Genomic DNA, 53,519 nt, shown 5'->3' on the forward strand with positions numbered 1-53,519 from the left:
ATCGCCGCGGCCACGCTGCACATCGCGGCCAGCCCGGCGGCCCAGAAGCGCGCCGCGGCGGCCGGCAGCATCATCAGGCCGACGGCCATCAGCGTGCCCAGGGCCTGGAAGGCGCTGACGAGGTTGGCCACCAGCAGCACCAGCAGCAGCGCGTGCACCGTCGCGCCGGGGCCGCCGACGCTGCGCAGGAACCCGGGGTCGCAGCTCTCCAGCACCAGCGGCCGCCAGGCCAGCGCCAGCGCGAACAGCGTCAGGCTGGCGACGCCGGCGGTCTGCAGCAGCGCCGCGTCGTCGGCGGCGAGCACGCTGCCGAACAGCAGGTGCATCAGGTCGACCTGGCTGCCGCGCCAGGACACCAGCAGCACGCCCAGCGCCAGCGCGATCAGGTAGAAGGCGGCGAAGCTCGCGTCCTCGCGCTGCGGCGTGTTGCGCGTGACGAAACCGGCGGCCAGTGCGACGATCAGCCCGGCGACGAAGCCGCCGGCGCTCATCGCCGGAAACGACAGCCCGGCGATCAGGTAGGCCACCGCCGCGCCCGGCAGCACCGCGTGGGCGAGCGCGTCGCCGGCCAGGCTCATGCGGCGCAGCACCAGCAGGCAGCCGATCGGCGCCGCGCCCAGCGACAGCGCCAGCGTCGCGACCAGCGCACGGCGCATGAAGCCGAACTCGACGAAGGGTTGCAGCAGCTCGATCACGGCGTGGCCTCCGCGGCGCAGCGCGGCGCGTGCGCGTCCCAGGCCTCGGCCATGCGGCGTGCGGCGCCCAGGTGCTCGTCGCACAGCACCTCGGCCGTCGGTCCCCACGCGACCTTCTCGCGCGCCAAGAGCAGCGTGTGCTCGAAATGCGCGCGCACCTGCTCCAGGTCGTGCAGCACGGCGATCAGCGTGCGGCCTTCGCGCTTCCAGCGTTCCAGCAGCGCCAGCAGGTCGGTGGTGGTGCGTTCGTCCAGCGCGTTGAAGGGCTCGTCGAGCAGGATCAGCGACGCGTCCTGGACCACCAGGCGCGCGAACAGCACGCGCTGCATCTGGCCCACCGAGAGCTCGCCGATCGGCCGGTCCTCGAAACCTTCGAGGCCGACGGCGTGCAGCGCCTCGTGCACCTGGCGGCGCATCGCCGCGTCGACGACGCCGAAGCAGCCGATGCGCTGCCACAGCCCCATCGCGACGAACTCCTGCACCCGCACCGGGAACGAACGGTCGATCTCGCCGGCCTGCGGCAGATAGGCCACGCGCAGCGCCGGGTCGCGTTCGACACGGCCCTGGTAGCGCCGCAGCGTGCCGCCGAGCACGGCCATCAGGCTGCTCTTGCCGGCACCGTTGGGGCCGACGATCGCGGTGGCGCTGGCGGCGGCGAACTGGCCGCTCAGGTGGTGCACCGCGGGGTGGCCGCGCCAGGCGACGGTCAGGTCGTGCAGGCGCACGGCGGCTGTCATGAAAGCGCCCACGCGACGGCGGCCCACAGCACGGCGACGATCAGTGCCGCCGCGGCCAGCCGGGTCAGCGCCCCTGCCATCAGCATCGTGTTCTCCGGTCTCAGTTCGGCGCTGCGCCGCAGTCGCGGCAGCAGCCGTACAGCGTCAGCTCGTGGTCTTCGACGCTGAAGCCCGGCGGCGCCAGGCGCGACAGGTCGCCGGGGCAGGCATGCACGTCGAAGACACGCTGGCAGCGCGTGCACTGGAAATGGTGGTGGTGGCGGTGCTCGGCGCTCTCGTAGCGCGGCACCTCGCCGGGCAGCGTCACGGTGCGCAGCAGGCCTTCGTCGACCAGCGTCTTCAGGTTGCGGTAGACGGTGGCGATGCCCAGGCCGGGCGCCGTGCGCTGAGCGCGCTCCAGCACCTCCTGCGGCAGCAGCGGGCGCGCGGCTTCGGCGATCGCGTCGCGGATCGCGGAGCGCTGGCGGGTGTTGCGTTCCATGGGCGGGAGGAGCGGAGCGTGGGCGGGAGGAGCGGAGCGTGGGCTTAATGATATTGCTGTCGCAATATCAGGGCTTGCGGCGCGGTCATGGGCTAGGCTCGCGCTCCCGCGAACCCGAGCTCTCTGCCGATGAACCGCCTGCCGTTCCCGCCCGCCGTTGCCATCGCCGTCCTGGCCGCCGCCACGCTGTCCGCCTGCGCCGCCGCGCCGACGGCGCCCGCACCGGCCAAGCCGAAGAACGTCATCGTGATGATCAGCGACGGCGCCAGCTGGAACACCTGGGAGATGGCGGCCAACTTCCGCTCCGGCGCCCGCGCCAACGACCTGCCCGAGTACCAACTGCTGACCGAGCGCTGGGGCGTCACGACCTTCCCGCTGAACACCTCGACCAAGCCGACGCACGACGCGACGCCGCAGGTCAGCTACGACCCGGCGCGCGCCTGGGACCCGAGCCCGGTGGCGCCGGTGCCGGGCGATGCCTACGCCACCGCGATCGCCGGCTACCAGTACCTGAAGCGCCAGTACACCGACTCGGCCGCCGCCGGCACCGCGCTGGCCTCGGGCACCAAGACCTACAACAACGCGATCAACGTCGACAACTTCGGCCAGCCGCTGGACTTCGCGACGCGCATCGCGCACGCCGCCGGCAAGGCCACCGGCGTCGTCACCTCGGTGCCGCTGGCGCACGCGACGCCGGCGGCCTTCGGCGCGCGCAATGCCAGCCGCAGCCGCATGACTGAGCTCGCTCGTGACATGCTGCGCGACGGAAACCTCGACCTGATCATGGGCGCCGGCCATCCCGAGCACGACGGCAACGGCGCCAGCGTGCTCGGCCTGTCGGCCGCGGACTGCGCCGCGCGCACGGCCTGCGCCAAACGCTGGGACGTGCTCGCCGAGCCCGAGTGGCGCGAGCTGCGCGCCGGCACGCTGCGCCCGGCGGGTGCCGAACGGCCGTGGACGCTGGTCGAGGACCGCGCCGAGTTCGAACGCCTGGCCGCCGGCCAGCGCCGTGTCGACGGCCCGCTGCTCGGCATCCCGCGCGTGCGCTGGACGCTGCAGCAGGCGCGCGAGGAGGAAGTGCTGGGCGCCGACCCGGCGCAGCCCAGCGGCGTGCGCCGCATCGCCACGGTGCCCGACCTGGCGACGATGGCCGGCGCCGCGCTGCGCCACCTGGAGCGCGACCCCGACGGCCTGTTCCTGATGATCGAAGGCGGCGCCGTCGACTGGGCGGCGCACGCCAACCAGGCCGGCCGGCTGGTCGAGGAGCAGACCGAGTTCAACGCCGCGCTGGCCGTCGTCGAGGCCTGGATCGCCGCCCACGGCGGCTGGCAGCAGAACCTGCTGATCGTCACCACCGACCACGGCAATGCGATGCCGATGGGGCCGCAGTCCGACCGCGTCGCCTTCCAGGCCGTGCCCAACGGCGGCGCCGGCGTGCGCCCGGCGCCGCGTTTCTGGAGCGACAACCACACCAACGAGCTGGTGCGGCTGTGGGCGCGCGGGGCCGGCGCGGAGCGTTTCGCCGAGCATCTGCGCGGCCGCGACCCGCGTTTCGCCGAGGTCACCGGCCACAACGACGACGGCCGCTACGTCGACAACACCGACGTCTTCCGCGTCGTGAAGGCGGCGCTGGAGCGCTGATGCTTGCCGCCGCGCTGCTGCTGGCGGCAGCCGCCGGCGCGGCGCCGATCTGCCGCGACGGCGAGCGCCCGCCGCCGGCCTTCGTCGTCGTCTCGCCGGCCCTGGTCGACGACCCGGCGCACGGCCTGCAGTGGCAGCGCTGCCCCTGGGGCCAGACCGGCGAGCACTGCGCCGACGGTGCCGCGCGCCGGCTGAGCGCGATGCAGGCCCAGGACCTGGTCGCACGCCTGGCGCGCGAGGGCTGGTTGGGCCGCCACGACTGGCGGCTGCCGACACGCGCCGAGCTGCGCACGCTGGTCGACGGCCACTGCGTGGACCCGGCGATCGACGGCCGCGTCTTCCCGGCGACACCGCCGCTGTGGTTCTGGAGCGCCGACACCGAGCCGGGCAACGACTACGACGCCTGGGCCGTGGACTTCCGCAGCGGCGACGAGGTGCTCGACGACCGCAACCTGCCCAACGCGCTGCGGCTGGTGCGCCACCGGCGCTGATCAGGCCCGGCGCCGGCCGGCGATGCAGCCCGGCGCCAGGCCGAACTCGCGCCGGAACGCGGCCGCGAAATGGCTGAGGTTGGTGTAGCCCAGCTCCAGCGCGACGTCGGTGACACGCGCCTCGCCGGCCAGCAGCCGCCGCCGCGCCTCGTGCATGCGTTCGCGCTGGAACAGCGCGTAGGCGCTGCAGCCGAAGAGCGCACGAAAGCCGCGCTGCAGCCGCAGCACGCTCAGCCCGTGCGTGGCGGCCAGATCGGCCAGCAGCGGCGGCGCCGCCAGGTCGGAAAGCAGCCGGTCGCGCGCCTGCAGCAGGCGGCGGCGTTCATCGGCGCCCAGGTCCGCGGCCTCGCCGTCGCGCCGCGCCTCCAGGCACAGGCCGACGAAGGCCAGCGCCTGGCCCTGCAGCCACAGCGCATGGCGAGGCGGCGCGCCGGGTTGCAGCGCCTGGTGCAGCGACTGCGCCACGGCGTGCAGCTCGCGCCCGTGCAGGCCGTGGGCCAGGCAGTGGCCGTCGTCCAGCGCGCGTTGCAGTGCCCGGTCTTCGCCGGCCCAGGCGCGCAAGAGCGCCGGCCGCAGCATCACCGAGACGCTGCAGTACTCGCCGTGCTGCAGGAAGCGGCCGCGGCTGTCGGGGCCGTAGTGCAGGTGGCCGCGTGCGGCGGGGAAGTCGTGCTCTTCGCGGCGCCGGCCGTGTTCGATGCGGCAGCGGCTGCGCCCGCGCAGCGCGTAGCCGAAATGCACCGCGTCGCTGTCGTCGCGCAGCCGCAGCTCGCAGGGCGAATCGAAGCCGGCCTGCCAGCCCAGCAGGGCCACGCCCTCCTGCAGCCCAACGATCGACAGCCGTGACCAGGCGCCGCGGCCGAAGTCCAGCTGCTCGTGGCGCTCGAGCAGGTCCGAGGCCTCGACCTCGACGGGGTGGGGGGACGCGGCGTGGCTCATGGTGCGGCGGCATCGATCCGGGCGGAAGACGATGCGATTCGGGTGGCGACGCAAATGCGAATCACTATCATCTGAAGTTTACCGCCATCACCGCACCCGACCATGTCCGAGGCCGCCCAGCTAGCCGGTGTTCCGCAGACCATGCTGTGGACGCTGCACAACCGCGCCACCGAGGCCATCCGCCCCGACGGCTGGCTGCGCGACCCCGAGGCCGTGCGGCTGTACCGCAGCATCGCCTACGACTACGAAGCCCACTTCCGGCGCGCCGACGGCTCGCACGCGATGCGCTCGCTGATGTTCGACGAGGCGTTGCGTCCCTGGCTGGCCGCGCACCCCGGCGGCACCGTGGTCGAGCTCGGCTGCGGCCTGGAGACGCAGTTCCAGCGCTGCGACGACGGCCGTGTGAACTGGCTGTGCGTCGACCTGCCCGAGTCGATCGCGGTGCGCGAGCGTTTCCTGCCGCCGTCGCCGCGCTGCCGCCACCTCGCGCTGAGCGCGCTGGACACGCGCTGGATCGCCGAGGTCGATGCCGCGCGCGGCGTTTTCGTTTCGGCGCAGGGCCTGTTCATGTACTTCGACGAGGCCGAGGTGCGGCGCCTGTTCTGCGCCATCGTCGACGCCTTCCCCGGCGGCGAGCTGATGTTCGACGTCATCCCGCGCTGGTTCTCGCGCAAGACGATGCAGGGCCTGGACCTGACGCCGCACTACCGCGCGCCGCGCATGCCCTGGGGCATCAACCGCGACGAGATCGCGCCGCTGCTGCGCCTCTGGAGCCCGCGGCTGGCCTCGGTGCGCGAGGAACCCTATCGCCGCGTGCGCGGCTTTGCCGGCGCGCTGATGCCGGTGGTGGCGCCGCTGCCCTGGCTGGGCCGGCTGCTGCCGACGATCGTGCAGGTGCGCATCGCCGGCTGAGCGCCGCCGCGCGCCGCTGCCGCGCGCGCTCCCTTCATCGTTTCAGGAGTCCGTCTTGAACCTTCGACGCCGCCCGCTGCGGGCGCCCCGTCCGGCCGTGCTCGCCCTCGCGATCGCCGCCGCGGTCGCCGTGCCGGCCCGGGCCGAACAGATCATCGTCACCGCCAACAAGATCGAGGAGCGGCTGCAGGACGTGCCCGCCAGCATCACCGTGCTCGACGGCGAGGCGCTGGCGCAGCGCGGGCTGCACTCGATCGCCGACGTCGTGCGGCTGGTGCCCAACATGTCCTCGTCCTTCGTGTTCTCGGAGGAGGTCAACCTGCGCGGGCTCAACGCCTCGACCTTCACCAACCTGAACCCGGTGGTGCTCTACGTCGACGGCGTGCCGTACTCGAGCCGCTACGCCTACGACACGCTGCTCGAGGGCGTCGAGCGCGTGGAGGTGCTGCGCGGCCCGCAGGGCACGCTCTACGGCAAGGATTCGATCGGCGGCGTGATCAACGTCGTCACGCGCGCGCCGGGCCCGCGCTGGCAGGGGCGGGCCGGGGTCGAAGTCGCCAACCAGAGCGGCCGCGCCGCCGACTTCTCGCTGTCCGGGCCGCTGGCCGCGCCGGGCCTGACGCTGGCGCTGGCCGGCCGCGTCGCCGGTGACGACGGCTGGATCGACAACCACCATGGCGGCACGAGCGAAAACGCCAACGACCGCGCCGAGCGCCGCCTCGCACTGACGCTGGGCTGGGCGCCGAGCGAGCGCCTGGACATCAAGCTCGCGCTGACCCACGACGCCGACCGTCGCGACTGGATCGACGGTGGCCTGGCGCCCAGCGGCACCTCGTTCGCCGCCTACGACCGCGACGACGCCGAAAACGCCGACTACGACGTCGCCACGCGCACCAAGACCATCACCAACGCCCAGGCGCTGCGCCTGCGCTGGCGTCTGGGCGACGGCCGCGAGCTGAACGCGGTGACGACGCACAAGACGCTGGGCGTGCAGGGCGCCTACGACCGCGACTGGGGATCGCTGGCGCTCTACGACGGGCTCGAGCAGTTCCAGTACTCGCGCTTCGAGACCTGGACGCAGGAGCTGCGCCTGTCCGGCGGCGCGCCCGGCGGCACCCGCTGGGTCACCGGCGTCTATGCCGAGCGCGACCGCTACCGCAACACGCGCTACGGCATGCAGTACCCGGGCGAGGCGATGGGCGAGCCTTTCGGCCCCGGCGTCGACCTGGACCTGGACGATCCGTCGACGACACGCACCACCACCGCCGCGGTCTTCGGCCAGGCCGTCGTCGCGCTCGCCCCGCGCTGGGAGCTGACGCTGGGCGCGCGGGCGCAGACCGTGGACAAGGCCTTCGTCTCCGACTACCGCCTCGGGCCGGTGGGCGGCAGCGGCGCGACGGTCTACGCGCTCGACGCCGAGCACCGCTGGAACGCGCTGCTGCCCAAGGCCGCGCTGCGCTGGCAGGCCACGCCCGAGTGGAGCGTCTGGGCTTCGGTCGCCAAGGGCTACATCCCCGGCGGCTACAACTTCTGGACCTCCAGCGCCGTCGAGTCCGAGAACCGCTTCGAGCCGCAGACCTCGCTGAACTACGAGCTCGGCCTGCGTTCGGCACCGGGCCGGCTGCAGCTGTCGGCGGCGCTGTTCTACCTGGACATCCGCGACATCCACGTCTACTCGTACGACGCCGGCAGCGGCCAGATCTTCACCTCCAACGCCGGCCGCGGCCACTCCTACGGTGCCGAGCTGGAGGCCAATTACGTGCTCTCCGACCGCTGGGAGCTCGACGCCGCGCTCGGCGCCACGCACGCGGTCTACGACGAGCACGGCAGCGACGCGGCCGAGGGCGCGAACATCGAGCGCACGCCGTCGTACACGCTGGCCGTCGGCCTGCAGTATCACGACGCCGACGGGCGCTACGCGCGCGTCGACCTGCGCGGCCAGGGCCGGCGCTGGTTCGACGCCGCCAACACCCGGCGCAGCGGCGCCTGGACCGCGGTCGACCTGCGCGCCGGCTGGCAGCGCGGCGCCTGGGACGTCTACGCCTGGGTGCGCAACGCCGGCGACAAGCAGGTCGTCAGCAGCGTCAGCGAGATGGACGTCGGCGACCTCGTCGTCTACGGCGAACCGCGGCGCTTCGGCCTCGGCGCGCGCTGGCGCTTCTGATGGCCGCCGCCGAACACGCGCGCCCGCCCTGGGCGCTGCTGCTGAGCCTGTACACGACGCAGTACCTGGCACCGGGCTTCTTCATGGTCGCGCTGGTGGCCATCCTCCGCCGCGCCGGCATGCCGCTGGAGCAGCTCGGCGCGATCTACCTGCTGGGCCTGTTCTGGGTCCTGAAGTTTCTCTGGGCGCCCTGGGTCGACCGCCTGTCCTTCGGCCGCTGGGGCCATGAACGCGGCTGGCTGCTGCTGGCCCAGGCCGGCATGGTGCTCGCGCTGCTGGCGATGGCGCCGCTGGACCCGGTGCAGGACTTCAGCCGGGTGCTGGCCGGCTGCGTCGTCGTCGGCGCGCTGTCGGCGACGCAGGACCTGGCCGCCGACGCGCTCGCCTGCCGCCGTCTCGCGCCGTCCGACCGCGCGCTGGGCAACGCGATCCAGGCCGCCGGCGGCCTGCTCGGCAACCTGCTCGGGGCCGGCGCGGTGCTGGTGCTCTACGAGCGCATCGGCTGGGCCGGCGCGATGGCCTTGCTGGCTGCCGGCACCGCCGTCACCTGGGTGCAGCTGCTGGCGCTGCGCGAGCCGCCGCAGCCGCGTGTGCCGCCCGAGCGTGCCGGGCTGCGCGCCAGCGTCGTCGGCCTGTGGCGCCGCCCGCAGGGCGCCCGCTGGCTGGCGATGCTGGCGCTGTACCCGGTGGGCGTCAGCATGGCCTATGCGCTGCTGACGCCGCTGCTGGCCGACGCCGGCTGGTCGCTGGAAGGCATCGGCTGGGTGGTCAACGGCCTGGGGTCGCTGCTGGGCATCGTCTCGGCACTGGCCACCGGCTGGCTGATCCGCCGCGGCGGGCGCCGCCGGGCGCTGGTCGTCGCCGCGGCGCTGCAGGTGCCCGGCGTGCTGGCGCTGCTGCCGCTGGTCGGCGGCGACAGCGGCACCGGCGCGGCGCTGGCCGGCGCCGGGCTGCTGTTCCTGTTCTACAACCCGGCGCTGGTCGTGATGTCCACGCTGATGATGGACCGCGTCGACCCGGCGCGCCCGGCCACCGACTACGCGCTGCAGTACGGCCTGTTCCTGGGCTTCGCCACCGTGGTCACCGGCGGCGCGACGGCGCTGGCCGGCGTGCTGGGCTACGGCACGGTGCTCGCGCTGGCGGTGCTGGCCGCGCTGGCGGCCGTGCCGCTGGCGCTGACGACCAACGCCGGCCTTGCCGGCCCCCAGGAGCCCGCCGCGCGGGCCGCGACCCGATGAACGAGAGCCCCGAAACCGCCACCGGCGCGCGCGCCGCGTGGGCGATCATGGACCCGGTGCGCGGGCGAATCCACGCCGCGATGGCCGTCGCCGCGGCCTGCGTGCTGCTGGGCATGGCGGCGCTGGCGGCGCTGGCGCTGGCCGTGCAGGCGCTGCTGCACGCGCCCGGCCACTGGCCCGCCGGCCCGCTGCTGGCGGCTGCCGTCTGCACCGTCGGTGCCTACGTGCTGCGGTTGCACGCCTTCAACCGCTCGCACTACGCCGCGTTCCGCCTGGAGACGCTGCTGCGCACGCGGCTGGCCGAGCACGTCGCGCGGCTGCCGCTGGGCGAGGTGCAGCGCCTGGGCCCGAGCGCGCTGGCCAAGGTGGTGCAGGACGACGTCAAGGCGCTGCACGTTTTCGTCGCCGACAGCACGCCGCTGTATGCGCGTGCCTACGTCGCGCCGGTGGCGACGCTGCTGGCGCTGCTGCTGCTGGACTGGCGCCTGGCGCTGGGCGCGCTGGCGGTGCTGGCCTTCGGCGTCGCGGTGATGTCGCTGGCGATGCGCGGGCGCGGCGAGATGTCGCGCCGCTATCACGCCGCGCGCGAGCAGGTCGGCGCCGCGGTCGTCGAGTTCGTGCAGGCGATGCCGGTGGTGCGCAGCTTCGACACCGGGCGCAGCACCTTCGGCCGCTACGAGCGGGCGCTGGCCGCCTACCTGGCGATGCTGACCGACTGGTACCGCGCCGCCGGCTTCAGCGCGCGTTTCGCGCTGGCCGTGCTGGGGCCGCTGCCGACGCTGCTGGCGCTGTTCGCGCTCGGGCTGTGGCTGTGGCCGGACCTGGCCTTCGAGCGCTGGCTGGCGCTGCTGCTGCTGGGCACCGGCATGGCCGAGGCGCTGATGCCGCTGATGTCGCTGATGCACCTGGTCGACAAGGCCAGGCTCAGCGTCGACCGCATCCACCAGGTGCTGGCGCTGGCGCCGCTGCCGCTGCCGGCCACGGGCCGGGTGCCGCAGGACGCCAGCGTTGAGTTCGACGGCGTGTGCTTCGCGTACGACACGGCCTCGGCAGCGGCGCTGGAGGCGGTGAGCTTTCGTGTCGCGCCGGGCAGCGTGACGGCGCTCGTCGGCCCGTCGGGAGCCGGCAAGACGACGGTGGCGCGGCTGATCCCGCGCTTCTGGGACGTGCAGCGCGGCGCGGTGTGTGTCGGCGGCGTCGACGTGCGCGAGATGACGCCGCAGGCGCTGATGGCCCAGGTGGCCTTCGTCTTCCAGGACGCCTTCCTGTTCGCCGGCAGCGTCGCCGACAACATCCGCCTGGGCCGGCCCGAGGCCACGCTCGACCAGGTGCAGGCGGCCGCGCGCGCGGCGCAGGCGCACGACTTCGTCGCCGCGCTGCCGCAGGGCTACGACACGCCGGTCGGCGAACGCGGCGTCTTCCTGTCCGGCGGCCAGCGCCAGCGGCTGACGATCGCGCGCGCCATCCTGCAGGACCGGCCGATCCTGGTGCTCGACGAGGCCACGGCCTTCGCCGACCCGGAGAACGAGGCGGCGATCGTGCAGGCGCTGTCGGCGCTGATGCGCGGGCGCACGGTCATCATGGTCGCGCACCGGCTGGCGACGATCCGCGATGCCGACCAGATCCTGGTCTTCGAGCGCGGCCGCCTCGTCGAGGCCGGCCGTCACGACGAACTGCTGCCGCGCGCCGGGCTCTACGCCCGGCTGTGGCAGCACCACGAGCGCGCCCAGCACTGGGCGCTGCGCGCCGGCCACGCAGCCGGGGAGGGCGCACGATGAGTTCCGCACACGCCGGGCTGCGGCCCACGCCCTGGATCGACACCTACCGCCAGCTGCTGCGCAGCGCCGGGGCGCAGGCGCCGGCGCTGCGCGCCAGCCTTGCCGGGCTGGTGGCCGCCGCTGCGCTGCAGGGGCTGGCGCTGGCCTGCGCCTACCCGCTGCTGCAGGCGCTGCTGACGCTGGGCGACGCGCGCGCCGCCTGGGGCTGGCTGGGTGCGATGGCGGCGCTGGGGCTGGCGTCGACGGCGCTGCGCTGGCGTGCCCAGGGTTTCGACTACGACGGCCGCATGGCGCTGACGACGCACGAGCTGCGCACCCGGCTGGGCGAGCAGCTGCGCCGCATGCCGCTGCTGCAGCTGCAGGACCGGCGCAGCGGCGAGGTCCACGCGATGCTGCTGGGCAACGTCGACGAGAACCTGAACTACACGCTGACCATCGTCAACCTGGTCGCCGTCGCGCTGGTCACGCCGCTGGCCGCGGCGCTGGCGGTCTTCGCCTTCGACTGGCGGCTGGCGCTGGCGCTGCTGCTGGTGTTCCCGGCGATCGTGCCGCTGTACCGCTGGCGCCGGCCGGCCTTCGGCCGCGGCATGCGCGCGCTGGGCGCCGCGCACGCGCGCAGCGCCGCCGACACGCTGGAATACATGCAGGGTCTGCCCGCGCTGCGCGCCGCCTGCTGCGACGGCGAACGGGCGACGGCGCTGTGCGCCGGCTTCGCCGAGCTCGAACGGCTGCAGACCCTGGGCCAGCGCAAGGGCAGCAAGCCCAACGTGCTCATCGCCAGCGTCGTCGAGCTGGGCCTGCTGGCGATCGCCGCGGCGGGCGCCGCGTGGGTGGCTGCGGGCACGCTGGACCTGGCGCTGCTGGCCGCGACGCTGGTGCTGGTCGTGCGTTTCGCCGGGCCGTTGTCGGACTTCGTCGCCTACACCGCGATCTTCGAGCTGATCGAGGCCGCGCTGGAGCGCATCGACGCGCTGATGGCGGTGCAGCCGCTGCCGCAGCAGCAGCCGGAGCGGCGGCCCGAGGGCCACGAGCTGCGGCTGGAGGGTGTGGGCTTCGCCTATCCGGACGGCACGCCGGTGCTGCGCCGCGTCGACGTCGTGCTGCCCGAGCGCAGCATGACGGCCGTCGTCGGCCCCTCGGGCTCGGGCAAGTCGACGCTGCTGCGGCTGCTGCTGCGCCACGCCGACCCGCAGCAGGGCCGCATCCTGATGGGCGGCGTGGACCTGCGCGCCATTCCCGCCGAGACGCTGAACGCGCAGGTCTCGGTGGTGTTCCAGGACGTCTACCTGTTCGACGACACCGTGCTCGCCAACATCCGCATGGCGCGGCCCGAGGCCGGCGACGAGGACGTGCGCGCCGCGGCGCGCGCGGCGCAGTGCCTGGACTTCATCGAGCGCCTGCCGCAGGGCTGGCAGACGCGGCTGGGCGAGATCGGCGCGCGCCTGTCCGGCGGCGAGCGCCAGCGCATCTCGATCGCGCGCGCGCTGCTGAAGGACGCGCCGATCGTCGTGCTCGACGAGCCGACCGCGGCGCTGGACACCGAGAGCGAGCTCGCGGTGCAGCGCGCCATCGACCATCTGGTGCGCGAGCGCAGCGTCATCGTCATCGCCCACCGGCTGTCGACCATCGCCGCGGCCGACCGCATCCTGGTGCTCGACGAAGGCCGGCTGGTGCAGCAGGGGCGGCACGAGGAACTGCTGGCGCAGCCCGGTCGTTACGCCGCGATGTGGCAGGCGCAGCAACAGGCCAAGGCCTGGCACGTCGGCGCGGTCTGAGCCCGGACGCTGTCGCGGCGGCGCGACAAGGTACACGCTGTCATGGCTCCAGATCGTAAATGCGACGCAGTCGCATTACAGTTCGCGGCCGCCTGATCGAGGCGAGACCGTCCGAACCGATGCCCACGACCTTCGCTTCCCGCTCCCCGCGCCTGGCCCTGCTCGCCGCAGCCGCCCTGCTGGCGCTGCAGGCCCAGGCCCAGACCGCCGAACCCGCGGCCGCCGCCGCCTCCGAGCCTGAATCGGCCACGCTGCCGGCGATCAAGGCCACCGGCCGCGCCGAGACCGCCACTTCGCCGGTCTCGGGCTACACCGCCCGCCGCAGCGCCACGGCGACACGCACCGACACGCCGCTCAACGAGATTCCGCAGTCGATCAGCGTCATCAGCGCCGAGCAGATCCGCGACCAGAACGCGCAGACCATGCAGGCGGTGCTGCGCTACACGCCCGGCGTCAACGCCGACGTCTACGGCCTGGACAACCGCGGCGACTGGTTCTCGCTGCGCGGCGGCAGCCAGGGCTCGACGCTGCTCGACGGCCTGCGCCGCCCGCTGACCAACTGGTACGGCGTCGTGCGCGACGAGCCTTACGCCTTCGAGCGTGTCGAGGTGCTGCGCGGCCCGGCCTCGGTGATGGCCGGCCAGAACGGCCCCGGCGGTGTCGTCAACCTGGTCAGCAAGCGTCCGCAGCCCGACGCCGGCAACGAGGTCTCGGTGCAGTTGGGCAACCACGACCACAAGCAGGTCGCCGCCGACCTCAACGGCGTGTTCGGCGACGACGGCCGCCTGGCCTGGCGCCTGCTCGCGCTGCACCGCGACAGCGGCACCCAGGTCGAGTACGCCGACGTCGAGCGCACGCTGTTCGCGCCGTCCATCGCCTGGAAGCTCACGCCCGACACCCGGCTGTGGGTCTACGCCCAGTACCAGAAGGACGAGAGCGGCAGCACCGAAGGCTTCTTTCCGCTGGAAGGCACGCTCTACGACGGCCCGAACGGCAAGATCCCGGTCGAGCGTTTCGTCAGCGAACCCGGCTGGGACACTTACGGCGGCCACCGCTGGCGCTTCGGCTGGGAGCTTGAGCAGCGCCTGACCGACGACTGGACGTTGACCCAGCGCCTGCGCCGCGACGTCGTCGAAGGCCGCCACCGCAGCCTCTACGCCAACTACTGGGAAGGCTTTCTCGCCGACGGCCGCTCGCTGAACCGCACCTGGTACGCCAGCGACGACTCGGGCGGCATCACCAACGCCGACCTCTTCGTCACCGGCAAGTTCCAGACCGGCGGCGTGCAGCACACGCTGCTGGCCGGCATCGACGCGATGCGCCAGCGCGCCAGCCGGCTGTACTGGACCGGCGCGGCCAGCGCGCTGGACGTCTACACGCCGACCTACGGCCAGTGGACGCCGCCGACGCTGACGCGGGCCAACACCGACCCCAGCTACACCGGCTCCAGCGGCACCGACCAGTGGGGCGTCGTGCTGCAGGACCAGATGAAGATCGGCGCACGCTGGGTGCTGACCGGCAGCCTGCGCCACGACCGCACGACGACGCTGGCCGAAGGCAGCGAGGACCTGAAGGTCAACGCCACCAGCCGCAGCGTCGGCGCGGTCTACCTCGCCGACGGCGGCATCTCGCCCTATGTCAGCTACTCCGAGTCCTTCGAACCGCAGGGCGCCAGCGAGACCGGCTCGGCCTTTCAGCCGCTGCGCGGCAAGCAGGTCGAGGCCGGGCTGAAGTGGCAGCCGGCGACGCTGCCGCTGACCGCCAGCGCCGCGGTCTACCGGCTCAAGGAGAGCGGCCGCGTCGAGGACGGCGACACGCCGGGCACGACGCGCCAGCTCGGCGACGTCGAGGTGCGTGGTGCCGAGCTCGAGCTGCGTGCCGACCTCGCCGCCTGGCAGCTGATCGCCTCCTGGACGCGCACGCGCAGCGAAGACACCGAGACCGGCGCGCGCCTGGCCAACGTGCCGGAGAACACCGGCTCGCTGTGGGCGGTGCACCGGCTCGACGCCTACGGCCTGCCGCGTGTGCGCGCCGGCTTCGGCGTGCGCCACATCGGCCCGGCCTGGGACGGCTACGACACGCTGCGCACCGCGCCGGTGACGGTGATGGACGCGATGCTCGGCTGGGACATCCAGCGCTGGGCTTTCGCGCTGAACGTCACCAACCTCGCAGACAAGACCTACTTCGCCGCCTGCCTGAACCGCGGCGACTGCTGGTACGGCACCAAGCGCGAGTTCGTCATGACGGCCTCGTACCGCTGGTAGCGGGCAAGGGCGGCCTGCCAGGAGTCTGCGCTGCAGAACCGATCCCCACGGCGATGGCGCTGAACTGGCGGCGCATGGCGCTGCTCGGCGCGGCCCGAGTGGCGGAGAACCGCTCGTCGGACTGACCGGAGCCTCCCTCGTGGAGGGAGGCTGGAGGGAGCCGTCGAACGAGCGGGAGCACCCTCCTGGAGGGGGCTCGGGGGAGCCGTGCGTAAAGCCGCAGGCTAGGAGGCGGCGCGGCTTCTGCCGCGCGGCCTCCTAGTAATGCGGCGGGAGTTCTTCCCGCAGGCTGCGCCAGGTCGCCGGCTCGGCCGACGCGCCCTGGCGCTTCAGTTCGACCAGTTCCTTGGTCAGCAGGTCGATCTGCTGCTGCTGGCGCACGACGACGGCGTCGAGCTTCTCCAGCAGGTCCTCGGTGAAGGCGAGCTTGATCTCGAGGTCTTCCAGGCGGCGCTCGACACGCGCCTCCTCGGCCCGGGCCCGGCTCGTCGTGGCCATGCGGCTCAGAGACCGCCGCCGCCTTCGCGGGCGATGGTCTCGTTCAGGTCTTCGGCGGTGGTGCCGGGCAGCGCCACCTGCAGGATCTCGGGCGCCGCGGCGTCGGCGCGCTGCCACTCGAACTTCACCTGCGGCAGGCCGCCGTCGGTGTCGAGCGCGAAGCCGGCGAAGCGGATGTAGCGCGCCTGCGCGAGCGCGGCCTTCAGCGCCGGCTCGCAGTTGGCGATCAGCGGGCCGCTGATCAGCTCGTCCATCGGAATGTCGGCGAACTGCTCGGCGATGCCGTCCAGGAATTCTTGGTCCATGCCCATGTCCTCGTGAAGGCGCGCATTGTCCGCGCGCCGCGGCGGCGACGCCACCGCCCGGGACATCAGACGCCGAGCGGCATGCCCGGGCGCAGCGGCAGGATCGAACGCACGACGGCCTCGCGGCGCAGCGCGCGGCGGTGCAGCCGGCCGTGCAGCTCCGCGGCCTCGGCGGCGCCGAAGCGGCGGCAGGCCAGCAGCCGCTGGGCGTGGGTGTGGAACTCCTCGGCGCGGTCGTCGATGGCCAGCCAGTCGGCGTCCTCGGCGTCGGCCTGGCGCAGCCAGTCGAGGATCTCGTCCTCGCGCCCCGGGCGCGACTGCGCCAGCGCACCGTAGATCGGCGTCGTGCCGAGGATGCGGCCGTGCAGCGGCGCGCTGAACGGCGCGCGCAGGCGGTCGATCGTCGTCCAGTGCCGGCGCTCGTCGGCCAGCACCACGCGCAGCTGCGGCCAGGCCTGCAGCACGGCTTCGAAGCCCGGCAGGCCGCCTTGGCCGTCGTCGGCGTCGGCCAGGCTCGTCAGGCATTCGGTGTTCACGAAGATCAGCATCGGGCGCGCCTCCAGGACCCTCGATGCTGGGCCTGCCAGATGGCAGTGCCGTGAACGCAGCATGACAGGGGATGCCCCGATGCGGTGCGGCGTTTTGACTTCGGTCAGGAGCCGGCGACGCCGCCCGCGCCACGCGCGCACGCGCTGTGAGACCATCGCCGGCCTCATGTTCAAGCCCTGGCTCGCCCACTATCCCGACGGCATCCCGTCGGAGATCGACGTCGACTGCCATGCGTCGCTGGTCGACGCGATGGCCGACGCCTGCTCCCGTTTCGCCGACCTGCCCGCGCTGTGGTCGATGGGGCGGTCGATGACCTACCGCCAGCTCGACGAGGCGAGCCTCGCGTTCGCCGCCTGGCTGCAGCACGACGCCGGCCTGGCGCGCGGCGAACGTGTCGCGCTGATGATGCCCAACCTGATGCAGTACCCGGTGGCGCTGCTGGGCGTGCTGCGTGCGGGGCTGGTGGTCGTCAACGTCAACCCGCTGTACACGCCGCGCGAGCTGGAGCACCAGCTGCAGGACTCGGGCGCCGCGGCCATCGTCGTGCTGGAGAACTTCGCCGCCAAGCTGGAGCAGGTGGTCGCGGCGACGCGGCTGCGCGCCATCGTCACCACCGGCGTCGGCGACCTGCTCGGCTTCAAGGGCCCTCTCGTCAACGCCGTCGTGCGCCACGTGAAGAAGCTGGTGCCGGCCTGGCATCTGCCGGGCGCGGTGAGCTTCAACCAGGCGCTGGCCGCCGGCCGCCGCCGGCCGCTGTCGCCGGTGACGCTGGGCCACGACGACCTCGCCTTCCTGCAGTACACCGGCGGCACCACCGGCGTCGCCAAGGGCGCGATGCTGACCCAGGGCAACGTGCTGGCCAACGTGCTGCAGGTCTCGGCCTGGCTCGCGCGCGACCTGCAGGACGGCCGCGAGACCGTCGTGCTGCCGCTGCCGATGTACCACGTGTTCGCGCTGATGGCGTCCTTCGTCTTCCTGCGCAAGGGCGCGAAGCTGGTGCTGATCGCCAACCCGCGCGACATGGGCGACATGCTGAAGACGCTGCAGGCGGTGCCGTTCTCCGGCATCGTCGGCGTCAACACGCTGTACCGCGCGCTGCTCGACGCACCGGGCTTCGCCAAGGTCGACCTGAGCGGGCTGAAGCTCGCGGTGGCCGGCGGCATGGCGGTGCAGCACATCGTCGCCCAGCGCTGGCGCGAGCGCGCCAAGGTGCCGCTGGTCGAAGGCTACGGCCTGACCGAGGCCTCGCCGGTGGCGATCGCCAACCCGGTCGACGTGCACGAGTGGAGCGGCACGATCGGCGTGCCGATCCCCAGCACCGAGGTCGTCATCGCCGACGACGAAGGCCGCGTGCAGCCGACCGGCAGCGTCGGCGAGATCCGCTTGCGCGGCCCGCAGATCATGCGCGGCTACTGGCAGCGCCCCGAGGAGACGGCCGAGGTGCTGACCGCCGACGGCTGGCTGCGCACCGGCGACATGGGCACGATGGATGAGGAAGGCAACATCCGCATCACCGACCGCAAGAAGGACATGATCGTCGTCTCGGGCTTCAAGGTCTTCCCGAACGAGGTCGAGGACGTGCTGGCGATGCACCCCGGGGTGCAGGAAGCCGGCGCGGTGGGCGTGCCCGACGACCGTTCGGGCGAGGCCGTCAAGGTGGTCGTCGTGCGTCACGACCCCGAGCTGACCGAACGCGAGCTGCTGGCGCACTGCCGCCAGCACCTGACCGGCTACAAGATGCCGCGCCACATCGAGTTCCGCGACCAGCCGCTGCCGCGCACCAACATCGGCAAGATCCTGCGCCGCGAACTGCGCGACACGCCCAAGCCGGCGCCGAAGGCCGAAGAGTCCGCCTGAGTCAGCCGCCCAGGCCCAGCACCTGGGTCGCGAAGTAGACGGCGCCCTTGACCATCGCCCAGACGACGCCCGAGACGACGACGGCGGCGACGACCGAGACCGCGGCGCCGGCGATCACCCAGACGCCGTCGCGCTCGAGCACGCCGAGCGCGAACAGGCTGACCGCCAGCGCCGGCAGCATGTTGCCCAGCGGCACCGGCAGCAGCACGATCACCGACAGCAGCAGGCACAGCAGGCCGATCAGGTACTCCATCGGCGGCGCCGCCAGCGCGCTCCAGCGCGGCTTGAGCAGGCGCTCGGCGCGCGCCAGCCACGGCGCGACACGCACGATCAGCTGGGCGAAGTCGGCGCGCGCCATCGAGCGCGAGGCGATGACTTTCGGCAGCCAGGGCTTCAGGCCGAAAGCCAGCTGAGCGGCGAGAAAGACCAGCGGCGCGCCCAGGATCGCCGAGGTGCCCGGCGGCATCGGCAGCACGTTCGGGAAAGCGAAGACGAAGAGCAGCGCGGCCAGCGCGCGGTCGCCGAGCGCGGCCAGCAGGTCGCCGACGGCGATGCGCTCGCGCGATTCGTCGTGGGCGAGCTGCTCCAGCATCGCCGAGAGCGGCAGGCGGTGGGGAGCGTCGTCGGCGTTCGAACGGGGCATCGGGGCAGGGCAGTCGGCGGGAGGCGTTGTTGTAACGGCTGACCGTGTCGACACCGCCCTGGCGCTCGCGCCGAAGGGACTTCCAGGCGCCGAGAACGTGGCGTGCACACCATTTCTGCGCTCGCGGGCTTGTGAATGAGAATGGTTCGCATTAGAGTGACATTCCTTCGCAACCGATGACACGACGATGCTGCAACCCGATCCCCGCGAGCCGCAGCGCCCCGGCGCCGAGACACCGGCCCGGCGCGCGACGCCGGCCGCCGCGCCGCGCCGCCCGCGCTGGCGCAGCGCCGACCTTTTCGGCGCCGCCGAGGAGATCGAGATCGAACACGGCGACGCGGTCTACCGCATGCGCATCACCTCGATGGGCAAGCTGATCCTGACCAAGTAGTCCCCGTTCCCTCGTCCACAGCACCAGCCAGCCTCGTCCGCCAGCACGTGCGCCCCCTCCCGCAGGAGCGTTCCGTGCACCACCCGACCGCCGTCTCCCGTCTTCTCCAGGGCCTGAAGCTGCCGCCGCCCGGCGTGCGTGCGCCGGCGCTGCGCCAGTGGCTGCGTGTCTTCGGCGACGCGCCGGCGGCCGCCGCCGCGCTGCAGCGCAGCGACGCCGCCGCGGTGCTGGGCGTGCGCGAAGCCGAACTCGTCGCCGCGCACGCCGGCTGCTTCGACCGCGCCGAGTCACCGCTGGCGGCGCGCCGGTTGCGGCCGCGCCGGCGCCAGATCGCCGAGGCCTTGCAGCGCTTCGGCGCCACGCGTTCGGTGGCCGGCCACCGCGCCTGCCGCGTCGAGCGCCTGGGCCCGGCCCGGGCGCCCGAACACTGGGCGCACGCGTTCGCGCTCGAACAGCGCACGCCCGAGGGCGCGCTGGCGCGCAGCCTGCAGTTCTTCGACGCCGCCGGCGACGCGCTCGCCGAGCTGACGCCGCTGGACGCCGCCGGCGTCGCCGCCTGGTTCGACCTCGTCGAGAGCTACGCCTGCTTCGAGCCGGCGCCGCGCCCGCTGGCCGCGCGCCGCGTGCGCGCCGCCCGTGCGCCGCTGGAGAGCGCCGACGCCGCGGCGCTGCGCCGCGCCTGGGCGACGATGCGCGGCGCCGACGGCTTCGACACGCTGCTCGCCCGTTTCGCGCTCGCGCCGGGCGCCGCCTGCCGGCTCGCCGGCCCCGACTTCGCGCGCCGTGTCGCGCCGACCAGCGCCCATGAACTGCTGGCCGCCGCGGCGCAGCAGGGCCTGCCGCTGTCGGTGCAGGTGCCGGGCGCCGGCGACTGCGGCGGCGACTGGCGCCAGGTGCGCCAGGCCCGCGGCTGGACCCAGGCCGACGGCGGCGGCGTGCGCCTGCATCTGCGCGAAGACGCGGTCGCCGAAGCCTGGCTGCTCGGCTGCCCGTCGCCCGGCGGCTGGCGCCAGACGCTGCTGCTGCTCGACGCCGCCGGCGCGCCGATCGCGCGCCTCGGCGAAGAAGCCACGGCCACGCGCGAGCGCTGCGGTTGGCGCCGCCTCGTCGCCCAGCTCGACGCGGAGGTGGACGCATGAGCGACGCCAAGCCCAAGGCCGCCGTCGTGCTGGCGCTGGCCCGCGCCGAAGCCGGCGCCGTCTTCCACGAACTGCAGCGCCGCGCCGACGCCGCCGAAGCCGACGCGATGCGGCTGCGTGCGCTGCTGATCCGCCGCGACACCGAGATCGCCCAGCTGCGCGACGAGCTGCGCCTGCTGCACGTCGAGACGCCCGATCTGCGCACCCGGCTCGAACTGGTGCGCGAGAACCGCCGCCAGGCCGAGCAGCTGGTCGCGCTGCGCCGCGCGCTGGGCGGCGGCGCCTGGCGCGCCGAGGCCCGCGTGCGGCCGGCCTTCGGCACCTGAACCGCTTTCCCGCTTCTCCCACCGACGCCAGCCACCGCGCCCTCCGGGGTGCGGGCGCCAGCCCTGCCATGACAACAGAAAGACTCGAATGTCACAGCCACAGGGCCCGCGCCGCGGGCAACGCCTCGTCCTGCATCCCCTGACCGCGGCCGTCGCCGCGCTCGCCGCCGGCCTGGTGCAGGCGCAGACCACCGGCGCCCCGACCGTCGTCGCCCAGGCGCCGCTGCCCAAGGTCGTCGTCTCGGCGACGCGCGTCGAAGCCAATGAAGACGAGGTCGCGGCCACGGTCAGCGCGGTCACCGCCGAGGAGATCGAGCAGCGCGGCGCGGCCGATGCCCAGGACCTCGTGCGCTACGAAGCCGGCATCTCGGTGCGGGCGCTGCCCAACCGCAGTTCGGCGGCCTTCTACAGCACCGGCCGCGGCGGCAACGAAGGCATCAACATCCGCGGCCTGGAAGGCAACCAGGTCATGCTGCAGGTCGACGGCGTGCGCCTGCCGATGCTCTACGCCAGCGGCCCGGTCTTCGCCGGCCGCGCCGACTACATCGACGTCGAGGCCTTCAAGCGCGTGGAACTGCTGCGCGGGCCTTCGTCCACCTCCTACGGCAGCGACGGCCTGGCCGGCGCCGTCAGCTTCGTCACCAAGGACCCGTCGGACCTGCTGCGCGAGGGCGAGAAGACCGGCGGCGCCGTCAAGCTCGGCTACCGCAGCATCGACCGCGCCTGGAGCCTCGTGCCCTCGGTCGCGCTGCGCACCGACACCGGCTGGGAAGCGATGCTGCTGGCCAGCCTGCGCCGCGGCCACGAGGTCGACAACAAGGGCGACAACGATGCCCGCGACATGACGCGCACGACGCCCAATCCGCAGGACACCGACGCCGACTACGTGCTGGCCAAGCTGCTCTACCGCTTCAACGACCGCCACCGCGTCAAGTTCAGCGCCGAACGTGTCGACCGCCAGTACGACACCCAGGTCTACACGCTGTTCGGCGACCCGATGTACCTGACGACCACCGACGTCGCCTCGAGCGAACACATCAAGCGCTCGCTGCTGAAGGCCGACTACCAGTACACCGACCCGCGCAACCCGTGGTTCCAGCGTGTCGACGCCAGCCTGTACTGGCAGGACTCGGAGAACCGCCAGAAGGGCTGGGAGACGCGCAGCAACACCAGCGCCTGGAACTCGCGTTCGCGCGACAACCTGTACGCCGAGAAGGCGCTGGGCAGCAGCCTGCAGTTCGAGTCCAACTTCGGCACCCAGGTCACGCAGCGCCTGATCTGGGGTCTGGACGCCTCGACGACCGAGGTCAGCTCGCTGAAGGACGGCGCCAACTATCTCAACGGCGTGCTCGTGACCACCGGCTCCAGCGCCTTCGTCGTCAACAAGAGCTTCCCCGACACCGACTACCGGCTGCTCGGCGCCTTCGTGCAGGACGAGATCAGCTTCGGCCGTTGGTCGCTGATCCCCGGCCTGCGCTACGACCGGTTCGAGCTCGATCCGGACAAGAACGACCCGCTGTACGCGCGCAACAACACGCAGCCGCCGACCGAACTGAGCGACGGCGAGCTGTCGCCCAAGCTGGGCTTCGTCTTCAACGTCGCGCCCAACCTGCGCTTCGTCGCCCAGTACGCCCACGGCTTTCGCGCGCCGACGCCGTCGCAGGTCAACGGCGGCGTCAGCAACCTGCTCGCGTCGCAGCCCTACATCTCGCTGGGCAACCCCGACCTGAAGCCCGAGACCAGCGACAGCGTCGAGCTCGGCCTGCGCGGCAGCCAGGGCGGCCTGCGCTGGAGCGCGACCGTCTTCAAGGCGCGCTACGACGACTTCATCGCGTCCAACGTCAAGATCGGCGGCAGCGGCACGGCTTCCGATCCGACGATCTTCAGTTCGATCAACCTGAACGACGTCGAGATCCAGGGCTGGGAAGCGACGCTGGACTGGAACTTCCTGCCGAGCTGGACGCTGACCGGCCGCTACGCGCACGCCAGCGGCGACAGCAAGCAGGCCGGCGTCAAGACGCCGCTGGAGACCATCGACCCCGACAAGCTCGTCGTCGGGCTGCGCAAGCAGGCCGAGACCTGGGGCGGCGAGCTGATGCTCACCGCGGTCGAACGCAAGTCGCGTGTCGACGAGAGCCAGTACTACGTGCCCGGCGGCTTCGTCGTCGCCGACCTGTCGATGTGGTTCCAGCTCGGCCGCGACGCGCAGCTCAACCTGGCGCTGAACAACCTGTTCGACAAGAAGTTCGTGCAGTGGGCCGACGCCCGCGGCCTGGCGGCGACCACGGCGATCGCCGACGCCTTCAGCCAGCCCGGCCGCGGCATCAGCGCCAGCCTGCGCTACCGCTTCTGATGCGCCCCGCCGCCAGCCTGCCGGGCGAGGCCCGGCACTGCCAGCTCGCCGCCGCCCGCCGCCGCCTCGTGGCGGCGGCCGTCGCGCTCGCCGCGCTGCTGATGCTGCTCGCGCTGCCGGCGCAAGCCGCACGCGTGCTCGTCGTCACCACCTCGCCGGTGCCGCCGGCCAAGCTCGCGGCGCTGGCACGTGTGGGCGGCCCGCTGGGGCTGGACGTTCAGGCCCGCTACGTCGAGAAGCTCGGCACCATCGACGCCACGCTCTGGGACGGCGCCGATCTCGTGCTGCTGGACGCGCCGCGCGCCCACATCGAAGCCTGGATGCGCGAGAAGCTGGCGCCCGCGCTGCCGGCGCTGGAGCGCCGCCGGCATGTCTGGCTGTCCACCGCCGAGGCGCGCCCGCACGAGGTGCCGGCCGACCTCGCCCAACGCCTGCACGCCTATTACGTCAACGGCGCCGGGCCCAACCTGCGCCACTTCGTCCAGACGCTGGACGACTGGCTGGACGGCCGGCCCTGGGGCGGCCACCCCGACCCGGTGGTCTTCCCGGCCACCGGGATCTACCACCCGAAATACCCCGGCCTGGTCACCGCGGCGACGCGCGACTACCTGGCTTGGAAGGGCGTGGCCGCCGACGGCAAACGAGCGCCGGTCGTCGGCATCGTCTTCCACCCGCAGAGCGTCGCCGCCGAAGAGACCGAGCTGCTGGACGCGCTGATCGCCCGCCTGGAAGCGCAGGGCGCGGTGCCGCTGGCCTTCTACACGCCGGTGCTCGACGCCGACGCGGTGCGCCGCGTCGCGCTCGTCGACGGCCGGCCGGTGGTCGACGTGCTGATCAACACCCAGATCACGCTGAGCCCCGACGCCCGCCGCGCCGAGTTCGAGGCCCTGGGCGTGCCGGTCATCCAGGCCATGGCCTATCGCCGCGGCGACACCGCCGCCTGGCGTGCCGACCCGCAGGGCGTGCGCATCGACGACGTGCCGTTCTACCTGTCGCAGGCCGAGACCGCCGGCATCACCGACATCCTGATCGCCTCGGCCACCGGCGGCGCCGACGAACGTGTGGAGCCGATCGCGCCGCAGGTCCACGCCGTCGTCGCCAAGGCGATGAAACTCGTCGCGCTGCAGCGTAAGCCAGCGGCCGACAAACACGTCGCGCTGTTCTTCTGGAACTACCCGCCGGGCGAGAAGAACCTGTCGGCCTCGTTCATGAACTTGCCGCGCAGCCTGGTGGCGACGCTTGCGGCGCTGCGCCAGGCCGGCTACACGACCGAGACCCAGGACGAGGCGGTGCTGACGGCCTCGCTGCAGCGATTGCTGGAGCCCGCCTACCGCCCGGCCGCCGACCGCGAGGTGCTGGAGCGGCTGCTGCGCGACGGCCTGGCCGACTGGCTGCCGGTCGCGCGCTACCGCGCTTGGCTGGCGGGCCTGCCGCCGGAGGTCGGCGCGCGGCTGGACGAACGCTGGGGCGCGCCCGAACGTTCGACCTGGATCGTGCGCCGCGGCGGCCAGGACGGGTTCGTCGTGCCGCGGCTGCGCCTGGGCGGCATCAGCCTGCTGCCGCAGCCGCCACGCGGCGAACGCGGCGAAGACCGCGAGAAGGCCATCTACCACTCGACCAGCGCCGTGCCTTCGCACCACTACTTCGCCGTCTACCTCTGGGCGCGCGAGCAGTTCGCCGCCGACGCGCTGGTGCACTTCGGCACCCACGGCACGCAGGAATGGCTGCCGGGCAAGGAGCGCGGGCTCTCGGTCTTCGACGACGCGCTGCTGGCCGTCGGCGACGTGCCGGTGGTCTACCCGTACATCGTCGACAACATCGGCGAGGCGCTGCAGACCAAACGCCGCGGCCGTGCGGTCGTCGTCTCGCACCAGACGCCGGCGCTGGCGCCGGCCGGGCTGCACGACGCGCTGACCGCGCTGCACGACGCGCTGCACCAGTGGCTGGCGCAAGGCGAGGGCCAGGTGCGCGACGCGCTGCGGCGGCAGATCACCGACGGCGTCAAGCGCGAGCGCATCGCCGCCGACATGGGCTGGAGCGAGGCGCGTGTCGAGGCCGACTTCCCGGCCTTCATCAGCGCGCTGCACGACCATCTGCACGAGCTCGCGCTGACCGTGCAGCCGGTCGGCCTGCACAGCTTCGGCCGCGCGCCCGAGGAACGCTGGCGCCTGGCGACGGTGATGGAGATGCTGGGCCGCGAGACCATCGTCGCGCTGGCCGCACCGGGCGAAGAGGCCGACGAGGTGCTGGTCGGCGACTGGAAGAAGCTCACCGAGACCGCCACCTACCGCCGCCTGCACGAGTACATCGTCGAAGGCGCCGACACCGCGGCGCTGCCGACGCCGGCGCGCGAAGCGGTCGAACGTGGCCGGCGCTGGTACGCCGACCTGGGCGCCGAAGGCGAGCTCGCCGGGCTGCTGGACGCGCTGGCCGGGCGTTACCGGCCGACGAGCTACGGCGGCGACCCGATCAAGAACCCCGACTCGCTGCCGACCGGGCGCAATCTCTACGGCTTCGACCCCTCGCGGGTGCCGACCAAGGCCGCCTGGGAAGCCGGCAAGCAGGCGCTGGAGCAGCTCGCCGCCGCGCACCGCGCCAAGACCGGCCGAGCGCCGGCCAAGCTGGCGTTCACGCTGTGGTCGGTGGAGACGATGCGCCACCAGGGCCTGCTCGAAGCGCAGGCGCTGTGGGCGCTGGGCGTCGAGCCGGTCTGGGACGCCGGCGGGCGCGTCGCCGACGTCAAGCTGGTGCCGCGCGCTGCGCTGGGCCGGCCGCGCATCGACGTTGTGCTCTCGGCCACCGGGCTGTACCGCGACCACTTCCCCAACGTGATGCGCCAGCTCGCCAAGGCGGCGCGGCTGGCGTCGCAGGCCGACGAAGCCGACAACCCGGTGGCGGCCAACGCGCGCCGCATCGCCGCCGGGCTGCGTGAACGCGGCCTGGACGCGGCCGCCGCCGAACGCGCCGGGCAGACGCGCATCTTCTCGTCCGAGTCGGGCCGTTACGGCAGCGGCCTGGACGACGCGGCGCTGGCCACCGACACCTGGAAGACCCAGGCCGAAGGCGACCGCAAGCTGGCGACGCTGTACCTGTCGCGCATGCAGTACGCCTACGGCCCCGACGAGGCCGAGTGGGGCCAGGCCGGCACCACGGCCAACCTCTACGCCGAGCACCTGAAAGGCACCGAAGGCGCGGTGCTGGCGCGCAGCTCCAACCTCTACGGCATGCTGACCACCGACGACCCGTTCCAGTACCTGGGCGGGCTGTCGCTGGCCGTGCGCCACCTCGACGGCAAGGCGCCCGAGCTCTACATCAGCAACCTGCGCGGGCCGGGCGCGGGGCGGGTCGAAGGTGCCGCCGAGTTCCTGGCCAAGGAGCTGGCGACCCGCAACTTCCACCCCGGCCACATCAGCGGCTTGATGGCCGAGGGCTACGCCGGCACGCTGCAGGTGCTCGACGGCATCAACAACTTCGCCGGCTGGCAGAGCGTGGCACGCGAGATCGTGCGCGACGACCAGTGGCAGGAGTTCATGGACGTCTACGTGCGCGACAAGCATCAGCTCGGCATCCGCCGCTGGTTCGAGAGCCGCAACCCGCACGCGATGGCGCAAGTCATCGAACGTTTGCTCGAAGCCGCGCGCCTGGGCCAGTGGAAGGCGGCGCCGGAAAGCGTCGCCGAGCTGAAGGCGCGCTGGCGCGAGCTGGCGCAGCGCCACGACGTGCGGCCCGACAGCGCCGCGTTCGCCGCCTTCGTCGGCTACGGCCTCGCGCCGCAGCCGGCCGCGCCGGCGCCCGCACCCGCGGCGCCCGCCGACGCGGCCCCCGTTCCCCCCGAGCCCGCCGCGGCACGGCCCCCGGTCGAGGGCCTGCTGCTCGAACGTGTCGCCCCGCCGCCGGCCGAGGCCTCGCGCGCCGCGCTGGCGCTGGCCGCCATCGCGCTGGCGCTGGCCGGCGGCGCGCTGCGCGGCCGGCGCTCCCGTTCCTCTCTTTCGTTCGCCACCTGAAGGCAGCCCACACGCCATGAACCACGCACTCGAATCGACCATGTACGACGTCGCGCAGCTCTTCCTGCTGCCGACGCTGGCGCTGATCGCGCTGCTCTTCCTCTACGCCTTCTGGGCGCTGGGCGAGTTCCTGACGCTCGCCTGGCAGCGCCGGCGCGGCGGCGGCCGGCCGCTGCTGGCCGCCGACCGCGCCGCCGGCGGCCTGAGCGACGACGCGCTCGACCTGCACGCGCACCGGATGCTGGAAACGCAGCGCATCGCCAGCCGCGTGACGCCGATGCTGGGGCTGGTCGCGACGATGATCCCGATGGGCCCGGCGCTGAAGTCGCTGTCCGACGGCAACCTGGCGCAGGTGTCGCAGAACCTGACCGTCGCGTTCTCGGCGGTGATCCTGGCGCTGATCGCCGCGTCGATCACCTTCTGGGTCGTCAACGTGCGCCGGCGCTGGCTGGCCGAGGAGCTGGTCGAGATCGCCGCCGCCCGCGGCAAGGCGGCGGCATGAAGCTGCTGCACGAAGCGCAGGACGACGACCCCATCCTATCGGTCGTCAACCTGATCGACATCTTCCTCGTCGTCATCGCCGCGCTGCTGATCACGGTGGCGCAGAACCCGCTGATGAACCCGTTCTCCAAGCGCGACGTCACGGTCATCACCGACCCCGGCAAGCCGAGCATGGAGATGGTCGTCAAGAAGGGCGAGAAGATCGAACGCTACAAGGCCAGCGGCGCCATCGGCAGCGGCGACGGTGAGAAAGCCGGCGTCGCCTACCGCATGAAGGACGGCGCCATCGTCTACGTGCCCGAAGGCGGCTCCTGAGCGGCGCGGCGCCAGACGGCGCCGGCGCCCGAACAGAGCAGCAGCGCCAGCAAGAGCGCGAACACCAGCACCGCGCCGCCGCGCCCGGCCGGCGCGACGCAGCCGACCAGCTGCACGAGCCAGAAGACGAAGGCCGCGACGTAGGGCAGGAACAGCGTCCAGCGGGCCGCCGTCAGCGCGCCGGGTGCGCGGTGCGCCCGCACCATTCGCCAGTGCGGCGCGCCGGCGAAGTGCCGGTCCAGCGCACGCCACCAGGCGATCAGGTTGCGCGAAAGCACGACCTCGATCGTGCCCGCGACGACGCTGAGCCCCAGCCCGGTGGTGGCGACCAGCGTCTTCGACGGCGGCACGCCGACGTCGTAATAGACCTTGGCCAGCGCCGCGATCGCGCCCAGGAAAAACGGCAGCGCGATGAATCGGATCGAGCTGTGCGCGCGGATGAAGGCCAGCGTCTCGCGCACGGCGTCGTCGGCCGGATCGGGCGGCATCGGGACCTCGCGATGGCGGCGGACGGTGGTCCGGGAGCCCAGTGTCGCGCGCCGGCGCGGCCACCGCGTCGCGGCGAACCCGCAAACCTGTCACGAGCAAAGACCGCGTCGCCAGCGTACGATTTGCGCGAATTTGCCCCCCGACAGGAGAAGCCGATGCAAGGCCACCCCGCCATCCTCGACGCGCTGAATGCGCTGCTGGTCGACGAGCTCGCCGCACGCGACCAGTACTTCATCCATTCGCGCATGCTGTCGGAGTGGGGCCTGACCAAGCTGGCCGACCGCATCGGCCACGAGATGGAAGACGAGACCGGGCACGCCGACGCGCTGATCCGCCGCATCCTGATGCTGGGCGGCACGCCGCGCATGACCCCGAACGCGCTGGACGTCGGCCACGACGTGCCGTCGATCCTGCAGAGCGACTTGGCCGTCGAGCTGCGCGTCGTGCAGCACCTGCGCGAGGTGATGGCGCTGTGCGAGGCCGAACGCGACTACGTCACGCGCGACATCCTGCTGCCGATGCTCGACGACACCGAGCAGGACCACGCCCACTGGCTGGAGCAGCAGCTGCGCCTGATCGGCCTGGTGACGCTGCCGAACTACCTGCAGAGCCAGATGGCGTCCTGAGGCCGGCGGAACGCGGGTTGCCGGCTCCGCGGCATCTCGACCGCGGGAGCCGGCATGGACGACAAGACGATCTGGGTGCTGGTGGCCGACGAGGCCATCGCACGTTTTCTGCGCCGCCCTGACGGCGGTGGTGCGCTCGAACCGATCGAGGAGCTCACCGACCCGGCTGCGCACGCACGCGGGCGCGACCTGCGCGACGACGCCGTGGGCCGCCGTACCGGCGGCGTGCCGGCCGGTGCGCCGGAGAGCGCGCGCGGCGGCACGGCCACCGCGTCGGCCGGCGAGGACGAGCGCCACCACGAAGCCGAGAGCTTCGCGCGCCGCGTCGCCGCGCGGCTGCACGAGGCGGCGCTGGCGCACCGCTTCGACGAACTGCACCTGGCCGCCGCGCCGCGTTTTCTCGGCCTGCTGCGCAAGGCGTTTTCGCCGCAGGTGCAGCAGCGCCTGGGGCGGCAGTTCGACAAGGACCTGGTGCAGGTCGACAACGCCGAGCTGGCCGAACGTTTCTTCCCGCGGCCCAGGCGGGCCGGGACCGGTTGAAGCCGGAGCAGTTGCTCAGTTCGCTGACGCGGCCGCTCGGTCCCACTCCGAGCAGAGTTTGCGGAAAGACCGGCTGTTCGTGAACGCCTGTTCGAGGTCCATCCTGGCCGAGAAGGCTGGCTGGTCGGTCGTCTCGCCGTAGCTTGCGCTACCCATCCTGAGACGCATCCAGCCTTTCGCGTCACGCGGCGATTCCGCTGCGATGGTTTCATTCGGGTCGAAACGAAACCCTCGGTGCCCGTCCAGCGAGGCCGCAGCGGCAATGAACCAAGCCTCATACTCTCGGTTGGCAAACACCACCGAGACGCTGCGGTGCGGAACGATTCGAACGGCATCTGCCAGCACGGCGGCCGCCCTTTGTGCAGGGCAGTCATCGTCGGCGTCGAAGAGCACGAGGATCCAGTCGCCTTGGCCGGACTTGGCTGCTGCGAGCTGCAGGTGGCGTTCGAACTCCTCCGGGCGGTTCAGAAAGCGGTCCCGCCTGACGCGGATCGGCTGCGCGATCTCCGCGTAGAGCTCCGGTGAGCGCCATTGCGCGATCCGACGCAGTAGCACGGGCAGCGCGGCGACTTCGCCGTCGCCTTCTACGATAGCCACGACCTTCATCGTGCAAGGTTGCCGAAGAGTTCCGTCTGGCGCGCCTGCTGTTCCGCCAGCATCTTGCGATCGGGCGCCAACTGGTTCAGTCTCAGCAACTCCCCCGGAGAAAACAGCTGCCGGCGCAGGACGTCTCGTGAAGCTTCATCCAGCGGAGCGATCCGAGTTTCTCCACCTTCTGAAGCGACGGCAAGGAACGAGTCCGCCGGAATGTTCCGATCGTCCAGCAGGTCCGGGCTATGGCTGGTGACGATGATCTGCGTGTTTTGGGACGCGCGGGACAGCGCTTCGCGCAGTGCAGAACTGGCGGCCGGATGCAACGCCGTTTCAGGTTCCTCGATGCCGACGAGGCTAGGTGCGTAATCCCGGTTGGCCTGGAACAGCGCGACGAGTACGCCGAGTGCTCGAAGAGTGCCGTCCGACATGTTCTGAGCCAGGAATCGCCAAGGGTGGTTGGAGCCGGCCATATCTTGGCGGAACTCCAGTGTTTCCATCGGACCGACCTGCTTGCGCTCTATGCCCTCCACCATCGGTACGACGGTCCGCAGGTACTCCTGGATGATGGCGGTCTGGCCAGCTGCGACTCGCTCCAAGTGGCCGATGACGCTGGCGATGTTCTCCCCTGCAGGCTTGAGAAGACGACCTTCCTGTGGCTTTTGCAACTCGCGCATCAGCTTTGGGTTCAGGTTGTAGAAACCCATAGACGACAGGGCGTCGAAAACTGGCCGGAATACCGCTAGACCTGATGCCGCTACCAAGGCTAGGCGGTCCGAGGTCACGGCCGGGAAGCTGCTTTCGCTGCTGTCGCGCAGTTGGCCGCGGTCGATCCGGAAGAATGGGCCGCGGCCGATGCCGCCGATGACGCATTCCTCGGTGAAGACCTCATAGCCACGGTCTTTCAGCGCGCCAATATTGAACGCATAGTGTCCGCACTGGCCCCCTGGAAGTTCGAACTCCAGCCGGATGCCGAAGTGCTTCGGATGGCCGTTCGAACGCCGCCTAACCTCGTTGAGCCCTCCACGCTCGTTGATGGCGTTGTCCAGCGAACCGTTCAGTGCGTCGCGCACCAGATGCAGGGCGTCGAGGAAGTTGCTCTTGCCTGAGCCGTTGACCCCAACGAGATAGGTCAGCGCGTGCAGCTCAACGTCACAGCTGCCGATGCTCTTGTAGTTGCGCAGGATGACGCGCTTCAGGAAGGTCCTGGGGGTCGGTGTCATGGTTGTCGTCGATGTGCCCGGCGGACGTGGCAATTCTGTGGCATCCCGTTAGTTGCGGGGCTTGAGGCAAGGGCGTGGGCTGTCCAGCCGGCGCCTTTATGCCCTTGGCGCATCTTAGGGTCAGCAAGCCTGGGGTCCACCGCCGAGTGTCGCGCTCGTCCCGACCATTCTCATGGTCTGCCGATGTAACGGTCTGCCGCAGCGCTCAACCGCCGCGTCTCCCGGCCGAAGAGCCGGGATCGGCGACGGCGGGAGACGCAGGTGCGGCAGATGATGTTGATGGGCTGGATGCTCGCCACGGCGCTGCCCGCGGCCGCCGGTGGGCTGACGGCCACCGAGACCCGCTGGCTGCGTGGTGCCGCGCCGGTGCTGGCCGATGCCGAGGCGCGCGGCCTGCCGCTGGACATCGTCGTGCAGCCGCAGCCCACCACCGGGCTGGCGCCGCTGGCGCTGGGTTTCGTCGACGGGCGCTGCAAGTTCGTGCTGTCGATGCGCGCCAATCCCGAGTCTGAAGCGACGCTGGAACGCCTGCCACCCGGCCGCGAAGACGCGGCTCTGGAGCTGATGGCCGCGCACGAGGTCGCGCACTGCGAACGCCACGTGCAGGGCGCCTGGCACGGCCGCCCGCCGGGCGCCGACGCAGCCACCGACCCCGAGCGCCGCGAAGAAGCCTGGGCCGATCTCGCCGGCCTGGCCTGGATCCAGGCCCGCCGCCCGGCCGACTACGCCGCGCTGCACGCCTGGCTGGTGGCCGAACGCCAGCGCGACCGCCTGCCCGGCGGCGCGCACGACACGCTGGACTGGGTGGACGCCGCCGCCAGCGGGCTGGACGCCGCGTCCCCGCTGGCCGCCGCGGCGGCCTTGTGGGCGCGTGTCGCGGCCGCGGCACGCTGAGATTCAACGTCGGCGCTCCCGGCGCCGATAACGGGGCATGACTCCCCGCGACAGCCTGCGCGTGGCATGCTGCGGCGCGCCGATGCCGCCTCGAACCCGCTCCCGCCCCGGCCGATGATCCGCCACCTGATGCGCATGCGCCGCGCCGCGCGTATTGCCACCGCGCTGCCGTCCAAGGAGCTGCTGCTGGCCGAGATCGGCCGCCACGCCGGCCCCGACGGCCGCATCGTGCGTGCCGACCCGCTGCCGGCGATCGTCGTCGCGGTGCTGGCGGTGCTCGTCGCGGCCTGGCGCCACCAGGCCGGCGAAGACGGCCAGGCGCTGGCCGCGCTGCTCGTCGCGCTGCTGGCCGGCGGCCTGCCGGTGGCCGCCTTCGCGGCGCGGCGGCGCTTCATCGATACCGTGCTCGGCCAGGCGGCGATGCTCGACCGCGGCCTGAGCGCGGTGCAGCGTGACGGCCGCGCGCTGTGGCGCGACTGGCGCGAGCGTTTCCCCGACTTCGAGCGCGGCGACGAAGGCCAGAGCATCGACCGCCTCGTCGAAGGCGAGTGGACCGACGAAGCCGGCCGGCCGCACACGATGGCCTGCTACCGCTTCAGCTGGGTCGAGGTCCAGCACAGCAGCCGGACCGACGCCGACGGCAAGCAGCACGACGAGACGCAGCGCACGACGCACTACCGCCACGGCGTCGTCGTCTCGCTGGCGCCGCCGCTGACGCTGGCGGTGTCCGAAGTGCGCAAGCCGAAGATGCCGGTGGCCTGGAGCACCGCATCGATCGAGTTCGGCGAGCGCTGGCGTGTCGGCGCGGCCAGCGAGATGCAGGCCGCGCGCCTGCTGACGCCGTCCGTCGTGCAGACCTTCGTCGAGACCGGGCGCCACTTCCGCGCGCTGGACCTGCACTTCGCCGGCGAGCAGGGCTGCATCTCGTTCTCCGACGACGACCTGCTCGTGCGCGCCGACGCCCGCCAGCGCACCGACCGCCTCGACGATCTGCGCTGGCGCGTGCGTTCGACGGCGACGATGCCCAAGCTCGAGGCGCTGACGACGCTGCTGCGCACGCTGTGCGATGCCGCCGACGGGCTGCAGCCGCGCGCCGAGCCCGCGCCCCCGATCCCGAACCGAAAGGCCTTCCCGTGAACACCACCCTGATCGTCGTGCTGGCCGCCATCGCCGTCGCTGCCGGCGTCGTCGTCATCCACAACGGCATCGTCTCGCGCCGCAACGCGGTGCGCCGCGCCTGGGCCGACGTGCTGGCCTACGAACGCCAGAAGCAGCAGACTCTGCCCAAGCTGGAGGAGCTGGTCGGCTCCTACCAGGAGTACGAACGCGGCCTGCTGACCAGCGTGACGCAGCTGCGCGAGAGCCTGGGCCGCCTGGGCGCGCAGCCCGACGGCATCGCGCTGGCCCAGGCCGAACGCGCCAGCGCCGAGCTGCTGAAGAGCCTGCGCATCGCCGTCGAGGCCTACCCCGAGCTGCAGGCCGCCGGCGCCTTGCGCGATCTGATGGCCCAGCTCGTGGACCTGCAGAAGGAAGTGACGGCGGCGCTGACGATCTTCAGCCGCAACGTCGAGCTCTACAACACCGGGCTGGAAGTGTTCCCGGCCTCGCTGGTCAACGCGGCGGTCACGCGCGCGCAGCCGGTCGAGCCTTTCACCGACCCGCGCGCGGCCTCGGCCTTCGACTACCGCCCGCGGCTCTGAGCCGGATTCAGCGCGTGCGCCAGGCGTGGTGACAGGCGACGCAGGTCGTCGTCAGCTCGCCCAGTCGGCGCAGCGCCAGTGCCTGGTCGCCGGCTTTCGCCGCTTCGGCGAAACGGCTGGCGGCCTGATGGCCGTCGATGCCCATGCGGTGCATCGCCTGCGGCATCTGCGGCCCGGGGCGGGCGTCCATCGGCAGCGAGCGGTTGCGGCCCATCGCGCCGAAGCCGAGCTCGGTGTCGGCCACCACCGCGGCCTCGGCCAGCTTGCCGTCGGCCACCAGCGTGATCAGCTCGTTGAGCGCACGCAGGTTGCCCAGCATCTCGTCGCGCAGCGTGGCCTGCGCTGCCGGCGTCAGCGGCGCGAGCGTGCGGCCGTCCTCGGCGGCGAAGACGGTGGGGGCGCAGACGAGACAGGCGAGGGCGAAGGCACGGCGCATGACGGGCTCCGGGAAAGCTGACGCCGCGATGCTACCCCCGGGGGTTTCGGGGCCGGCTGCGGGGCCTCCCGGGACGTGGCCCAATCGGCGCATGAGCAGAGACAACACCCCCGTCTTCGACGACCCCGCCGGCGGCTGGAACCAGCGTTACCGCGCCGAGGGCTACCTGTTCGGCACGGCGCCCAACGCCTATCTCGAGAGCCTGGCGGCGCGGCTGCCGGCCGGCGGCCGTGCGCTGTGTGTCGCCGATGGCGAAGGCCGCAACAGCGTCTGGCTGGCGCGGCGCGGTTTCGAGGTCGACGCCTTCGACATCTCGGACGTCGCGGTGGCCAAGGCGCGGCGCCTGGCGGCCGAGGCCGGCGTCAGCGTGCACTACGAGGTCGCCGGCTGCGACGACTGGGCCTGGCCCGAAGCGGCCTACGACCTGGTGGCCGCGGTCTTCGTGCAGTTCGCCGACCCGCCCGCCCGCGCGCGCCTGTTCGAGCGCATGGCGCGCGCGCTGCGCCCGGGCGGCTGCCTGGTGCTGCAGGGCTACACGCCGGCGCAGCTGGCCTACCGCAGCGGCGGGCCGGGGCGCGTGGACCATCTCTACACGCCCGAACTGCTGCGCGAAGCCTTCGCCGGGCTGGAGATCCTGGACCTCGCCGAGTACGAAGCCGAACTCGCCGAAGGCACGCAGCACGTCGGCCGGGCGGCGCTGATCGGCCTGCTGGCGCGCCGCCCCGGCTGATCAGCCTTTCGCGCGGCGCAGCAGCCGCAGGCCGTTGAAGACGACGATCAGGCTGGCGCCCATGTCGGCGAAGACGGCCATCCACATCGTCGCGTCGTCGAACACCGCCAGCGCCAGGAACACCGCCTTGATGCCCAGCGCCAGCACGATGTTCTGCACCAGCACCGCGTGCGTCGCGCGCGACAGGCGCACGGTCTCGGCGACGCGGCGCGGGTCGTCGTTCATCACGACGACGTCGGCGGCCTCGATCGCGACGTCGGTGCCGGCGGCACCCATCGCGATGCCGAGGTCGCTGCGCGCCAGCGCCGGAGCGTCGTTCAGGCCGTCGCCGGCCATCGCCGTCGGGCCGTGGCGGCGCTGCAGCTCCTCGATCGCGGCCAGCTTGTCTTCGGGCAGCAGGTCGGCGCGCACTTCATCGATGCCGGCTTCGGCGGCCACCGCCTGCGCCGCCGCGCCGTGGTCGCCGCTCAGCATCACCGGCACCACGCCCAGTGCCTTCAGCGCCGAGACGGTTTCGCGCGCGCCGGGTTTCAGCGTGTCGGCGACGGCGAACAGCGCCAGCGCCTGCGCGCCGCGGCCCAGCAGCGTGAGGCCGCGGCCCTGGCGTTCGTGCTCGGCCAGCGCGGCTTCGAGCTCGGGCGTCAGCGCGCCGCGTTCGGCGGCCAGGCGGCGGCTGCCCAGCCAGACGGCGGCGCCCTCGGCCTGGGCGACGACACCACGCCCGTGCAGCGCCTGGACCGCGCTGACGGCGGCCGCTGCGGCAGGCGCCAGGCCGGCGGCGATGGCGCGTGACACCGGGTGGTCGGTCTGCGCCGCCAACGCCGCGCCCAGCGCACGCGCCGCCGCCTCGTCGCCGGCCAGCGCCTGCCAGTGCACCAGCCGCGGCCGGCCTTCGGTCAGCGTGCCGGTCTTGTCGAACGCCACGGCGCGGATGCGGCGCGCGGCTTCGAGGTGGGCGCCACCCTTGAGCAGCACGCCGCGGCGCGCCGCCGCCGCCAGGCCGCTGGACAGCGCCACCGGCGTCGAGATCACCAGCGCGCAGGGGCAGGCGATGACCAGCAGCACCAGCGCCTTGTAGATCGCCGCGGTCCAGGCCCAGCCGGCGACGAGCGGCCCGCCCAGCGCCACCGCCAGCGCGATGGCGAACACCGCCGGCGTGTAGACGGCGGCGAAACGGTCGACGAAACGCTGCGTCGGCGCGCGCGAGGCCTGGGCGTGTTCGACCGCTTCGACGATGCGCGCCAGCGTCGAACGCGAGGCCGGCGCGGTGATGCGCGCCTCGACCGCGCCCGACAGGTTCAGCGTGCCGGCGAACAGCGCGTCGCCGGGCTGCTTGTCCACCGGCAGGCTCTCGCCGGTGACGGCGGCCTGGTCGACGCTGGTCGTGCCTTCGCTCAGCACGGCGTCGACCGGGAAACGTTCGCCCGGCCGCACGCGCAGCGTCTCGCCGACGGCGGCTTGGGCCACCGGCACCGTGACCCAGGCGCCGGCACGGCGCAGCGTCGCGACCTCGGGCGCCATCGCCATCAGCGCGGCGATCGCGCCGCGTGCGCGGTCCACCGCGCGGGCCTCGATCAGCTCGGCGATCGTGTAGAGCGCCATCACCATCGCCGCCTCGGGCCACTGGCCGATCGCGAAGGCTCCGACGACGGCCACCGACATCAGCGCGTTGATGTCCAGCCGGCGGCGCGCCAGCGCGGCGAAACCCTTCGTCAACACGCCCAGGCCGGCCAGCGCGATGGCCGCTGCGGCGAGCGCCATGCCGGCCCATTCGGCGGTCTGGGAGGCCGGCAGCAGGGCGTGCAGCAGCTCGGCCGCGGCGGCCAGCGCCAGCGCCGCGCCCAGGCGCGGCAGGCCGGCGGCGCGCCACCAGGGCAGCGGCGCGGCGTCGTCGGCCAGCGGCTCGGCGGCGAAGCCGGCGCGGCGGATCGCGGCCAGCGCGGCGTCGCGCGCCGCCGGTTCGGCGTCCAGGCGCAGCGTGCGTTCGGCGAGCGCGAAGCGCAGCGTCCGGATGCCGTCTATGCCTTCGAGCGCGCGGCGGATCTGCCCTTCCTCGACGGCGCAGTCCATCGCCGGGATGCGCAGCTTCAGGCCGGGGCCGCCGGGATCGGGCGTGGTGTCGGTCGGCGCCGCGCAGGCGCCGCCGCAGCAGTCGTGTTCGTGGGCGTGTCCGTCGCCGTGCGTATGGGCATGGCCGTGGTCGTGCCCATGCTCATGCCCGTGATCGTGCGAATGTTCGTGGGCGGGTTCCGCCGCCTGCCGCCGCCGCGTCGGCATCGGCAAGGCCACCGTGGCCACCGGCGTGCAGCCACAGCCTTCGCCGCAGCCGTCGGATTCGGTCTTTCTCGTGTCCATGCCGCCATTGCAGACCCTGTAGCGGGTTTAGAGTCAAGCGTCGGACACGAAAGGATGGTGATGCGCATCGGCGAACTCGCGGCGGCCTGCGGCACGCCGGTCGAAACGATCCGCTACTACGAACGTGAAGGCCTGCTGCCGGCGGCGCCGCGTTCGGGCGGCAACTACCGCGTCTACGGCGAAGCCGAGCTGGAGCGCCTGGCCTTCATCCGCCAGTGCCGCGCGCTGGACATGTCGCTCGACGAGGTGCGTGCGCTGCTCGCCTTCCGCGACTCGCCGCCGGCCGACTGCAGCGGCGTCAATACGCTGCTGGACGAACACATCGGCCACGTCGTGCACCGCATCGAGGAACTGCGTGCGCTGGAAGCCTCGCTGCGGGCGCTGCGCGCGCGCTGCGACACGCCGGGCGACGGTGCTGCCTGCGGCATCCTCAGCGGCCTGGGCCAGGTGGCGCTGCCCGAGGCCGCGCCGCACACCGGCGGCGTGCACGAGCACGCGGCGACACACGCGCCGCGGCGGCGCTGAAGGCGCGCGGGCTCAGCGCGGCATCGTCTCCGACAGGTAGTAGCGCGCGCTCTCCTCGGGCGGGCAGCGGCCGTAGCGCAGCACCGACTCGTGCACCAGCCAGCGCCCGTCGCGCAGCCGCCAGGCGGTGGTGCATTCGGTGACCGAGGTCGTTTCGACGAACTCCTCGTCGTCGTCGGAGGCCGGCGCGGCCAGGCGGTGGCGGCTGGCGCAGAAGCTGGGCGCGCCGTCTGCGGCGTAGCCCAGCGTGCGTTCGGCCGGCAGCTCGTCGTCGGCGTGGCGTTCGCAGCGCTGCGGCGGCACCACCAGATGGCGCAGCGTGTCGGGCAGCAGCAGGCTCCAGTCCTGCGGCGGCTGCGGGGCGCAGCAGGGCGGCGGCGGTGGGTCGACGCGGGTGCGGGCCATCGGCATGCTCCTTCGGAGTCAGGCGACTTCGGCGTCGCCGGGATGGAACTCGACACGCACGTCGCAAGGCGGCGCGCTGTAGGGGGCGGAGCTGACCAGCAGGTCGGCGCCGGCGGCGGCGTAGGCCGCGGCGTTGGCGGCGTTGACGCCGCCGGCCGCCGCCAGCCGCGGGCGCCGCGGCAGCGACTGCAGGCGCGTGTGGCACTCGGCCAGCTGCGCCGGGCTGAACTTCTCCAGCTGCAGCAGGTCGGCGCCGGCTTCGGCCCAGGCCAGGGCTTCGTCGACGCCGCGTACCTCGACGACCACCGTCTTCTCGGGTTCGGCGGCGCGCAGCCGCGCCACCGTGGCCGCCGGCGCCTCGCGCAGGTAGAGCCGGTGTTCGGGGAAGACGAGCAGCGTTTCCGACAGCCCCAGCCGGTGCATCGTCGCGCCGCCGGCGCGCACCGCCTTGGCCGACAGCCACTTGGTGCCGGGCACGTTCTTGCGCGTGCAGGCCACCGGCAGCTCGCGGCCGCTGTCGCGCGCCGCAGCCACCAGCGCGGCGCTGGCGGTGGCGATGCCGGAGGCCCATTCGACCAGCGTCTGCGCCGTCTTCCAGGCCGCGTGCAGCGCCGGCACCGGGCCTTGCGCGGCCAGCAGACGTTCGCCGGCGGCGACCGTGCGCCCGCTGGGCACCAGGCGGCGTGCCGTGGCGCCGGCCAACTGGAACAGGCGCTCGGCCTCCTCGGTGGCGCAGACCGTCATCGCGCCGCGCGCGCGAAACTCCAGCCGCGCCAGTGCCGCCGCGGCCAGGCCCAGCGCCGCGGTCGTCAGGTCGCCACAGGGAACGTCGTCGTGCAGCAGGGCCAGCAGTTCGGGGTCGGGCAGGCGGTCCATCGAAGTCCTCAGGCGAGCAGCGCGACGGCCTTGATCTGCGCCCACACGGGGCAGCCCGGCACCAGCCCGAGCTGGTCGCGCGACAGCCGGGTGATGCGCGCCACCAGCGGCGTGCCGCCGGCGTCCAGGCGCAGCAGCACGTGCGCCGGCGTGTCGGCCGGCGCCTCGGCGACGACGGTGGCGGCGACGCGGTTGAGGATCGAGCTGTCGCCCGAGGGCGAGAGCGCGACGCTGACGTCGCGCGCCCGCACCTGCAGCCGCAGCCGCCGGCCGGCGGGCTCGGGCCCGTGCGCCACCTGCACACGCCCGCCGGGGAAGGCGATCGTCACCAGGCCGTAGTGCGCGTCGTGCTCGACGACGCGGCCGTCGATGACGACGCCGGCGTCTTCGCCCTGCGCGGTGGGCAGGTCCAGCCGGGCCATCAGCTCGGCCAGCGGGCCGTGGGCGACGACGCGGCCGGTGTCTAGCAGCACCAGGTGGTCGGCCAGCCGCGCCACCTCGTCGGGGGCGTGGCTGACGTAGAGGATGGGCAGGTCGAGTTCGGCGTGCAGCTTCTCGAGGAAGGGCAGGATCTCGCGTTTGCGCGCCTGGTCCAGCGCGGCCAGCGGCTCGTCCATCAGAAGCAGGCGCGGGCTGGTCAGCAAGGCGCGCGCGACGGCGACACGCTGGCGCTCGCCGCCGGACAGGTGCGCCGGCTTGCGTTCCAGCAGGTGGCCGATGCCCATCAGCTCGACGGCGGCGTCGAAGTCGACACGGCGATCGGCCGCCGCGATGCGCTTGCGGCCGAAGTCGAGGTTGGCGCGCACCGTCAGGTGCTCGAACAGGCCGGCGTCCTGGAAGACGACGCCGACCGGGCGTTTGTGCGTCGGCACGAAGACGCCGCGTGCGTCGTCCTGCCAGCACTCGCCGCCGACGACGAGCCGGCCGCGGTGGCGTTCCAGCCCGGCGATGGCACGCAGCAGCGTCGTCTTGCCCGAGCCCGAAGGCCCGAACAGCGCGGTGACGCCGCGGCCCGGCAGCTGCAGATCGGCCTGCAGGCGAAAGCCCGGGTAATCGACGTCGAAACGCGCTTCGATCGGCGCACGCGGCTCGGCCGCACGTTCGACGGCCTGCGCCTCGGGGCGGCCGGCGTTCATGCCCGCCTCCGCGACGGGTTCAGCGTGTACAGCCCGAGCAGCACGACGAAGCTGAAGATCACCATGCCGGCGGCCAGCACGTGGGCCTGGGCGTACTCCATCGCCTCGACGTGGTCGTAGATCTGAACCGAGACGACACGCGTCTGCTCGGGGATGTTGCCGCCGATCATCAGCACGACGCCGAACTCGCCGACGGTGTGCGCGAAGCCGAGGATGGAGGCGGTGAGGAACCCCGGCCGCGCCAGCGGCACGACGACGCTGAAGAAGGTATCCAGCGGCCCGGCGCGCAGCGTCGCCGCGGCTTCCAGCGGCCGGTCGCCCAGCGCCTCGAAGGCGTTCTGCAGCGGCTGCACGACGAAAGGCATCGAATAGAACACCGAGGCCACGACCAGCCCGGCAAAGGTGAAGGGCAGGCGGCCGATGCCGAGCCATTCAGTGAACGCGCCGACGGGGCCGTGCGGCCCCATCGCCAGCAGCAGGTAGAAGCCCAGCACCGTCGGCGGCAGCACCAGCGGCAGCGCGACAACGGCGCCGACCGGGCCCTTCCACCAAGACCGCGTGCGCGCCAGCCACCACGCGATCGGCGTGCCGATGACGAGCAGCAGCGCGGTGACCACCGCCGCCAGCTCCAGCGTCAGCCGGATCGCGCCCCAGTCTTCGCTGCTGAACGGCATCGGCGGGCTCCGTGCGTCGCGTTACGGCGCGACCTGGTAACCGTAGGCGCGGATCACGGCCAGGGCTTTGTCGCTCTTCAGGTAGGCCAGCCAGGCCTTGGCCGCCGGGTTGGCGGCGCCCTTGGCCAGCACGACGGCGTCCTGGCGGATCGGCTGGTGCAGCTTGGCCGGCACGATCCAGGCCGAACCGCCCTTCAGCGCGCCGTCCTCGAACACCTGCGACAGCGCGACGAAGCCGAGCGGCGCGTTGCCGGTGGCGACGAACTGGTAGGCCTGGGCGATGTTCTCGCCCTGCACCAGCTTGGGCGTCACGGCGTCGAATACGCCCAGCGCCTTCATCGTCTCGACGGCGGCAGCGCCGTAGGGCGCGGTCTTCGGGTTGGCGATCGACAGGCGCTCGAAGTGGCCGCTCTTGAGCACCGCGCCCTGGGCGTCGACGACACCCGGCTGCGCGCTCCACAGCACCAGCGTGCCGATGGCGTAGGTGAAACGGGTGCCCGGCGCGGCCTGGCCTTCCTTCTCCAGCTTGGCCGGCGTCTCGTCGTCGGCCGACAGCAGCACCTCGAACGGCGCGCCGTTGGTGATCTGCGCGTAGAACTTGCCGGTGGCGCCGAAGCTCAGCTTGGCGACGTGGCCGGTGTCCTTCTCGAACTGGGCGGCGATCTTCTGCGCCGGCGCGGTGAAGTTGGCGGCCACGGCCACCTGCACCTCGTCGGCATGGGCCAGGCTGGCGGCGAAGAGCAGGGCGGCGAGGGCGATCGGGTTCTTCATGCAGGAAAGCTCCGTGTGACGGGGGACGGGGAACGGGACAGGCGTCAGTCGTAGGTGGCCAGGATCACCGCCGAGGACTTGAACAGCGCGCCGGCGGCCATGCCGGGCGCGAGGCCCAGCGCCTCGACGCTGCCGTGGGTGACGACGGCCGCGACGCTGCGGCCACCGGGCAGGGCGATGACGACCTCGTCGTTGACGACGCCGGCGTGCACCGCCGAGATCTCGCCCCAGAGCTGGTTGCGCGCCGTGACGCGCATGCCGCGCTCGGTGGTGACGAGCACCGAGCTCGACTTCACCAGCGCCAGCACCTCCTGGCCGATGGCCAGGCCCAGGTTCTCGGCACTGGCGCGCGTGATGACGGCGACGATCTCGGTCGCGTCGTCGAGTGCCAGGCGCACCTCGTAGTCGACCTGGCCGTCGCGCAGGCCCACGATGCGGCCGTGGAACTGGTTGCGGGCGCTGGTGCGCATCGAGGCGCGGCGCATCAGCTGGCGGAAGGCGCGCACGTCGGACGCACCGGCGTCGGGCAGGTGCGCGGCGACGCGGTCGAGCACCGTCTGGTACTCGGTCTCCAGCGCGCGGTACATCGCGACGACACGCCGGCCGTAGTCGGTGAGGCGTGTGCCGCCGCCCTGGCGGCCGCCGGTAACCCGTTCGACGACCGGCTGCGGCGCCAGATTGTTCAGCGTGTCGATCGCGTCCCAGGCGGCCTTGTACGACAGCGGCACGGCCTTGGCGGCCTGGTTGATCGAGCCGTGGCGGTCGATCGCTTCGAGCAGGCGCACACGGGTCTCGCCCAGCGAGGCGCCGCCGTCGGTGTCCAGCGTCATGCGGGCGGCGAAGCGGGGGGCGTCGGAGTCCATGTGTCGGCGGTTTTATGTACTGTGGTAGATAGCGAATCCCGTGCCACCGCCGCCGTCCTGCGTCTGCCGGACAAGCGCGTCGCGCGGTGCCGTCGTTATGGTGGCGATGACCTAGGGCTTGCCCTTAGAGTGGGTCACGCCGGGCCACGCTGTCGGGTGCCCGACATTCTATGTAGGCAAGACTACAAAAAACCCGTCAGAGCCTCCCACACGAAAAGGAAGCACGATGAAGATCAGCGCTCGCAACGTTCTCCGCGGCACCGTCTCGGCGGTCAAGGCCGGTGCCGTCAACGCCGAAGTCCATGTCGATCTGGGGGCGGGCGACCAGCTGACGGCCATCGTCACGCTGGCCAGCTGCACCGAACTGGAGCTGGCCCCGGGCAAGCCGGTGGTGGCGCTGGTCAAGGCGCCCTGGGTCATCGTGATGACCGGCGACAGCGAGCTGAAGCTGTCGGCGCGCAACCAGCTGGCCGGCACCGTCAGCGCCGTCGAGACCGGCGCCGTGAACGCCGAGGTCGTCATCACGCTGCCCGGCGGTGCGCAGATCGCCGCCATCGTCACCAAGGAAGCCGTGAAGGACCTGGGCCTGGCGCCGGGTGTGGCGGCCACCGCCGTCATCAAGGCTTCGCACGTCGTCCTGGGCGTACCCAAGGCCTGAGCGCCGCCCCGGCGTTTATCCCGAGGCCGGCGCCCCCGGCCCGGGCTTAGGCTGGCATCCGGCAGGCAAGGCGGCGCGCCGGTGGCGCGCGCCGCGGTCACCCTGCCGCCGCACGATGCCCGCCACCCGCTCCCCCGCCTGTCTCCGTCGCTGCGCGCCCCTGGCGCGCCGGGGTGGCCGTGCGCACGAGCGGGCCGCCGCGCTGGCGATGACCTTCGGCGGCCATCTGGCCGTCTCCGTGCGCGGGATCGCGTGCGCGCCGCCGGGCTGCTGAGCCCCGCCGCACGCTTTCAACCGTTCCCCACGGAGACATCCATGCCCGACCTGTTCCCCAACCCGATGGGGCTGCAGGGCTTCGAGTTCGTCGAGTTCGCCTCGCCGACGCCGAACGTCCTGGAGCCGCTGTTCGAGAAGATGGGCTTCGCGCTCGTCGCCCGCCACCGCAGCAAAGACGTCGTCCTGTACCGCCAGGGCGACATCAACTTCATCGTCAACCGCGAGCCCAAGAGCCTGGCCGGCTACTTCGCCGCCGAGCACGGGCCCTGCGCCTGCGCGCTGGCCTTCCGCGTGCGCGACTCGCACCATGCCTACGCGCGTGCGCTGGAGCTGGGAGCGCAGCCCATCGACGTGCCCACCGGACCGATGGAACTGCGCCTGCCGGCCATCCGCGGCATCGGCGGCGCGGCGCTGTACCTGATCGACCGCTTCGAGGACGGCAAGAGCATCTACGACATCGATTTCGAGTTCCTGCCCGGCTATGCCGATCCGGCGGCGCGCCACCCGCAGGGCCACGGCCTGCGCGTCATCGACCACCTGACGCACAACGTCTACCGCGGGCGCATGGCGTTTTGGGGCGGCTTCTACGAGCGGCTGTTCAACTTCCGCGAGATCCGCTACTTCGACATCCAAGGCGAGTACACCGGCCTGACGAGCCGCGCGATGACCGCGCCCGACGGGCTGATCCGCATTCCGCTGAACGAGGAGTCGGGCAAGGGCGGCAGCGGCCAGATCGAAGAGTTCCTGATGAAGTTCAGCGGCGAGGGCATCCAGCACATCGCGCTGCTGACCGACGATCTGGTGGCCACCGTCGACGCGCTGCAGATGGCCGGCGTGCCGCTGATGACGGCGCCCAACGACATCTACTACCAGATGCTCGACGAACGCCTGCCCGGCCACGGCCTGCAGGTGCCGCCGCTGCAGGCGCGCGGCATCCTGGTCGACGGCTCGACAACGGGCGGCGACAAGCGGCTGCTGCTGCAGATCTTCTCCGAGACGCTGCTCGGGCCGGTGTTCTTCGAGTTCATCGAGCGCCGGCGCGAGGAGGGGTTTGGCGAAGGCAACTTCAAGGCGCTGTTCGAGAGCCTGGAGCGGGATCAGATTCGGCGGGGGGCGTTGAAGGTGGGGGCGTAGGCGCTTCTGGTTTCTTGCGTGTGAGGGCGGCGCTGTTACTGGCGCTGCCTAGTTGCCTTCTCTTTCTTCGCGTGCGTCCCGGGTTTGTTCCTGGCGTCTCGTCCGCGAACGGCTGTGGCGTGCCACGGCCACCGGGTGGCCGGTTCCGTTCATGTCCCCCGGCCCAGCTGCGCCGGGCCTCCTCCTAATACTTCACTCCACCGGCCACCCGGCGTCCGCGGCAGGGCGGGGCTGGGCTGTGCGCGTCTTCGTGCCGGCGTCCCCCCGAAAGTGGGTGACGGGCTTGGAGGGGGCGGTGGGGCGGCTCAGAATCATCTGTAACCGACGCCGCTTTCGGCGTCTTTTTTACGTCTGTGCCGCGGGTCGCTTTGCGACGGAAATCTCAAGCGCGAAAAGAACTTGTGCCTCCGTCTTGGGAGCCTGTTACGCGAGCGCTGGATGTGTTATGTGGCGTTCAAACGCTGCGTATAACTAGTTTGCCCTCACAGAACGCGCCCTTGCGCATACCCACGCATGGAATATAACCGCATCATCTATCCTGAGCGCGCTGAATACCTGTCGGAGCAGAAGTTCCGGTCGTACAAGGTGTTCTTGTCTCACTGGGACGCCCTTTCAGCAAAAATCAAGAGCAACTTCGAGGAGACTCATCTCCGTCGTGTTAGCAAGACGCTAATCGTCTACGGAGCACAGAGCACAGGAAAGACACTTCTCGCCAACAAGCTCAGCCAGGACTTCGCTGCAACCACCGCGGTTCTTCAGAGTGGGGCATCGCTGACGTACGAAGACACAAACGTTTGGCACAGGACAGTAACTGGGTTCGGCAAGAATCCAGAGCTGGTTGCTGAGAACACGCGCGCGACAGCCCTTCTGCACATCGAAGATGACACCGCGTGGGTCGAGAAGACAAAGCAGTTCTGTGGCAGCCATACAGGGAGGACCGCTCTTGTTATCGCTGACAACTGCGAACGTGACTACTTTGTCCAGGGCTTGCTCGGAATCAGTGACATTGACTTCCTTCGCATTGGGCGAACGCCGGAGCTAGTCAGATCTGCCGCTCAAAGGTTTGTTGCTCTGTGCAGGGGAGACCTCAGAGGTGCAATGCTCCTGATGTTCACCAACGACGATTTGTTCGCGCAAGCCTTTGAAGCTGCGGTAAACACTCAACACCAAGGGCTCGTCGAGGCGGCTGCAATGCCGATGCCATCGCCCCGAGACAAAGAAACAGTCATTCGCGTAAACACAAATCGATTGAACTCATTCTCCTATTGGTACTGTCTGGATCGCGCGGGTATCGATGAGAAGAAGAACACCTACCGCACCCTCACGGCAGCGCCGAGTCCGAAAGCCCCCGGCGGCTATAAGGCCGCCTTTGAAGCGGTAGACAGAGCCATCCAGCGAGCAACGCCGTCGCGAATCGGTCGGCCATCGAAGAAATGCCTTCTCACTTTCTTCGTTCTTACCGATCGTGACGATATCCGGGGCGCGGTCGACTTGTTCGCTCTCGGCAACTACACCAGAAACGTGAACGACAACGGAATCCTGGATGTTGCCACGTACTCGGACGACTGGACGTCGACACTTCGGTTTGGAGACGAGCGATCGAGGAAGCTTCTCCAGTCCGAGTGGAACCTCCGGGTCGTTGTTGTCGGAAACCAGTTCGTTTCCGCGCTTCTTCCGGGTACTCGGCGTCCACTCATACGACGCCTCATTGATGCCTCTCTCGTGTATCACGGGCCAGGTACCCAAACCCAGACGTTAATTAGTCACAGGCGCGCAATCGATGTCGATATTGCGGCGCTGGCAGCCCTTCCCTGTAGTAACAATGCGCCTTTCTGGGCGCTTGGACAAGTACGATCCGGCCAGTATGAGGGCGAACTACGGGCCATCCTCCCGCAATACAGCACTGCAAGGCCGGGCTTCATGCACTACATGCCCGACTACTCGCCCGAGCCCTATCGTCCTTGTGAACTCTCATCGAGTACATCCGACTCAGATTCGGAGATTAATGAGGCGATTCGGCGCAGCGCTGTCGCGTGCGAGTTCACTTCGATCAAAGACATCACAGCACAGCAGTTGCAAACGTACTTGGACAGAAAGCTGCCCAACTACGTCGACATCATGCAGGAGCAGTGAGAGCTCTCAAGAAACTCCTCCCACGCGATTGATACAGGCGGAGTTTTTCTGGGCGGTGGCTGAGTCAGGCGTGACTGGAGCGAGAGACATGCCTCCAGCGGCCGAAGTGTCGTGCAAAAGGCAAGACCTGGCCCGACCTTCTTGCCCAATCTTCATCATTTATTATTCGGAAACGATAATGCCTAATGCGGTCCAATCCCAGCATTTTCACAGTGCCTCGGATCTCCGGGTGCGAGGCGAGGCACTTGCACAGAAAAATGCGTCTGCCCGTGCTGTGCCGGTTGGCTATCGGTTCGATGAACTCAAGTGCCTCGAGCGCTGGGAGCGTCCGATCTTGGTTGATGAGGCAAGGAAGTATGCTGTTCGGCAGCCGAAGGTTCTGGCTCTGGGGGCGTTGCTCGGCGCGGCCGCCTTCTGTTTTGCCTACGTTTGCCTGCGTGACCGGATATTGATTCCCGTGGTTGCGGCTTGGGTGGGTTCGATCGTCTTGATGTCGCCAGTCTACTTTTATCGGCGCAGCGTCATGAGGGACTACATCCGCCGGAAGGTATTGTCCATGCGGCGCAGTTCCGAAATTGGGTCTCCACTCTGACTGCTGGCTGCACAGTCGATTTGCGGCGGAACGTGGAACACGGGCTGGCCTGAACCTGTGCGCCCGGCCTCGTCGGGTCGATCGCTGCGCCAACCCGGACAAACGACGGCCTCCCTGTGCAACGCGGCGGCTGTGCCGCCTCCCTTCATCGAGGCCTTGATCCGATGCCCTTCCTGCCGCCCGATTTCACCGTCCCGGCCGCCGTCCGGACCGAGCGTTTCCTGATGCGCTCCATCACGATCCACGACGCCTTCCGCGACTACGACGCGGTCATGTCCAGCCGTGAGCATCTCTGGAGCCGCTTCGGCGCGATCTGGGGCTGGCCCGCGCACGACCTGTCGCTCGAGCAGAACATCATCGACCTGGCTTGGCACCAGAAGGAGTTCCAGCTTCGCTCCTCGTTCGACTACGCCGTGATGTCGCCGGACGAAACACGGCTGCTCGGCTGCGTCTACATCGACCCGCCATGCCAGCCCGCCACGGACGCCGACGTCTGGTTCTGGGCTCGGCAAAGCGAGCTGGCGCTGGGGCTGGAGGACGAACTCGGCCGCTTCGTCGTGTCGTGGCTGGCCGCCGCCTGGCCTTTCGCAAACATCACGCTGAACGGTCAGGTCCGTGCGCTGGGGCCTGGCTGATCTTTGCTACCCGGTGGCCCGCAGCGCCCCTCAGCCGACGCGCGGGGTCGCTACGTCCGGTTGATCGAAACCCCGCCGTCGACCAGCATCGCCGCCCCGGTCATGAACGACGACGCGTCGGAAGCCAGGAACAGCGCGCTCTGCGCCAGTTCCTCTGGGCTGGCCAGTCGTTTCAGCGCATGGAGGTCGGCGACCCAGCGCAGTTGCTCGGGTGTCGAACTCATCTGCCGCCCCATCGCGGTGTCGGTGCCGCCCGGGAGCAGAGCGTTGACGCGGATGCCGACCGGGCCGAGTTCAGCGGCCAGCGCCTGGGTCAACCCGACGATGCCCGCCTTGCTGGCGGCATAAGCGGCGACGCCCGGGAAACCGACGGTGTGGCCGACGAAGGTCGACGTGAAGACGATGCTGCCGGCGCCACGCCGCTTCATCGCGCGGATCTGGTGCTTGGCGCCGAAGAACGCGCCCGTCAGGTTGGTGTCGACGGTTTGGCGCCAGCCGTCTGCCGAGATGGTGTCGCTCGGCCCCATCTCGCCCAGCGTGCCGGCGTTGTTGAAGGCGATGTCCAGGCCGCCGAAACGCTCCTCTGCCAGGGCGACCAGGCTTGCCGCGAAGCTCTCGTCGCTGGCGTCGCCGGCGAGATACTCGGCGCGCCCGCCGCGGCTTTGGATTTCTCGTGCCAACGCGTCCAGTTCGTGGTTTCTTCGTGCGCCCAGGACGACGGCCGCCCCGGAGGACGCGAACAACAGCGCCGTCGCGCGCCCGATTCCCGAACTGGCGCCCACGACGATCGCCACTTTGCCGCTCAAGTCATGCATCGGTCTGCTCCTGCAAAAAGTGGCTTGCAGTTTGGGCGTGGGCAGACGGCGCGTCGCGCCGGAATCGGACATGCAATTCGTAGAACGGATAGACCGCGCCGTTTCGCTTCGACTCCCCACCCGGTCGCCTTCATAAAAGACCTCGCCATGGCTTACATGCACCGCCTCCTGCTCGCCGGCCTCGCCTCACTGGCGGCTGCGCACGCAGGCGCCCAGGTTCAGCCGTCTTCCACGGCGCAGCCGAGTTGCGAACAGCGCGAACTCGCGCAGCGCCTGGCCGCCAGCGCGGCCGGCTACCTGCGTGCCGTGCAAGCCGGCGACGAACTGCCCTGGCCGCTGGCCGAACGTCCACCCGCTGGCGACCTCGTCGTCCAGTCGTCCGAACCCGACCCGCTGGTTCACGACGGCTTCACGTATCACGTCGCGGCGAATAGCCGCACTGGCGAGGTCTGGGTCATCCGGACCGGCGGCTATGCGGGCGTGCGGGAGTTCTACGGGCCGGTGGGGCGCCTGGCGGTCTCCGGTGTCTGTGCCGTCTCGACGCCCGCCGCGAACGTGGCGGCGAAGCCGGGGGGGCGTTCGGTCACCTATGAACGCGAGCCGCACCGCGCCCGCGCTGCCGGTGCCGTGGTCGGCGTCGACTGCGACTAGGAGGTGCTGGGCCCGGGGCAACGGCATGCTGATGGTCTCGGCCAGCGGCACGGCGGTGGTGCTGGAGTAGCGAGCACGGCCCCGCCGCACAGGGCTTGACTTCGAGTGCACTCGAAGCCCCACGATGCGGGCATGAACCTCGAACCGCTATCCATCGGCGAGATCGCCCGCCGCAGCGGCGTGTCGGCGCACACGCTGCGTTTCTACGAAGCCGAAGGCATCCTCCAACCCGCTGGCCGCGCCGGCAACGGCCACCGCCGCTACCGCGACGAAGACCTGGCCTGGCTGGCCTTCGTGCTGCGCCTCAAGCACACCGGCATGCCGCTGGCGGAGATCCGCCGCTACGCCGTGCTGCGCGCGCAAGGCGAGGCGACGACCGGCGAGCGCCTGGCGATGCTGGAGCGCCACCGCGAGCGCCTGGCCGCGCAGATCGACGAGCTGCAGGCCAGCGCACGCGCGCTGGACGACAAGATCGGCATCTACCGCGGCTTGCTGGCCGCCACCGGGGAGCGCGCATGACGACGAGCAACACACCCGCGCCCGAAGCCTCGCGCTACGCCCGCGGCTGGGACAAGCTGCGCGAGATCGACGGCCAGGCCGGCGAGCGGGTCGTGCAGGCGCTGGCCGACATCGCGCCCGACTTCGCGCGGCTGTTGATCGAGTTCCCGTTCGGCGACGTCTACACCCGCCCGCAGCTGGACCTGAAGTCGCGCGAGATCGCCACCGTGGCCGCGCTCACCGCGATGGGCCACGCGCTGCCGCAGCTCAAGGTGCACGTGCACGGGGCGCTCAACGTCGGCTGCACGCGCGAGGAAGTCGTCGAGGTCATCATGCAGATGGCGGTCTACGCCGGCTTCCCGGCGGCGCTGAACGGCCTGTTCGCGGCCAAGGAGGTGTTCGCCGAGCGGGACCGGGAGGAGGCTGGGGCGGCCGGCGAGGTCGTGTAAAACGCAGCGGGTCGGCCGCCCGCCGGTCGCTCCGCTCGTTCCGATGCCCCTCATCCGCCCGTTGGCCGCAGCCGACTCGCTGGCCGACCTGACTTCGCTGCTGCACCGCGCCTACGCCCGCCTGGCCGCGATGGGCCTGAACTACACCGCTGCCGACCAGACGCCCGAGGTGACAGCGCAGCGCATCGCCGGAGGCCAGTGTTTCGTCGCCGAGCTGGACGGCCGCCTCGTCGGCACGGTGCTCGTGCATCCGACCTATGCGCGCAACGTCTGCGCCTGGTTCACGCGCCCCGGGGTCGCGGCGGTACACCAGTTCGCCGTCGAGCCGGCGCTGCAGGGCCGCGGCGTCGGCCGCGCGCTGCTGGCCGCCTGCGAAGCCTGGGCGCGGCGCGAGGGCTTCGCCGAGCTGGCGATGGACACTGCCGAGCCTGCCACGCATCTGGTGGCGCTCTACACCCGCCTCGGCTGGCAGCCGGTCGGCCACGTGCAGTGGCCCGGCAAGGTCTATCGCAGCGTCGTGCTCAGCAAGGCCTTGAATGCAGTGCTGCCCGCGGAGCCCGCACGATGAGCGTGCTGGAGCGCTTCCTCGCCGACACGCACGACCGCCACCCCGGCGTGACGAGCGACGCGATGGCCTGCCTGCCGGTGCGCATGGCCGGCGCCTCGCACGCCTCGACCTACGCGTTGCTGGCGGGTGCCGTGCCCGGCGGCCCCGCGCCGCTGGCGGTGCTGGATCTGGCCTGCGGCGACGGTGCGCTGTTGTCGCTGCTGGCTGCGCGCGATCAGCCGGGCCTGACGCTGCACGGCCTGGACTTCAGCGCCGGCGAGCTGGCCGCCGCGGCCCGCCGGCTGGGTGGCCGTGCGCGCCTGGTGCGCTCGCGTGCGCAGCGCCTGCCCTATGCCGAGGCGTCGTTCGACCTCGTGCTCTCGCACATGGCGCTGATGCTGATGGAAGACGTCGACCAGGTGCTGGCCGAGCTGCGCCGGGTGCTGCGGCCGGGCGGGGTCGTCGCCGCGCTGGTGGCGGCGCCTGCGCCCGCGTCGGCGGTGCAGCAGGTGTTCATCGACACGCTGCGCAGCAGCGAAGCCGGGGCCTCTTGGCCGGGCCTGCGGTTCCCGGGCCGTGCGTGGCGCGACGAGGACGGCATCCGGCGTCTGTGGGGTGGCTTTGCCGACCTGTGCATCGACGAGGTCGTCGCCGAACTGCCCTGTGACCCCGAGACGGCGTGGGCCTGGTACGGCGGCGTCTACGAGCTGCTGATGATGTCGCCGCCCGAACGCGCTCGCTTCGAGCGCCGCTTCCGCGCCGCGGTCGCGAGCCTGGCGGCCGACGGGCGGGCGGCTGCGTTGCCGCTGCACTTCCGGCGGGTGACGGCGCGGCGCGCCTGAACGGTGGTGGCCGTGCGCCAGGGCATCGCCGCGGCGACAATGAACCGCCGTTCACGCGTCCTCTGAAGGAGGCCCACGATGCAACGCTACGACCCCGACTTCGCCCCCGACCCCGCGCAGTGGCTCGATCTGGACGAAGGGCTGCGCATCGAGCTGGCCGAGCAGTACCACCGTAAGGCCGGCATCCCGCTGCCCAGCGCCCGGGCGCATGCCGTCTTCCACGCCATCGTCGAGAACCAGATCGCGCAAGGCGTGCCCACCGTCGTCGCCGCCGTCTCGCGCCTCGTCGGCCAGGGGCTGGACCGGCACGAGGCCCTGCACGCCGTCTGCTCGGCGCTGGCCGAGCACTTCTTCGAGCTGATGCAAAGCCGCGGCGGCACGCTGGCCGCGGCCTCCCAGGCGCGCTACGACGCCGCGCTGGCGCAGCTCGACGCCGAGGAGTGGCGGCGCCGGCAGGCGCTGTAGGGCGGCTGGCGCTTTCGTCGCGCGCCGCCAAAATGCCCCGATGGCCATCGAACTGAACAAGCAGGATCGCCAGCAGGCGATCGCCTCGATCGAGCGCTGGTGCCGCGAGAACCTCGACGAGCCGGTCGGCAACGTCACCGCCGCCGGGCTGCTGGGCTTCTTCCTCGACGAGATCGCGCCCTCGGTCTACAACCAGGCGGTCGCCGACGTCCAGGAGCGGCTGCAGGCGCGTGTCGCCGAACTGGACTTCGAGGTGCACGAGGCCGAGTTCGGCTACTGGAAGAAGTACGACAAGCCGCGCAAGAGCCGGCCCTGAGACGGCGCGCCGCACGATGAAGATCGAAGCCCTGGTCACGCTGCCCAACGCCGACTGGCTGCACCTGCGCCAGGCCTTGTGGCCCGACGCCGACGCGGCCGAGCACCTGCACGAGATGCAGTCGCAGCTGGCAGAACCGGAGCGCTACGCGCAGTTCCTGGCCCGTGACGACGACGGCGCCGCGCTCGGCCTGGCCGAGGCCTCGATCCGGCAGGACTACGTCAACGGCACCGACGGCAGCCCGGTCGGTTTTCTCGAAGGCCTGTACGTCGTGCCCGCGGCGCGCCGGCAAGGTGTGTCGCGTGCGCTGGTCGACGCCGTCGCCGCCTGGGCGCGCAGCCGCGGCTGCGCCGAGCTGGCGTCGGACACCGCGCTCGACAACCTCGCCGGCCAGGCGCTGCACGAGCGCCTGGGTTTCGAGGAGACCGAGCGTGTGGTCTTCTACCGGCGCTCGCTGGCCGGGCTGCCGGCGTCGGCGGCGCTGGCCGGCGAGCCGGCGCCCAACCCGCTGCACGAGGTGCAGGCCGTGTGTTTCGACTGGGGCGGCACGCTGATGTCGGAGCAGGGCCCCGCAGACACGCCGATGGGGCTGTGGCCGCAGGTGCAGGCGCTGCCCGGCGCCGCCGAGGCGCTGGCGCTGCTGGCCGGGCGGCTGCCGCTGGCCATCGCCACCAACGC

At 71.7% G+C, this 53,519-nt stretch carries 55 protein-coding genes and 1 pseudogene (2 of these 56 running past the window's edge); 36 read left to right on the forward strand and 20 right to left on the reverse strand.

The features are described 5' to 3' along the window. The 3 genes from RGE_RS02890 to RGE_RS02900 all read right to left on the reverse strand — a co-directional run. Positions 1–656: the 5' portion of a metal ABC transporter permease gene (locus RGE_RS02890; protein ID WP_052311041.1), read on the reverse strand. The gene continues 172 nt to the left of window position 1, outside the view; the window shows 656 of its 828 coding nt (coding positions 1–656); it begins with the start codon at positions 654–656; its stop codon lies beyond the left edge, outside the window. A 35-nt stretch (positions 657–691) separates the two neighbouring features. Next, positions 692–1,432, reverse strand: coding sequence for a zinc ABC transporter ATP-binding protein AztA (gene aztA, locus RGE_RS02895; RefSeq protein WP_014426807.1), 741 nt, complete (start codon positions 1,430–1,432; stop codon positions 692–694). A gap of 100 nt (positions 1,433–1,532) precedes the next feature. Beyond that, on the reverse strand, positions 1,533–1,913 hold the full coding sequence (locus tag RGE_RS02900; protein WP_014426808.1) for a Fur family transcriptional regulator: 381 nt from the start codon (positions 1,911–1,913) through the stop codon (positions 1,533–1,535). A gap of 129 nt (positions 1,914–2,042) precedes the next feature. Between RGE_RS02900 and RGE_RS02905 the strand changes: the two genes are divergently transcribed. After that, the gene (locus tag RGE_RS02905; RefSeq protein ID WP_014426809.1) at positions 2,043–3,554 is read left to right on the forward strand and encodes an alkaline phosphatase; all 1,512 of its coding nucleotides are present in this window, start codon (positions 2,043–2,045) and stop codon (positions 3,552–3,554) included. Next, on the forward strand, positions 3,554–4,045 hold the full coding sequence (locus RGE_RS02910; RefSeq protein ID WP_014426810.1) for an Lcl C-terminal domain-containing protein: 492 nt from the start codon (positions 3,554–3,556) through the stop codon (positions 4,043–4,045). Before RGE_RS02905 ends, RGE_RS02910 begins: the two co-directional genes overlap by 1 nt. Here the strand turns inward: RGE_RS02910 and RGE_RS02915 are convergent, their stop codons facing one another. Then, the gene (locus RGE_RS02915) at positions 4,046–4,984 is read right to left on the reverse strand and encodes a helix-turn-helix transcriptional regulator (RefSeq protein WP_014426811.1); all 939 of its coding nucleotides are present in this window, start codon (positions 4,982–4,984) and stop codon (positions 4,046–4,048) included. Positions 4,985–5,086: 102 nt separating this feature from the next. Between RGE_RS02915 and RGE_RS02920 the strand changes: the two genes are divergently transcribed. From RGE_RS02920 to RGE_RS02945, 6 genes are all read left to right on the forward strand, one after another. Then, positions 5,087–5,896 carry a class I SAM-dependent methyltransferase gene (locus tag RGE_RS02920; protein ID WP_014426812.1) on the forward strand — a complete coding sequence of 270 codons (810 nt, stop codon included), beginning with the start codon at positions 5,087–5,089 and terminating at the stop codon, positions 5,894–5,896. A gap of 55 nt (positions 5,897–5,951) precedes the next feature. Next, complete coding sequence (locus tag RGE_RS02925) at positions 5,952–8,060, forward strand: TonB-dependent receptor (RefSeq protein WP_052310963.1); 2,109 nt, start codon at positions 5,952–5,954, stop codon at positions 8,058–8,060. Then, a complete protein-coding gene (locus tag RGE_RS02930) occupies positions 8,060–9,298 on the forward strand; it encodes an MFS transporter (RefSeq protein ID WP_014426814.1) in 1,239 nt (412 codons plus the stop codon). The genes RGE_RS02925 and RGE_RS02930 overlap by 1 nt, the downstream gene beginning before the upstream one ends. Beyond that, positions 9,295–11,076, forward strand: a complete 1,782-nt coding sequence (locus tag RGE_RS02935) for an ABC transporter ATP-binding protein (protein ID WP_014426815.1) — start codon at positions 9,295–9,297, stop codon at positions 11,074–11,076. Before RGE_RS02930 ends, RGE_RS02935 begins: the two co-directional genes overlap by 4 nt. Beyond that, entirely contained in the window at positions 11,073–12,851 is a 1,779-nt protein-coding gene (locus tag RGE_RS02940) for an ABC transporter ATP-binding protein (protein WP_014426816.1), read from the forward strand. The genes RGE_RS02935 and RGE_RS02940 overlap by 4 nt, the downstream gene beginning before the upstream one ends. Positions 12,852–12,970: 119 nt before the next feature. Then, complete coding sequence (locus RGE_RS02945; protein WP_014426817.1) at positions 12,971–15,115, forward strand: TonB-dependent siderophore receptor; 2,145 nt, start codon at positions 12,971–12,973, stop codon at positions 15,113–15,115. 258 nt (positions 15,116–15,373) lie between these two features. On the opposite strand, the gene RGE_RS02950 is transcribed toward RGE_RS02945, so the two are convergent. The 3 genes from RGE_RS02950 to RGE_RS02960 all read right to left on the reverse strand — a co-directional run bounded on the left by RGE_RS02950 (position 15,374) and on the right by RGE_RS02960 (position 16,466). Next, positions 15,374–15,613: a SlyX family protein gene (locus tag RGE_RS02950; RefSeq protein WP_014426818.1), complete on the reverse strand. Its 240-nt coding sequence runs from the start codon at positions 15,611–15,613 to the stop codon at positions 15,374–15,376. Positions 15,614–15,618: 5 nt separating this feature from the next. Continuing rightward, positions 15,619–15,918, reverse strand: a complete 300-nt coding sequence (locus tag RGE_RS02955; RefSeq protein ID WP_148280109.1) for a hypothetical protein — start codon at positions 15,916–15,918, stop codon at positions 15,619–15,621. A gap of 65 nt (positions 15,919–15,983) precedes the next feature. Next, the gene (locus tag RGE_RS02960; RefSeq protein ID WP_014426820.1) at positions 15,984–16,466 is read right to left on the reverse strand and encodes an HAD domain-containing protein; all 483 of its coding nucleotides are present in this window, start codon (positions 16,464–16,466) and stop codon (positions 15,984–15,986) included. A gap of 166 nt (positions 16,467–16,632) precedes the next feature. Between RGE_RS02960 and RGE_RS02965 the strand changes: the two genes are divergently transcribed. Beyond that, positions 16,633–18,324 (forward strand): AMP-binding protein, encoded by a 1,692-nt coding sequence (locus tag RGE_RS02965; protein ID WP_014426821.1) that lies wholly within the window; start codon positions 16,633–16,635, stop codon positions 18,322–18,324. A 1-nt stretch (position 18,325) separates the two neighbouring features. Here the strand turns inward: RGE_RS02965 and RGE_RS02970 are convergent, their stop codons facing one another. Then, a complete protein-coding gene (locus RGE_RS02970) occupies positions 18,326–18,967 on the reverse strand; it encodes an exopolysaccharide biosynthesis protein (protein ID WP_014426822.1) in 642 nt (213 codons plus the stop codon). Positions 18,968–19,154: 187 nt separating this feature from the next. Here RGE_RS02970 and RGE_RS02975 point away from each other — a divergent pair, with 187 nt between their 5' ends. The 7 genes from RGE_RS02975 to RGE_RS03005 all read left to right on the forward strand — a co-directional run bounded on the left by RGE_RS02975 (position 19,155) and on the right by RGE_RS03005 (position 27,996). After that, positions 19,155–19,358: a hemin uptake protein HemP gene (locus RGE_RS02975; RefSeq protein WP_014426823.1), complete on the forward strand. Its 204-nt coding sequence runs from the start codon at positions 19,155–19,157 to the stop codon at positions 19,356–19,358. 74 nt (positions 19,359–19,432) lie between these two features. Continuing rightward, positions 19,433–20,497 (forward strand): ChuX/HutX family heme-like substrate-binding protein, encoded by a 1,065-nt coding sequence (locus tag RGE_RS02980; protein WP_014426824.1) that lies wholly within the window; start codon positions 19,433–19,435, stop codon positions 20,495–20,497. Continuing rightward, the gene (locus tag RGE_RS02985; RefSeq protein WP_014426825.1) at positions 20,494–20,823 is read left to right on the forward strand and encodes a hypothetical protein; all 330 of its coding nucleotides are present in this window, start codon (positions 20,494–20,496) and stop codon (positions 20,821–20,823) included. The genes RGE_RS02980 and RGE_RS02985 overlap by 4 nt, the downstream gene beginning before the upstream one ends. An 88-nt stretch (positions 20,824–20,911) precedes the next feature. Then, positions 20,912–23,176 (forward strand): TonB-dependent hemoglobin/transferrin/lactoferrin family receptor, encoded by a 2,265-nt coding sequence (locus RGE_RS02990; protein ID WP_014426826.1) that lies wholly within the window; start codon positions 20,912–20,914, stop codon positions 23,174–23,176. Next, a complete protein-coding gene (gene cobN / locus RGE_RS02995; RefSeq protein ID WP_014426827.1) occupies positions 23,176–27,180 on the forward strand; it encodes a cobaltochelatase subunit CobN in 4,005 nt (1,334 codons plus the stop codon). The genes RGE_RS02990 and cobN overlap by 1 nt, the downstream gene beginning before the upstream one ends. Positions 27,181–27,196: 16 nt before the next feature. Further along, positions 27,197–27,682, forward strand: a complete 486-nt coding sequence (locus RGE_RS03000; protein WP_014426828.1) for a MotA/TolQ/ExbB proton channel family protein — start codon at positions 27,197–27,199, stop codon at positions 27,680–27,682. Next, positions 27,679–27,996 carry a DUF2149 domain-containing protein gene (locus RGE_RS03005; RefSeq protein WP_014426829.1) on the forward strand — a complete coding sequence of 106 codons (318 nt, stop codon included), beginning with the start codon at positions 27,679–27,681 and terminating at the stop codon, positions 27,994–27,996. Before RGE_RS03000 ends, RGE_RS03005 begins: the two co-directional genes overlap by 4 nt. Here RGE_RS03005 and RGE_RS03010 read toward each other — a convergent pair. Then, positions 27,972–28,484 carry a hypothetical protein gene (locus RGE_RS03010; protein ID WP_014426830.1) on the reverse strand — a complete coding sequence of 171 codons (513 nt, stop codon included), beginning with the start codon at positions 28,482–28,484 and terminating at the stop codon, positions 27,972–27,974. The genes RGE_RS03005 and RGE_RS03010 overlap by 25 nt on opposite strands. Before the next feature lie 156 nt (positions 28,485–28,640). Here RGE_RS03010 and bfr point away from each other — a divergent pair, with 156 nt between their 5' ends. Both bfr and RGE_RS03020 read left to right on the forward strand, forming a co-directional pair. After that, positions 28,641–29,111 carry a bacterioferritin gene (gene bfr, locus RGE_RS03015; RefSeq protein WP_014426831.1) on the forward strand — a complete coding sequence of 157 codons (471 nt, stop codon included), beginning with the start codon at positions 28,641–28,643 and terminating at the stop codon, positions 29,109–29,111. Positions 29,112–29,165: 54 nt separating this feature from the next. After that, the gene (locus RGE_RS03020; protein WP_014426832.1) at positions 29,166–29,651 is read left to right on the forward strand and encodes a host attachment protein; all 486 of its coding nucleotides are present in this window, start codon (positions 29,166–29,168) and stop codon (positions 29,649–29,651) included. A 15-nt stretch (positions 29,652–29,666) separates the two neighbouring features. On the opposite strand, the gene RGE_RS03025 is transcribed toward RGE_RS03020, so the two are convergent. Further along, the gene (locus RGE_RS03025; RefSeq protein ID WP_043783753.1) at positions 29,667–30,257 is read right to left on the reverse strand and encodes a DUF4276 family protein; all 591 of its coding nucleotides are present in this window, start codon (positions 30,255–30,257) and stop codon (positions 29,667–29,669) included. Then, positions 30,254–31,465: an AAA family ATPase gene (locus RGE_RS03030; RefSeq protein WP_014426834.1), complete on the reverse strand. Its 1,212-nt coding sequence runs from the start codon at positions 31,463–31,465 to the stop codon at positions 30,254–30,256. Before RGE_RS03030 ends, RGE_RS03025 begins: the two co-directional genes overlap by 4 nt. Before the next feature lie 270 nt (positions 31,466–31,735). On the opposite strand from RGE_RS03030, the gene RGE_RS03035 reads away from it, so the two are divergent. The 3 genes from RGE_RS03035 (at position 31,736) to RGE_RS03045 (ending at position 34,059) form a co-directional block, all read left to right on the forward strand. Further along, positions 31,736–32,359 carry a hypothetical protein gene (locus RGE_RS03035; protein WP_148280110.1) on the forward strand — a complete coding sequence of 208 codons (624 nt, stop codon included), beginning with the start codon at positions 31,736–31,738 and terminating at the stop codon, positions 32,357–32,359. A 114-nt stretch (positions 32,360–32,473) separates the two neighbouring features. Next, complete coding sequence (locus RGE_RS03040) at positions 32,474–33,496, forward strand: hypothetical protein (RefSeq protein WP_014426836.1); 1,023 nt, start codon at positions 32,474–32,476, stop codon at positions 33,494–33,496. Continuing rightward, positions 33,493–34,059, forward strand: coding sequence for a LemA family protein (locus tag RGE_RS03045; protein WP_014426837.1), 567 nt, complete (start codon positions 33,493–33,495; stop codon positions 34,057–34,059). The genes RGE_RS03040 and RGE_RS03045 overlap by 4 nt, the downstream gene beginning before the upstream one ends. 7 nt (positions 34,060–34,066) lie before the next feature. On the opposite strand, the gene RGE_RS03050 is transcribed toward RGE_RS03045, so the two are convergent. Then, on the reverse strand, positions 34,067–34,495 hold the full coding sequence (locus tag RGE_RS03050; protein ID WP_014426838.1) for a cytochrome c: 429 nt from the start codon (positions 34,493–34,495) through the stop codon (positions 34,067–34,069). Positions 34,496–34,586: 91 nt separating this feature from the next. On the opposite strand from RGE_RS03050, the gene RGE_RS03055 reads away from it, so the two are divergent. Further along, the gene (locus RGE_RS03055) at positions 34,587–35,225 is read left to right on the forward strand and encodes a class I SAM-dependent methyltransferase (RefSeq protein ID WP_014426839.1); all 639 of its coding nucleotides are present in this window, start codon (positions 34,587–34,589) and stop codon (positions 35,223–35,225) included. Here RGE_RS03055 and RGE_RS03060 read toward each other — a convergent pair whose 3' ends face one another. Further along, positions 35,226–37,580 carry a heavy metal translocating P-type ATPase gene (locus RGE_RS03060; protein ID WP_014426840.1) on the reverse strand — a complete coding sequence of 785 codons (2,355 nt, stop codon included), beginning with the start codon at positions 37,578–37,580 and terminating at the stop codon, positions 35,226–35,228. 60 nt (positions 37,581–37,640) lie between these two features. Here RGE_RS03060 and cadR point away from each other — a divergent pair, with 60 nt between their 5' ends. Beyond that, the gene (gene cadR / locus RGE_RS03065; RefSeq protein WP_043784573.1) at positions 37,641–38,105 is read left to right on the forward strand and encodes a Cd(II)/Pb(II)-responsive transcriptional regulator; all 465 of its coding nucleotides are present in this window, start codon (positions 37,641–37,643) and stop codon (positions 38,103–38,105) included. A 12-nt stretch (positions 38,106–38,117) separates the two neighbouring features. Here cadR and RGE_RS03070 read toward each other — a convergent pair whose 3' ends face one another. Genes RGE_RS03070 through RGE_RS03095 form a run of 6 tightly spaced genes read right to left on the reverse strand, consistent with a single transcriptional unit; the run spans position 38,118 to position 42,830 of the window. After that, on the reverse strand, positions 38,118–38,510 hold the full coding sequence (locus RGE_RS03070; RefSeq protein WP_014426842.1) for a hypothetical protein: 393 nt from the start codon (positions 38,508–38,510) through the stop codon (positions 38,118–38,120). A gap of 18 nt (positions 38,511–38,528) precedes the next feature. Continuing rightward, the gene (gene modD / locus RGE_RS03075) at positions 38,529–39,386 is read right to left on the reverse strand and encodes a ModD protein (protein ID WP_014426843.1); all 858 of its coding nucleotides are present in this window, start codon (positions 39,384–39,386) and stop codon (positions 38,529–38,531) included. Positions 39,387–39,394: 8 nt separating this feature from the next. After that, complete coding sequence (gene modC / locus RGE_RS03080; RefSeq protein WP_014426844.1) at positions 39,395–40,522, reverse strand: molybdenum ABC transporter ATP-binding protein; 1,128 nt, start codon at positions 40,520–40,522, stop codon at positions 39,395–39,397. Beyond that, a complete protein-coding gene (gene modB, locus RGE_RS03085; protein ID WP_014426845.1) occupies positions 40,519–41,196 on the reverse strand; it encodes a molybdate ABC transporter permease subunit in 678 nt (225 codons plus the stop codon). The genes modC and modB overlap by 4 nt, the downstream gene beginning before the upstream one ends. A 21-nt stretch (positions 41,197–41,217) precedes the next feature. Beyond that, positions 41,218–41,967, reverse strand: coding sequence for a molybdate ABC transporter substrate-binding protein (modA, locus tag RGE_RS03090; protein ID WP_014426846.1), 750 nt, complete (start codon positions 41,965–41,967; stop codon positions 41,218–41,220). A gap of 44 nt (positions 41,968–42,011) precedes the next feature. Continuing rightward, positions 42,012–42,830 (reverse strand): TOBE domain-containing protein, encoded by an 819-nt coding sequence (locus RGE_RS03095; RefSeq protein ID WP_014426847.1) that lies wholly within the window; start codon positions 42,828–42,830, stop codon positions 42,012–42,014. A gap of 226 nt (positions 42,831–43,056) precedes the next feature. Between RGE_RS03095 and RGE_RS03100 the strand changes: the two genes are divergently transcribed. The 4 genes from RGE_RS03100 (at position 43,057) to RGE_RS03120 (ending at position 48,258) form a co-directional block, all read left to right on the forward strand. Next, a complete protein-coding gene (locus tag RGE_RS03100; RefSeq protein ID WP_014426848.1) occupies positions 43,057–43,488 on the forward strand; it encodes a TOBE domain-containing protein in 432 nt (143 codons plus the stop codon). Between the two features lie 315 nt (positions 43,489–43,803). After that, on the forward strand, positions 43,804–44,898 hold the full coding sequence (gene hppD, locus RGE_RS03105; RefSeq protein ID WP_014426850.1) for a 4-hydroxyphenylpyruvate dioxygenase: 1,095 nt from the start codon (positions 43,804–43,806) through the stop codon (positions 44,896–44,898). Between the two features lie 513 nt (positions 44,899–45,411). Beyond that, positions 45,412–47,031, forward strand: a complete 1,620-nt coding sequence (locus tag RGE_RS23915) for a pseudouridine synthase family protein (RefSeq protein WP_014426851.1) — start codon at positions 45,412–45,414, stop codon at positions 47,029–47,031. 756 nt (positions 47,032–47,787) lie between these two features. Then, on the forward strand, positions 47,788–48,258 hold the full coding sequence (locus RGE_RS03120) for a hypothetical protein (RefSeq protein WP_014426853.1): 471 nt from the start codon (positions 47,788–47,790) through the stop codon (positions 48,256–48,258). Between the two features lie 50 nt (positions 48,259–48,308). Here RGE_RS03120 and RGE_RS03125 read toward each other — a convergent pair whose 3' ends face one another. After that, on the reverse strand, positions 48,309–49,073 hold the full coding sequence (locus tag RGE_RS03125; RefSeq protein ID WP_014426854.1) for an SDR family oxidoreductase: 765 nt from the start codon (positions 49,071–49,073) through the stop codon (positions 48,309–48,311). A gap of 147 nt (positions 49,074–49,220) precedes the next feature. Here RGE_RS03125 and RGE_RS03130 point away from each other — a divergent pair, with 147 nt between their 5' ends. From RGE_RS03130 to RGE_RS24980, 9 genes and pseudogenes are all read left to right on the forward strand, one after another. Further along, positions 49,221–49,724, forward strand: coding sequence for a hypothetical protein (locus tag RGE_RS03130; RefSeq protein ID WP_043783757.1), 504 nt, complete (start codon positions 49,221–49,223; stop codon positions 49,722–49,724). 132 nt (positions 49,725–49,856) lie between these two features. Beyond that, a complete protein-coding gene (locus RGE_RS03135; RefSeq protein WP_014426856.1) occupies positions 49,857–50,243 on the forward strand; it encodes a MerR family transcriptional regulator in 387 nt (128 codons plus the stop codon). Further along, positions 50,240–50,671, forward strand: coding sequence for a carboxymuconolactone decarboxylase family protein (locus RGE_RS03140; RefSeq protein ID WP_014426857.1), 432 nt, complete (start codon positions 50,240–50,242; stop codon positions 50,669–50,671). The genes RGE_RS03135 and RGE_RS03140 overlap by 4 nt, the downstream gene beginning before the upstream one ends. 43 nt (positions 50,672–50,714) lie before the next feature. Then, positions 50,715–51,239 (forward strand): GNAT family N-acetyltransferase, encoded by a 525-nt coding sequence (locus tag RGE_RS03145; RefSeq protein WP_014426858.1) that lies wholly within the window; start codon positions 50,715–50,717, stop codon positions 51,237–51,239. Continuing rightward, positions 51,236–52,060: a class I SAM-dependent methyltransferase gene (locus tag RGE_RS03150; protein ID WP_014426859.1), complete on the forward strand. Its 825-nt coding sequence runs from the start codon at positions 51,236–51,238 to the stop codon at positions 52,058–52,060. Before RGE_RS03145 ends, RGE_RS03150 begins: the two co-directional genes overlap by 4 nt. A gap of 78 nt (positions 52,061–52,138) precedes the next feature. Then, positions 52,139–52,525 carry a hypothetical protein gene (locus RGE_RS03155; RefSeq protein ID WP_014426860.1) on the forward strand — a complete coding sequence of 129 codons (387 nt, stop codon included), beginning with the start codon at positions 52,139–52,141 and terminating at the stop codon, positions 52,523–52,525. Between the two features lie 40 nt (positions 52,526–52,565). Further along, positions 52,566–52,841: a DUF2164 domain-containing protein gene (locus RGE_RS03160; RefSeq protein WP_014426861.1), complete on the forward strand. Its 276-nt coding sequence runs from the start codon at positions 52,566–52,568 to the stop codon at positions 52,839–52,841. Positions 52,842–52,857: 16 nt separating this feature from the next. Beyond that, positions 52,858–53,298: pseudogene (gene aac(6') / locus RGE_RS24975) on the forward strand (aminoglycoside 6'-N-acetyltransferase); the annotation flags it as partial. Positions 53,299–53,424: 126 nt separating this feature from the next. Continuing rightward, positions 53,425–53,519: the start of an HAD family hydrolase gene (locus tag RGE_RS24980; RefSeq protein WP_409077222.1), read on the forward strand. Its footprint extends 328 nt past the window's final position; only the first 95 of its 423 coding nucleotides appear in the window; its start codon is at positions 53,425–53,427; its stop codon lies off the right edge, out of view.

Source organism: Rubrivivax gelatinosus IL144, assembly GCF_000284255.1.
In the GTDB taxonomy this organism is placed as follows: domain Bacteria; phylum Pseudomonadota; class Gammaproteobacteria; order Burkholderiales; family Burkholderiaceae_C; genus Rubrivivax; species Rubrivivax gelatinosus_A.

Excerpts from the sequence above, each read along its gene's own strand:
- RGE_RS02950 (WP_014426818.1), bottom strand. The coding sequence starts at position 15,613 with ATGGCCACGACGAGCCGGGCCCGGGCCGAGGAGGCGCGTGTCGAGCGC.
- cadR (WP_043784573.1), top strand. The coding sequence starts at position 37,641 with ATGCGCATCGGCGAACTCGCGGCGGCCTGCGGCACGCCGGTCGAAACG.
- RGE_RS03030 (WP_014426834.1), bottom strand. The coding sequence starts at position 31,465 with ATGACACCGACCCCCAGGACCTTCCTGAAGCGCGTCATCCTGCGCAAC.
- RGE_RS02910 (WP_014426810.1), top strand. The coding sequence starts at position 3,554 with ATGCTTGCCGCCGCGCTGCTGCTGGCGGCAGCCGCCGGCGCGGCGCCG.
- RGE_RS03035 (WP_148280110.1), top strand. The coding sequence starts at position 31,736 with ATGATGTTGATGGGCTGGATGCTCGCCACGGCGCTGCCCGCGGCCGCC.
- RGE_RS02990 (WP_014426826.1), top strand. The coding sequence starts at position 20,912 with ATGTCACAGCCACAGGGCCCGCGCCGCGGGCAACGCCTCGTCCTGCAT.
- RGE_RS23915 (WP_014426851.1), top strand. The coding sequence starts at position 45,412 with ATGGAATATAACCGCATCATCTATCCTGAGCGCGCTGAATACCTGTCG.
- modD (WP_014426843.1), bottom strand. The coding sequence starts at position 39,386 with ATGGACCGCCTGCCCGACCCCGAACTGCTGGCCCTGCTGCACGACGAC.
- RGE_RS03010 (WP_014426830.1), bottom strand. The coding sequence starts at position 28,484 with ATGCCGCCCGATCCGGCCGACGACGCCGTGCGCGAGACGCTGGCCTTC.
- RGE_RS03070 (WP_014426842.1), bottom strand. The coding sequence starts at position 38,510 with ATGGCCCGCACCCGCGTCGACCCACCGCCGCCGCCCTGCTGCGCCCCG.
- RGE_RS03040 (WP_014426836.1), top strand. The coding sequence starts at position 32,474 with ATGATCCGCCACCTGATGCGCATGCGCCGCGCCGCGCGTATTGCCACC.
- RGE_RS03100 (WP_014426848.1), top strand. The coding sequence starts at position 43,057 with ATGAAGATCAGCGCTCGCAACGTTCTCCGCGGCACCGTCTCGGCGGTC.
- RGE_RS02960 (WP_014426820.1), bottom strand. The coding sequence starts at position 16,466 with ATGCTGATCTTCGTGAACACCGAATGCCTGACGAGCCTGGCCGACGCC.
- RGE_RS03135 (WP_014426856.1), top strand. The coding sequence starts at position 49,857 with ATGAACCTCGAACCGCTATCCATCGGCGAGATCGCCCGCCGCAGCGGC.
- RGE_RS02940 (WP_014426816.1), top strand. The coding sequence starts at position 11,073 with ATGAGTTCCGCACACGCCGGGCTGCGGCCCACGCCCTGGATCGACACC.
- modC (WP_014426844.1), bottom strand. The coding sequence starts at position 40,522 with ATGAACGCCGGCCGCCCCGAGGCGCAGGCCGTCGAACGTGCGGCCGAG.
- RGE_RS03130 (WP_043783757.1), top strand. The coding sequence starts at position 49,221 with ATGGCTTACATGCACCGCCTCCTGCTCGCCGGCCTCGCCTCACTGGCG.
- RGE_RS03160 (WP_014426861.1), top strand. The coding sequence starts at position 52,566 with ATGGCCATCGAACTGAACAAGCAGGATCGCCAGCAGGCGATCGCCTCG.
- RGE_RS03095 (WP_014426847.1), bottom strand. The coding sequence starts at position 42,830 with ATGGACTCCGACGCCCCCCGCTTCGCCGCCCGCATGACGCTGGACACC.
- RGE_RS03120 (WP_014426853.1), top strand. The coding sequence starts at position 47,788 with ATGCCCTTCCTGCCGCCCGATTTCACCGTCCCGGCCGCCGTCCGGACC.
- RGE_RS02920 (WP_014426812.1), top strand. The coding sequence starts at position 5,087 with ATGTCCGAGGCCGCCCAGCTAGCCGGTGTTCCGCAGACCATGCTGTGG.
- RGE_RS03145 (WP_014426858.1), top strand. The coding sequence starts at position 50,715 with ATGCCCCTCATCCGCCCGTTGGCCGCAGCCGACTCGCTGGCCGACCTG.
- RGE_RS02970 (WP_014426822.1), bottom strand. The coding sequence starts at position 18,967 with ATGCCCCGTTCGAACGCCGACGACGCTCCCCACCGCCTGCCGCTCTCG.
- RGE_RS02945 (WP_014426817.1), top strand. The coding sequence starts at position 12,971 with ATGCCCACGACCTTCGCTTCCCGCTCCCCGCGCCTGGCCCTGCTCGCC.
- RGE_RS02955 (WP_148280109.1), bottom strand. The coding sequence starts at position 15,918 with ATGGACCAAGAATTCCTGGACGGCATCGCCGAGCAGTTCGCCGACATT.
- bfr (WP_014426831.1), top strand. The coding sequence starts at position 28,641 with ATGCAAGGCCACCCCGCCATCCTCGACGCGCTGAATGCGCTGCTGGTC.
- RGE_RS03005 (WP_014426829.1), top strand. The coding sequence starts at position 27,679 with ATGAAGCTGCTGCACGAAGCGCAGGACGACGACCCCATCCTATCGGTC.
- RGE_RS02915 (WP_014426811.1), bottom strand. The coding sequence starts at position 4,984 with ATGAGCCACGCCGCGTCCCCCCACCCCGTCGAGGTCGAGGCCTCGGAC.
- RGE_RS03125 (WP_014426854.1), bottom strand. The coding sequence starts at position 49,073 with ATGCATGACTTGAGCGGCAAAGTGGCGATCGTCGTGGGCGCCAGTTCG.
- RGE_RS03020 (WP_014426832.1), top strand. The coding sequence starts at position 29,166 with ATGGACGACAAGACGATCTGGGTGCTGGTGGCCGACGAGGCCATCGCA.
- RGE_RS03025 (WP_043783753.1), bottom strand. The coding sequence starts at position 30,257 with ATGAAGGTCGTGGCTATCGTAGAAGGCGACGGCGAAGTCGCCGCGCTG.
- RGE_RS02975 (WP_014426823.1), top strand. The coding sequence starts at position 19,155 with ATGCTGCAACCCGATCCCCGCGAGCCGCAGCGCCCCGGCGCCGAGACA.
- RGE_RS02905 (WP_014426809.1), top strand. The coding sequence starts at position 2,043 with ATGAACCGCCTGCCGTTCCCGCCCGCCGTTGCCATCGCCGTCCTGGCC.
- RGE_RS02965 (WP_014426821.1), top strand. The coding sequence starts at position 16,633 with ATGTTCAAGCCCTGGCTCGCCCACTATCCCGACGGCATCCCGTCGGAG.
- modA (WP_014426846.1), bottom strand. The coding sequence starts at position 41,967 with ATGAAGAACCCGATCGCCCTCGCCGCCCTGCTCTTCGCCGCCAGCCTG.
- RGE_RS03060 (WP_014426840.1), bottom strand. The coding sequence starts at position 37,580 with ATGGACACGAGAAAGACCGAATCCGACGGCTGCGGCGAAGGCTGTGGC.
- RGE_RS02985 (WP_014426825.1), top strand. The coding sequence starts at position 20,494 with ATGAGCGACGCCAAGCCCAAGGCCGCCGTCGTGCTGGCGCTGGCCCGC.
- RGE_RS03000 (WP_014426828.1), top strand. The coding sequence starts at position 27,197 with ATGAACCACGCACTCGAATCGACCATGTACGACGTCGCGCAGCTCTTC.
- hppD (WP_014426850.1), top strand. The coding sequence starts at position 43,804 with ATGCCCGACCTGTTCCCCAACCCGATGGGGCTGCAGGGCTTCGAGTTC.
- RGE_RS02935 (WP_014426815.1), top strand. The coding sequence starts at position 9,295 with ATGAACGAGAGCCCCGAAACCGCCACCGGCGCGCGCGCCGCGTGGGCG.
- aztA (WP_014426807.1), bottom strand. The coding sequence starts at position 1,432 with ATGACAGCCGCCGTGCGCCTGCACGACCTGACCGTCGCCTGGCGCGGC.
- RGE_RS02900 (WP_014426808.1), bottom strand. The coding sequence starts at position 1,913 with ATGGAACGCAACACCCGCCAGCGCTCCGCGATCCGCGACGCGATCGCC.
- RGE_RS03055 (WP_014426839.1), top strand. The coding sequence starts at position 34,587 with ATGAGCAGAGACAACACCCCCGTCTTCGACGACCCCGCCGGCGGCTGG.
- cobN (WP_014426827.1), top strand. The coding sequence starts at position 23,176 with ATGCGCCCCGCCGCCAGCCTGCCGGGCGAGGCCCGGCACTGCCAGCTC.
- RGE_RS03150 (WP_014426859.1), top strand. The coding sequence starts at position 51,236 with ATGAGCGTGCTGGAGCGCTTCCTCGCCGACACGCACGACCGCCACCCC.
- RGE_RS03050 (WP_014426838.1), bottom strand. The coding sequence starts at position 34,495 with ATGCGCCGTGCCTTCGCCCTCGCCTGTCTCGTCTGCGCCCCCACCGTC.
- RGE_RS02930 (WP_014426814.1), top strand. The coding sequence starts at position 8,060 with ATGGCCGCCGCCGAACACGCGCGCCCGCCCTGGGCGCTGCTGCTGAGC.
- modB (WP_014426845.1), bottom strand. The coding sequence starts at position 41,196 with ATGCCGTTCAGCAGCGAAGACTGGGGCGCGATCCGGCTGACGCTGGAG.
- RGE_RS03155 (WP_014426860.1), top strand. The coding sequence starts at position 52,139 with ATGCAACGCTACGACCCCGACTTCGCCCCCGACCCCGCGCAGTGGCTC.
- RGE_RS03140 (WP_014426857.1), top strand. The coding sequence starts at position 50,240 with ATGACGACGAGCAACACACCCGCGCCCGAAGCCTCGCGCTACGCCCGC.